Source organism: Kitasatospora sp. NPDC101155, from assembly GCF_044768305.1.
In the GTDB taxonomy this organism is placed as follows: Bacteria; Actinomycetota; Actinomycetes; order Streptomycetales; family Streptomycetaceae; genus Kitasatospora.
Genome location: NZ_JBIWPN010000010.1, coordinates 250,225 through 297,733 on the forward strand (window position 1 = coordinate 250,225; position 47,509 = coordinate 297,733).

The 47,509-nt window shown below is 71.3% G+C and carries 45 protein-coding genes and 7 pseudogenes; 36 read left to right on the forward strand and 16 right to left on the reverse strand.

Going from position 1 to position 47,509, the window contains the following annotated elements; genetic code table 11:
- From ACIRYZ_RS18110 to ACIRYZ_RS18120, 3 genes are all read left to right on the forward strand, one after another.
- Positions 1 to 187 (forward strand): DUF397 domain-containing protein (locus tag ACIRYZ_RS18110; protein WP_402945115.1); only part of this gene is annotated, 187 nt, incomplete at its 5' end.
- A gap of 108 nt (positions 188 to 295) precedes the next feature.
- Positions 296 to 619, forward strand: a complete 324-nt coding sequence (locus ACIRYZ_RS18115) for a DUF6087 family protein (RefSeq protein ID WP_402945117.1) — start codon at positions 296 to 298, stop codon at positions 617 to 619.
- Positions 620 to 712: 93 nt separating this feature from the next.
- Positions 713 to 2,353, forward strand: coding sequence for an APC family permease (locus ACIRYZ_RS18120; RefSeq protein ID WP_402945120.1), 1,641 nt, complete (start codon positions 713 to 715; stop codon positions 2,351 to 2,353).
- A 51-nt stretch (positions 2,354 to 2,404) separates the two neighbouring features.
- On the opposite strand, the gene ACIRYZ_RS18125 is transcribed toward ACIRYZ_RS18120, so the two are convergent.
- Positions 2,405 to 3,490, reverse strand: a complete 1,086-nt coding sequence (locus ACIRYZ_RS18125) for a pyridoxal-phosphate-dependent aminotransferase family protein (RefSeq protein ID WP_402945123.1) — start codon at positions 3,488 to 3,490, stop codon at positions 2,405 to 2,407.
- 96 nt (positions 3,491 to 3,586) lie between these two features.
- On the opposite strand from ACIRYZ_RS18125, the gene ACIRYZ_RS18130 reads away from it, so the two are divergent.
- On the forward strand, positions 3,587 to 4,678 hold the full coding sequence (locus tag ACIRYZ_RS18130; protein ID WP_402945125.1) for an amidohydrolase family protein: 1,092 nt from the start codon (positions 3,587 to 3,589) through the stop codon (positions 4,676 to 4,678).
- A 92-nt stretch (positions 4,679 to 4,770) separates the two neighbouring features.
- The gene (locus tag ACIRYZ_RS18135; protein ID WP_402945128.1) at positions 4,771 to 5,448 is read left to right on the forward strand and encodes a uracil-DNA glycosylase; all 678 of its coding nucleotides are present in this window, start codon (positions 4,771 to 4,773) and stop codon (positions 5,446 to 5,448) included.
- Here the strand turns inward: ACIRYZ_RS18135 and ACIRYZ_RS18140 are convergent.
- Positions 5,384 to 6,205 carry a histidine kinase gene (locus tag ACIRYZ_RS18140; RefSeq protein ID WP_402945131.1) on the reverse strand — a complete coding sequence of 274 codons (822 nt, stop codon included), beginning with the start codon at positions 6,203 to 6,205 and terminating at the stop codon, positions 5,384 to 5,386. The genes ACIRYZ_RS18135 and ACIRYZ_RS18140 overlap by 65 nt on opposite strands.
- 191 nt (positions 6,206 to 6,396) lie before the next feature.
- On the opposite strand from ACIRYZ_RS18140, the gene ACIRYZ_RS18145 reads away from it, so the two are divergent.
- From ACIRYZ_RS18145 to ACIRYZ_RS18175, 7 genes and pseudogenes are all read left to right on the forward strand, one after another.
- A complete protein-coding gene (locus ACIRYZ_RS18145; protein WP_402945133.1) occupies positions 6,397 to 8,595 on the forward strand; it encodes an MMPL family transporter in 2,199 nt (732 codons plus the stop codon).
- Positions 8,596 to 8,619: 24 nt separating this feature from the next.
- A complete protein-coding gene (locus ACIRYZ_RS18150) occupies positions 8,620 to 9,342 on the forward strand; it encodes a class I SAM-dependent methyltransferase (protein WP_402945136.1) in 723 nt (240 codons plus the stop codon).
- 125 nt (positions 9,343 to 9,467) lie between these two features.
- A pseudogene (locus ACIRYZ_RS18155) lies at positions 9,468 to 10,199 on the forward strand (transposase); the annotation flags it as partial.
- Positions 10,200 to 10,212: 13 nt separating this feature from the next.
- Positions 10,213 to 10,704, forward strand: a pseudogene (locus ACIRYZ_RS18160) (IS5 family transposase); the annotation flags it as partial.
- A 74-nt stretch (positions 10,705 to 10,778) separates the two neighbouring features.
- On the forward strand, positions 10,779 to 10,943 hold the full coding sequence (locus tag ACIRYZ_RS18165; RefSeq protein WP_402945139.1) for a helix-turn-helix domain-containing protein: 165 nt from the start codon (positions 10,779 to 10,781) through the stop codon (positions 10,941 to 10,943).
- Between the two features lie 143 nt (positions 10,944 to 11,086).
- The gene (locus ACIRYZ_RS18170; protein ID WP_402945142.1) at positions 11,087 to 11,878 is read left to right on the forward strand and encodes a hypothetical protein; all 792 of its coding nucleotides are present in this window, start codon (positions 11,087 to 11,089) and stop codon (positions 11,876 to 11,878) included.
- Positions 11,875 to 12,093, forward strand: coding sequence for a hypothetical protein (locus ACIRYZ_RS18175; protein WP_402945145.1), 219 nt, complete (start codon positions 11,875 to 11,877; stop codon positions 12,091 to 12,093). Before ACIRYZ_RS18170 ends, ACIRYZ_RS18175 begins: the two co-directional genes overlap by 4 nt.
- Positions 12,094 to 12,361: 268 nt before the next feature.
- Here ACIRYZ_RS18175 and ACIRYZ_RS18180 read toward each other — a convergent pair whose 3' ends face one another.
- A complete protein-coding gene (locus ACIRYZ_RS18180) occupies positions 12,362 to 13,063 on the reverse strand; it encodes a hypothetical protein (protein WP_402945148.1) in 702 nt (233 codons plus the stop codon).
- Between the two features lie 145 nt (positions 13,064 to 13,208).
- Here ACIRYZ_RS18180 and ACIRYZ_RS18185 point away from each other — a divergent pair.
- The 3 genes and pseudogenes from ACIRYZ_RS18185 to ACIRYZ_RS18195 all read left to right on the forward strand — a co-directional run.
- A pseudogene (locus ACIRYZ_RS18185) lies at positions 13,209 to 13,420 on the forward strand (IS5/IS1182 family transposase); the annotation flags it as partial.
- 30 nt (positions 13,421 to 13,450) lie between these two features.
- The gene (locus ACIRYZ_RS18190; protein WP_402945259.1) at positions 13,451 to 13,849 is read left to right on the forward strand and encodes a hypothetical protein; all 399 of its coding nucleotides are present in this window, start codon (positions 13,451 to 13,453) and stop codon (positions 13,847 to 13,849) included.
- A 957-nt stretch (positions 13,850 to 14,806) separates the two neighbouring features.
- Positions 14,807 to 15,130 (forward strand): hypothetical protein, encoded by a 324-nt coding sequence (locus ACIRYZ_RS18195; RefSeq protein ID WP_402945151.1) that lies wholly within the window; start codon positions 14,807 to 14,809, stop codon positions 15,128 to 15,130.
- A 531-nt stretch (positions 15,131 to 15,661) separates the two neighbouring features.
- On the opposite strand, the gene ACIRYZ_RS18200 is transcribed toward ACIRYZ_RS18195, so the two are convergent.
- The 3 genes from ACIRYZ_RS18200 to ACIRYZ_RS18210 all read right to left on the reverse strand — a co-directional run bounded on the left by ACIRYZ_RS18200 (position 15,662) and on the right by ACIRYZ_RS18210 (position 19,703).
- Positions 15,662 to 16,015: a hypothetical protein gene (locus ACIRYZ_RS18200; RefSeq protein ID WP_402945154.1), complete on the reverse strand. Its 354-nt coding sequence runs from the start codon at positions 16,013 to 16,015 to the stop codon at positions 15,662 to 15,664.
- 79 nt (positions 16,016 to 16,094) lie between these two features.
- Positions 16,095 to 18,284 (reverse strand): PQQ-binding-like beta-propeller repeat protein, encoded by a 2,190-nt coding sequence (locus ACIRYZ_RS18205; RefSeq protein WP_402945156.1) that lies wholly within the window; start codon positions 18,282 to 18,284, stop codon positions 16,095 to 16,097.
- Positions 18,285 to 18,314: 30 nt separating this feature from the next.
- Positions 18,315 to 19,703 carry a PQQ-binding-like beta-propeller repeat protein gene (locus ACIRYZ_RS18210; protein ID WP_402945159.1) on the reverse strand — a complete coding sequence of 463 codons (1,389 nt, stop codon included), beginning with the start codon at positions 19,701 to 19,703 and terminating at the stop codon, positions 18,315 to 18,317.
- 518 nt (positions 19,704 to 20,221) lie between these two features.
- Here ACIRYZ_RS18210 and ACIRYZ_RS18215 point away from each other — a divergent pair.
- The 5 genes and pseudogenes from ACIRYZ_RS18215 to ACIRYZ_RS18235 all read left to right on the forward strand — a co-directional run.
- Entirely contained in the window at positions 20,222 to 20,884 is a 663-nt protein-coding gene (locus ACIRYZ_RS18215; protein ID WP_402945162.1) for a uracil-DNA glycosylase, read from the forward strand.
- Positions 20,885 to 21,235: 351 nt separating this feature from the next.
- Entirely contained in the window at positions 21,236 to 22,660 is a 1,425-nt protein-coding gene (locus ACIRYZ_RS18220; protein WP_402945165.1) for a hypothetical protein, read from the forward strand.
- Positions 22,657 to 23,973 carry an ABC transporter substrate-binding protein gene (locus ACIRYZ_RS18225; RefSeq protein WP_402945167.1) on the forward strand — a complete coding sequence of 439 codons (1,317 nt, stop codon included), beginning with the start codon at positions 22,657 to 22,659 and terminating at the stop codon, positions 23,971 to 23,973. Before ACIRYZ_RS18220 ends, ACIRYZ_RS18225 begins: the two co-directional genes overlap by 4 nt.
- Before the next feature lie 364 nt (positions 23,974 to 24,337).
- Entirely contained in the window at positions 24,338 to 24,937 is a 600-nt protein-coding gene (locus ACIRYZ_RS18230; RefSeq protein WP_402945170.1) for a hypothetical protein, read from the forward strand.
- 18 nt (positions 24,938 to 24,955) lie between these two features.
- A pseudogene (locus ACIRYZ_RS18235) lies at positions 24,956 to 25,249 on the forward strand (uracil-DNA glycosylase); the annotation flags it as partial.
- A gap of 63 nt (positions 25,250 to 25,312) precedes the next feature.
- Here the strand turns inward: ACIRYZ_RS18235 and ACIRYZ_RS18240 are convergent.
- The 3 genes from ACIRYZ_RS18240 to ACIRYZ_RS18250 all read right to left on the reverse strand — a co-directional run bounded on the left by ACIRYZ_RS18240 (position 25,313) and on the right by ACIRYZ_RS18250 (position 26,684).
- The gene (locus ACIRYZ_RS18240) at positions 25,313 to 25,720 is read right to left on the reverse strand and encodes a hypothetical protein (protein WP_402945173.1); all 408 of its coding nucleotides are present in this window, start codon (positions 25,718 to 25,720) and stop codon (positions 25,313 to 25,315) included.
- Between the two features lie 77 nt (positions 25,721 to 25,797).
- Positions 25,798 to 26,343, reverse strand: coding sequence for a hypothetical protein (locus ACIRYZ_RS18245; RefSeq protein WP_402945176.1), 546 nt, complete (start codon positions 26,341 to 26,343; stop codon positions 25,798 to 25,800).
- A gap of 11 nt (positions 26,344 to 26,354) precedes the next feature.
- Complete coding sequence (locus tag ACIRYZ_RS18250; protein ID WP_402945178.1) at positions 26,355 to 26,684, reverse strand: hypothetical protein; 330 nt, start codon at positions 26,682 to 26,684, stop codon at positions 26,355 to 26,357.
- Positions 26,685 to 27,052: 368 nt separating this feature from the next.
- Between ACIRYZ_RS18250 and ACIRYZ_RS18255 the strand changes: the two are divergent.
- The 6 genes and pseudogenes from ACIRYZ_RS18255 to ACIRYZ_RS18280 all read left to right on the forward strand — a co-directional run.
- A pseudogene (locus tag ACIRYZ_RS18255) lies at positions 27,053 to 27,520 on the forward strand (uracil-DNA glycosylase); the annotation flags it as partial.
- A gap of 143 nt (positions 27,521 to 27,663) precedes the next feature.
- On the forward strand, positions 27,664 to 28,632 hold the full coding sequence (locus ACIRYZ_RS18260) for an SCO1860 family LAETG-anchored protein (RefSeq protein WP_402945180.1): 969 nt from the start codon (positions 27,664 to 27,666) through the stop codon (positions 28,630 to 28,632).
- Between the two features lie 209 nt (positions 28,633 to 28,841).
- The gene (gene glnII / locus ACIRYZ_RS18265) at positions 28,842 to 29,864 is read left to right on the forward strand and encodes a glutamine synthetase GlnII (protein ID WP_393034773.1); all 1,023 of its coding nucleotides are present in this window, start codon (positions 28,842 to 28,844) and stop codon (positions 29,862 to 29,864) included.
- 297 nt (positions 29,865 to 30,161) lie between these two features.
- On the forward strand, positions 30,162 to 30,617 hold the full coding sequence (locus ACIRYZ_RS18270) for a cupin domain-containing protein (RefSeq protein WP_402945183.1): 456 nt from the start codon (positions 30,162 to 30,164) through the stop codon (positions 30,615 to 30,617).
- Between the two features lie 60 nt (positions 30,618 to 30,677).
- On the forward strand, positions 30,678 to 31,214 hold the full coding sequence (locus ACIRYZ_RS18275; protein WP_402945186.1) for a hypothetical protein: 537 nt from the start codon (positions 30,678 to 30,680) through the stop codon (positions 31,212 to 31,214).
- Positions 31,208 to 32,011 carry an MOSC domain-containing protein gene (locus tag ACIRYZ_RS18280; RefSeq protein WP_402945189.1) on the forward strand — a complete coding sequence of 268 codons (804 nt, stop codon included), beginning with the start codon at positions 31,208 to 31,210 and terminating at the stop codon, positions 32,009 to 32,011. The genes ACIRYZ_RS18275 and ACIRYZ_RS18280 overlap by 7 nt, the downstream gene beginning before the upstream one ends.
- On the opposite strand, the gene cobC is transcribed toward ACIRYZ_RS18280, so the two are convergent.
- Both cobC and ACIRYZ_RS18290 read right to left on the reverse strand, forming a co-directional pair.
- Positions 31,998 to 33,044, reverse strand: coding sequence for an Rv2231c family pyridoxal phosphate-dependent protein CobC (gene cobC, locus ACIRYZ_RS18285; protein ID WP_402945192.1), 1,047 nt, complete (start codon positions 33,042 to 33,044; stop codon positions 31,998 to 32,000). The two genes, ACIRYZ_RS18280 and cobC, sit on opposite strands and share 14 nt — an antisense overlap.
- Positions 33,041 to 34,411, reverse strand: a complete 1,371-nt coding sequence (locus ACIRYZ_RS18290) for a cobalamin biosynthesis protein (protein WP_402945195.1) — start codon at positions 34,409 to 34,411, stop codon at positions 33,041 to 33,043. Before ACIRYZ_RS18290 ends, cobC begins: the two co-directional genes overlap by 4 nt.
- 237 nt (positions 34,412 to 34,648) lie before the next feature.
- Between ACIRYZ_RS18290 and ACIRYZ_RS18295 the strand changes: the two genes are divergently transcribed.
- From ACIRYZ_RS18295 to ACIRYZ_RS18310, 4 genes are all read left to right on the forward strand, one after another.
- Entirely contained in the window at positions 34,649 to 35,584 is a 936-nt protein-coding gene (locus ACIRYZ_RS18295) for an alkaline phosphatase family protein (RefSeq protein WP_402945198.1), read from the forward strand.
- 5 nt (positions 35,585 to 35,589) lie between these two features.
- Positions 35,590 to 36,909: an MFS transporter gene (locus tag ACIRYZ_RS18300; protein WP_402945201.1), complete on the forward strand. Its 1,320-nt coding sequence runs from the start codon at positions 35,590 to 35,592 to the stop codon at positions 36,907 to 36,909.
- A gap of 19 nt (positions 36,910 to 36,928) precedes the next feature.
- Positions 36,929 to 37,954, forward strand: coding sequence for a TolB family protein (locus tag ACIRYZ_RS18305; RefSeq protein ID WP_402945261.1), 1,026 nt, complete (start codon positions 36,929 to 36,931; stop codon positions 37,952 to 37,954).
- A 93-nt stretch (positions 37,955 to 38,047) separates the two neighbouring features.
- The gene (locus ACIRYZ_RS18310; protein ID WP_402945203.1) at positions 38,048 to 38,929 is read left to right on the forward strand and encodes a hypothetical protein; all 882 of its coding nucleotides are present in this window, start codon (positions 38,048 to 38,050) and stop codon (positions 38,927 to 38,929) included.
- Between the two features lie 78 nt (positions 38,930 to 39,007).
- On the opposite strand, the gene ACIRYZ_RS18315 is transcribed toward ACIRYZ_RS18310, so the two are convergent.
- Positions 39,008 to 39,943, reverse strand: coding sequence for an EamA family transporter (locus ACIRYZ_RS18315; RefSeq protein ID WP_402945206.1), 936 nt, complete (start codon positions 39,941 to 39,943; stop codon positions 39,008 to 39,010).
- 128 nt (positions 39,944 to 40,071) lie between these two features.
- Here ACIRYZ_RS18315 and ACIRYZ_RS18320 point away from each other — a divergent pair, with 128 nt between their 5' ends.
- Positions 40,072 to 40,596 carry a MarR family winged helix-turn-helix transcriptional regulator gene (locus ACIRYZ_RS18320; protein ID WP_402945209.1) on the forward strand — a complete coding sequence of 175 codons (525 nt, stop codon included), beginning with the start codon at positions 40,072 to 40,074 and terminating at the stop codon, positions 40,594 to 40,596.
- Here ACIRYZ_RS18320 and ACIRYZ_RS18325 read toward each other — a convergent pair.
- Positions 40,576 to 42,205: pseudogene (locus tag ACIRYZ_RS18325) on the reverse strand (IS200/IS605 family accessory protein TnpB-related protein). The gene ACIRYZ_RS18320 and the pseudogene ACIRYZ_RS18325 overlap by 21 nt on opposite strands.
- Before the next feature lie 241 nt (positions 42,206 to 42,446).
- Between ACIRYZ_RS18325 and ACIRYZ_RS18330 the strand changes: the two are divergent.
- Positions 42,447 to 44,003, forward strand: a complete 1,557-nt coding sequence (locus ACIRYZ_RS18330; protein ID WP_402945212.1) for an SMI1/KNR4 family protein — start codon at positions 42,447 to 42,449, stop codon at positions 44,001 to 44,003.
- Here ACIRYZ_RS18330 and ACIRYZ_RS18335 read toward each other — a convergent pair.
- Together ACIRYZ_RS18335 and ACIRYZ_RS18340 are read right to left on the reverse strand one after the other, a co-directional pair.
- Positions 43,996 to 44,202: a DUF397 domain-containing protein gene (locus tag ACIRYZ_RS18335; protein ID WP_402945215.1), complete on the reverse strand. Its 207-nt coding sequence runs from the start codon at positions 44,200 to 44,202 to the stop codon at positions 43,996 to 43,998. The genes ACIRYZ_RS18330 and ACIRYZ_RS18335 overlap by 8 nt on opposite strands.
- Complete coding sequence (locus ACIRYZ_RS18340) at positions 44,199 to 45,029, reverse strand: helix-turn-helix domain-containing protein (protein WP_402945218.1); 831 nt, start codon at positions 45,027 to 45,029, stop codon at positions 44,199 to 44,201. The genes ACIRYZ_RS18335 and ACIRYZ_RS18340 overlap by 4 nt, the downstream gene beginning before the upstream one ends.
- A gap of 126 nt (positions 45,030 to 45,155) precedes the next feature.
- Here ACIRYZ_RS18340 and ACIRYZ_RS18345 point away from each other — a divergent pair, with 126 nt between their 5' ends.
- The 4 genes and pseudogenes from ACIRYZ_RS18345 to ACIRYZ_RS18360 form a co-directional block, all read left to right on the forward strand.
- A complete protein-coding gene (locus tag ACIRYZ_RS18345; protein ID WP_402945221.1) occupies positions 45,156 to 45,356 on the forward strand; it encodes a hypothetical protein in 201 nt (66 codons plus the stop codon).
- Positions 45,357 to 45,372: 16 nt separating this feature from the next.
- Positions 45,373 to 45,813, forward strand: a complete 441-nt coding sequence (locus ACIRYZ_RS18350) for an NUDIX domain-containing protein (protein ID WP_402945224.1) — start codon at positions 45,373 to 45,375, stop codon at positions 45,811 to 45,813.
- A gap of 78 nt (positions 45,814 to 45,891) precedes the next feature.
- Positions 45,892 to 46,344 carry a hypothetical protein gene (locus tag ACIRYZ_RS18355; protein WP_402945226.1) on the forward strand — a complete coding sequence of 151 codons (453 nt, stop codon included), beginning with the start codon at positions 45,892 to 45,894 and terminating at the stop codon, positions 46,342 to 46,344.
- 68 nt (positions 46,345 to 46,412) lie between these two features.
- Positions 46,413 to 47,260, forward strand: a pseudogene (locus ACIRYZ_RS18360) (RNA-guided endonuclease InsQ/TnpB family protein); the annotation flags it as partial.
- A 36-nt stretch (positions 47,261 to 47,296) separates the two neighbouring features.
- On the opposite strand, the gene ACIRYZ_RS18365 reads toward ACIRYZ_RS18360, so the two are convergent.
- Positions 47,297 to 47,509: transposase (locus ACIRYZ_RS18365; protein WP_402945229.1), on the reverse strand; the 213-nt coding region annotated here is incomplete at its 5' end.

The window sequence follows — 47,509 nt, forward strand, 5'->3', positions numbered from 1 at the left end:
GTGGTTCAAATCCTCGTACAGCAGCAACGGCGGCAACTGCATTGAGGTAGCGGGGAACTTGGTCGCTTCCGACGCTGTTCCTGTCCGTGACTCGAAGGACCCCTCGGGCCCCTCCCTGGTCTTCCCCGCCGACGCGTGGGTGGCCTTCGTCTCCGCCGTGCGCAGCGGGGAGTTCGGCACCGTCTGAGCGAGCGGATGAACCGCCCCGGCCTTGTCGGCCGGGGCGGTTTGTTCCGAGGTTCGAGCGAGCGCTACGGGCTAGCCTCGGGGCGATGCCGAGTTGGAGGATCCGAACGTGGTCTTTCCCGAGGACGAATCGCTCGCGAAGTGGCATGCCGCCCGGGCCGGTCGGGATCGGCCGCCGGGGACGCGGGATGCGCTGGTGCTCGCGCCCGAGGATCGGTGGGGGCTGCATCCGTTCGAGGACGTTCCCCGGCTGGTGGTCGAGTGGGACGGGCGTGCCTGGCGGCCGGTGGCCGTCGCCGCCGACTTCTCGGAGGCGTATCCGCTGATCATGCGGCGCGACGGGGAGCTGATCGAGGCGCAGGACGATACGCCGGTGGCATTGCTGCGGAGGGGGACCGGACGTCACCGTCGGCCGCTTCCGCCGTCTGGCTGACAGGGGTGGGCCGGAGCGCGTTTCGGCGCGGGGGAGTCCCGGGTGCTGCGGCACTGTCGGGGGGATTTCCCCGAGGCGAGAGGCGGCTGCGCCATGGCCCATCCCGACACCGCGTCATCGCCCCCCACGGGGCAGGCCGGGCTCAAGCGCGAGGTCGGCCTCGTCGGACTGCTCTGGGCCTCGGTCGGGGCGATCATCGGGTCCGGCTGGCTGTTCGGGGCGCAGAAGGCGGCGGTGGCGGCTGGGCCGGCGGCGTTGTTGTCCTGGGGAATCGGCGCGGTGGCGATCATCCTGCTGGCGATGATCCACGCCGAGCTGGGTGGGCTGTTCCCGGTGGCGGGCGGTACGGCGCGGTATCCGCACTACGCGTTCGGCGGGTTCGCGGGGATGTCGTTCGGGTGGTTCACCTGGCTGCAGGCCGCGACCATCGCGCCGATCGAGGTGCAGGCGATGATCAACTACGCCCGGCACTGGACGTGGGCGGACGGCCTCCTGAACCAGGACCTGACGCTGACCGGGGCGGGTTTCGTGGTCGCGGCGGCGCTGCTCGGGGTGTTCGTCGCGATCAACTTCCTGGGGGTGAGGCTCCTCGCCCACACCAACAGCGTGGCCACCGTGTGGAAGGTCGCCGTCCCGATCCTGACCATTTTCGCGCTCGGGTTCACCGAGTTCCACGGTTCCAACTTCACCATTCACGGCTTCGCGCCGCACAAGGCCAAGGGTGTGCTGGCGGCGATCAGCACCAGCGGGGTGATCTTCGCGCTGCTGGGCTTCGAGCAGGCCATCCAGTGGGCGGGTGAGAGCCGCAACCCCCGCCGGGACATCCCCCGGGCCGTGCTCGGGTCGGTGGTGATCGGCACGATCGTCTACGTGTTGCTCCAGGTGGTGTTCATCGGCGCCCTGCCGCCGTCGACCTTCGCGGGCGGCTGGAACAAGCTCGACTACCCAGGCATCAGCGGCCCGTTCGCGGGCCTCGCGACCCTGATCGGCCTCGGCTGGCTGGCGACGATCCTCTTCATCGACGCGATGATCTCCCCCGCCGGCACCGGGCTGGTCTACATCACCTCCAGTTCCCGGGTCACCTACGGTCTGAGCCGCAACGGCTACGCGCCGCAGGCCCTGCAGTACACCGACCGCAACTCGGTGCCCTGGCCCGGCCTGGTCATCGCCTGGGTCGCCGGCGTGCTCTGCTTCCTGCCCTTCCCGAGCTGGCAGCGGCTGGTCGGCTTCATCACCTCGGCCGTCGTACTGATGTACGCGGGCGCGCCGCTGGCCTTCGGGGTGCTGCGCAAGCGGCTGCCGGGGATGGAGCGGTCGTACCGCCTGCCCGGCGGCACGATCGTCTCCCCGCTGGCCTTCGCGGTGTCGAGTCTGATCATCTACTGGTCCGGCTGGGACACCCTGTGGCGGCTGGGGCTGGCGATCATCATCGGGTACGTGCTGCTCGGCGGGTACTCCGCGTACGCCGCGTCGAAGGGGGCGCCCCACGCGCCGCGGATGGACTTCAAGGCCGGGCAGTGGCTGCCGGTTTACCTGGTCGGGATGGGGATCATCTCCTGGCAGGGCACCTTCGGCGTGGGCGCGCGGGGGAACCTGCCGTTGTGGTGGGACATCGTGATCGTGGTGCTGTTCTCGCTGGTCGTCTACTACTGGGCGCTGTCCGTCTCGCTGCCGGCGGAGGACATCGAGCGGAACATCCGCGGCGTCGAGGTCGTGGACGCGGGCGGGCACTGAGCGCCCGTACGGAAGCGGCCCCGGAAGCGTACCGGGGCCGCTTCCGCGTGCTCAGGCCTGGACGGTCGCGTTCCAGGCGGCCTCGGCGGCCAGCAGCGCGGGCTCGGCCTCGGCCTTCGTGGCCGTCGCGAGGGCGGTCAGGCAGGCGCCGACGGTCTCCAGCGAGGCCGCCGGCCCGTAGTGGTTGATCCGCAGCATCTCCGCGGCCAGCGCCCCGCCGCCGGGCTGGAGCGGCAGGGCCGGGTCGAGGGCGGCGGCGAGCTCGGCGGCGTGCAGGCCGGCCGGGGTGCGCAGGGTGGTGGCGACCGGGGCCGCGTGGGCGTCCTCGTGGACGTACGGGGTGAGGGTGCCGAGTGCTCGGACGCCGGCCCGGGTGGCGGCGGAGGCGGCGCGGTGGCGGGCGATCACGGCGGGCAGGCCGTCGGCGGCGATCCGGTCCAGGCAGGCGCCGAGCGCCAGCATCTCCAACTGGGCCGGGGCGTGCGGGAGTACGGCGCGACCGGCGTCGGTCCAGCGCTCCTTCCAGTCCAGCAGGGAGAGGTAGGAGCGGCGCGGGGCGGCCGGGTTGGCGGCGATCCGCTCCCAGGCGCGCTCGGAGACGGAGACGGCGGAGACCCCGGCCGGGCCGCCCATCGCCTTCTGGCCGCCGATCACGCACAGGTCGATGCCCCACTCGTCGGTGAGCAGCGGCTCGGCGGCCACCGAGGCGACCGCGTCGAGCATCAGCAGCGCGCCGTGCTCGCGGACCACGGCGGCGATCTCGGCGACCGGGTTGGTGTTGCCGGTCGCGGCTTCGGCGTGCACCAGGGAGACGAAGTCGACGGCCGGGGCGGCGGCCAGGGCCTCGGCCACCTGCGCGGCGCTCACCGCGCTGTCGAAGGGGACGGCGAGGTCGACGACCTCGGTGTCGCAGGAACGCAACCAGTTGCCGAAGGTCTGCCCGTACGGGCCGGTGACGATGTTCAGCGCGGTGGAGCCCGGGTGGGCGGCGCTGCGGATCGCGGCCTCCAGCGGCAGGAGCGCCTCACCCTGGGTCACGATCACGTCGGCCTCGGTGTGCAGCAGTGCGGCCACCTGGTCCTCGATCGCCGCGAACTCGGCGGCGCTGAGCGGGGGGAGGTCGAGGAACGGACTCACGGTGTAAACCTTTCGCCGCGGGGGTGGTGGGTGCGGAAACGAGTCTGCCGCATTCTGACTGCTTACACGGAACGCCCCCGTCGGTAGAGTGCGGCCATGAGTGAAGGCGCGGTGCTGCACGTCCGGGGTCGGGTGCTGGTCGGTCCGGAGGAGGTCCGGGACGAACTCTGGGTGGTGGACGGCCGGGTGACCTTCACCCGCCCGCTGACCGCCGGGGACGTCCGGACGGTGACCGGCTTCGCGCTGCCCGGCCTGGTGGACGCCCACTGCCACGTCGGACTGGACGCGCACGGCGCCGTGGACGCCGAGACCAGCGAGAAGCAGGCGCTCACCGACCGTGACGCCGGCACCCTGCTGATCCGCGACGCCGGCTCGGCCGCCGACACCCGCTGGATCGACGAGCGCGAGGACCTGCCCCGGATCATCCGCGCCGGGCGGCACATCGCCCGCACCCGCCGCTACATCCGCAACTACGCGCACGAGATCGAGCCCGGCGACCTCGCCGCCTACGTCCGGGCCGAGGCCCGGCGTGGGGACGGCTGGGTGAAGCTGGTCGGCGACTGGATCGACCGCGAGCACGGCGACCTCGCCGCCTGCTGGCCCGGCGACGCGCTGGTCGAGGCGATCGCGGCGGCGCACGAGGAGGGCGCGCGGGTCACCGCGCACTGCTTCGCGGCCGAGTCGCTCCCGGACCTGCTGGCGGCCGGGATCGACTGCGTCGAGCACGCCACCGGACTGACCGAGGAGCTGATCCCGGCCTTCGCCGAGCGCGGGGTGGCGATCGTCCCGACGCTGGTCAACATCGCCACCTTCCCGGAGCTGGCGGCCGGCGGCGAGAAGAAGTTCCCGGCCTGGTCGGCGCACATGCGGCGGCTGCACGAGCGCCGGTACGACACCGTGGGCGCCGCGCACGACGCCGGCATCCCGATCTTCGTCGGCACGGACGCGGGCGGTTCGCTCGCGCACGGGCTGGTCGCGGACGAGGTGGCCGAGCTGGTGAAGGCGGGGCTGAGCCCGGCCGAGGCGCTGTCGGCGGCGAGTTGGGGCGCGCGGGAGTGGCTGGGGCGGCCGGGGCTGGCGGAGGGCGCCTCGGCGGACTTCGTGGTGTACGACGAGGACCCCCGGGCAGACGTCCGGGTGCTCGCGGACCCGCGGCTGGTGGTGCTGCGGGGGCGGCCGGTGGGGTGATCAGGTGGTCCGCACGGAGCCCTCGTCCGGCTTCTCGTTCACATGATCATCCGCTGAACGCGCTGTCGGTGTAGGCCGATAGGGTGGCCACCATGGCACCGCGTCCACTGAACGAGATCGTCGAGCCCGGTTGGGCCACCGCCCTGGAGCCGGTCGCCGGGCGGGTCGCCGCCATGGGCGACTTCCTGCGCGCCGAACTGGCCGCCGGCCGTACCTACCTGCCGTCCGGGCCGAACGTGCTGCGGGCCTTCCAGCAGCCGTTCGCCGACGTCCGGGTGCTGATCGTCGGGCAGGACCCGTACCCGACCCCCGGCCACGCCGTGGGGCTCAGCTTCTCGGTGGGGCCGGAGGTGCGGCCGATCCCGGCGAGCCTGATCAACATCTTCCAGGAGTACGGCAACGACCTCGGTCTGCCGCAGCCGTCCAACGGGGACCTCACCCCGTGGACCGACCAGGGCGTGCTGTTGCTCAACCGGGCGCTGACCACCGCGCCGCGCAAGCCGGCCGCGCACCGGGGCAAGGGCTGGGAGGAGGTCACCGAGCAGGCGATCCGTGCGCTGGCGGCGCGCGGCGGCCCGCTGGTGGCGATCCTGTGGGGGCGCGATGCCCGTAACCTGCGGCCGCTGCTGGGGGAGATCCCGGCGATCGAGTCGGCGCACCCGAGCCCGTACTCGGCGAACGGCGGCTTCTTCGGCTCCCGGCCGTTCAGCCGGGCGAACGAGCTGCTGGTGCGGCAGGGGGCGCAGCCGGTGGACTGGCGACTGCCCTAGGCAGGCCCGGCGCCCGCGAATCAGGAACCTGTCGGGGATCGCCCCCGCGGCGACGCGTGAGCTCACGGCCGAGGACGTGGTGGGCGAGCGACTCCCTGGCCTGGGTGAGGTCCTCGTCGTCGAGCGTGCAGGCCAGCGCGCCGGCCTGCACGCTGATCAGGGCGACATGGTGCCCAACGGCGTCGTGCAGGTCCCGTGCGATCCGCAGCCGTTCTTCGGTGACCCGGCGATTCGCCTCGTCCTCCCTGGCCTGCTCGGCTCGCCTCGCGCGCTTCTCGACCTCGGCGACGTAGCCGCGGTGGCTGCGGGACGCGCTGCCGCTGGTCACGGCCAGGGCCGCCCACAGCAGGACGACGAAGCCGGTGATGCCGGGGTGGGTGATGAGCGAGGCGCAGAGCAGCGTTGCCTTGACGGGGACGCCGACCGCGAGTGTCCGGCCCGGGCCGGCCTTCAGCGCGACCGAATACAGCACGTAGAAGACCGCCGGCAGGGTCAGCGGGTAGGCCATCCCCTCGGCCATGAGTACCACTGACCCGATGACGGTGACTGCCGCGGTGCCGAACGGGAACTGCCGATGCGCCACCAGGGCCGCGTAGACCACGGTGGACACCAACCAGCTCAGCGGCCGGTGGGAGCTCAGCGCGTGCTGGATGTCGGTGGGGATCGTCACCACCGAGAACAGCACCACCGTCGTTACCGCCGAAAGAAGCAGCAACTCCTGACGGCCCATCAGTCTGTTCCAGGCGCTCCCCCACATAGCTGGACTGTAGGCAGCCGCAGCCGCAGCCGCAGCCGCCACGAGCAACCGAACTACTGCCGGCGCAGTAGGTGGAGCCGAAAGCCACGACGGATGGCGCGGTCGCGATCAGTGCAATCGCTGCGGCGAGCCGACGACCCGGCGATGCGCGGCCCGGACGATGAGGAGCCGAACCACAAGGACGGAGGATCATGTCGGGTCTTGCACGCTGGTGCTACCAGCATCGCTTTGTTGTCATCAGTGCCTGGATATGTCTGCTCATCGGTCTGACGGTGATGTCGCAGGCGGCGAGGACGACGTACGACAACTCGCTCACCCTTCCGGGAACCGGATCGGGCAACGCCCAGGCACTGCTGCTGCGGTCGGCGCCGGCCCAGGCGGGCGACTCCGACCAGATCGTCTGGCAGGTGAGCCACGGCAGCGTCACCGATCCAGCCATCGAGCAGCGGATTTCGGCGATGCTCACGCAGGTGTCGCACCTGCCCGAGGTGGCCTCGGTCGCCAGCCCCTACGCGCCGGGCAGCCAGGTCCAGGTGAGCTCGGACGGGCGCACCGCTTTTGCCACGGTGAACTTCACCAAGGCGGCAGACGACCTGGACCATGCCGACATCAACCAGGTGATCATCGCGGCGACGGCCGCCCGTGAGCCGGGCCTCGCGGTCGAGTTGGGCGGCAAGGCGATCGCGAGCGCGGAGCAGACGCCGGCGTCGAACGCGTCGCTGATCGGCATCGTCGCCGCCGCCGTCATCCTGGTCATCGCGTTCGGATCGCTGCTCGCGATGGTGCTGCCGATCGTGACCGCGGTGGCCGGGGTGGCCAGCGGCATGCTGCTCATGGCCCCGCTCAGCCACATGATGTCCGTGAACGGCATCGCGCCGATCCTCGGCGCGCTGATCGGCCTCGGCGTCGGCGTCGACTACGCCCTGTTCATCGTGACCCGGCACCGCCGCGGTCTGCAGTCCGGGCTGGACCCGGAGCAGTCCGCCGTGCAGGCGCTCAACACCTCAGGCCGCGCGGTCCTGTTCGCCGGCGGCACGGTGTGCATCGCCCTGCTCGGCCTGCTCGCCGTCAACTTGCAGTTCATCGACGGGCTGGCCGTCCCGGCGGCGCTCACCGTGGTGTGCACTGTGGTCGCGGCCGTCACGTTGCTGCCCGCGCTGTTCGGGGTGTTCGGTTCGCGCGCGCTGAGCCGCAAACAGCGCCGTCGGCTGCGGGCCGGCGAGCTGGGCCAGGCTACGATCGGCAACGGCTTGTGGGCGCGCTGGTCGCGCACCGTGCCGCGGTTCGCCGCCGTGTTCGTCTCCCTGGGGCTCGCGGTCACGGTCGTGGTGTCCGCTCCCGTGCTGCACCTGCGGCTCGGCTTCGCCGACGCGTCCAACGACCCCACGTCAACCCACACTTACAAGTCCTACGAAATGCTCGCCGAGGGGTTCGGGCCGGGCTTCAACGGCCCGCTGGTCCGGGTCGCCCAGACGCAGTCCCCGGCTGACCGCGCCGCGCTGGACCAGCTCAACCAGGCGCTCAGCGCGGTGCCCGGGGTGGCCGCCGTGCAGACCGCGCCCGCGCAAACCGGGTCGGCTACCGGGCCGGCGATCGAGGTGACCCAGGTCTTCCCCACCACGGCGCCGCAGGCCCCGGCCACCTCCACCCTGATCAACCGGCTGCGCAACTCGGTCGTGCCGCACTACACGAACGGCACCACGCTGCAGGTCTACGTGGGTGGCCTGACGGCCACGTTCAACGACTTCGCCGCGACGACGAGCGACAAGCTGCCCTGGCTGCTCATCACCATCGTGGGTTTCAGCTTCCTGCTGCTCGTACTCGCCTTCCGCAGCCTGCTCATCCCCGCGATCACGGCGCTGCTCAACCTGCTGGCGGCGGCGGCCTCGTTCGGCGTTCTCACCGCGTTCTTCCAGTGGGGCTGGGGAACCAGGGCATTCGGGCTCGGCGCGCCCAGCCCGATCGAGGGCTATCTGCCCGAGCTGGTGCTGGCGGTCCTGTTCGGTCTGTCGATGGACTACCAGGTGTTCCTGGTCAGCAGGATGGCCGAGGAATGGTCGCACACCCGTGACAACACCCGGTCGGTGCTCGTCGGCGTGACCGACACCGCCCGGGTGATCACCGCCGCGGCAATGATCATGATCGCCGTGTTCGCCGCATTCGTGTTCATGGGCCAGCGCAACATCGCCGAGTTCGGCGTCGGGTTGGCCGCCGCCGTGGCGCTGGACGCGTTCATCCTTCGGACGGTGCTCGTACCGGCCGTGATGTACCTGTGCGGCCGGGCCAACTGGTGGCTGCCCCGCTCGCTGGACCGCCGTCTGCCGCACCTGACCATCGAGCCCCCCGCGCGGAAGCAGTCCGCCCGCGCGCCCCAGTCCGCCACCGTGTAACCCGGTTCACCGAAGGAGTACCTCATGTCCAAGGACCTGAACGAACCCCCTCTGCCGGCATTCCGGTGGTCGCCGCGGTACGGAGTCGACGCGCCCGCGGTCCCCGCGGTGCTCGGCGCCGCCGGCGTGGCATGCTGCCTGGCAGCCGCCTGGCGACGGCCAGGCAGCATCGCGATGGCGGCCACCGGGGCGGTACTGCTGGCCAACGCCGGCGTGTACCTGCACACCACGCTGCATGGCAAGCTGCGCATCTGGGAACGGGAGCTGGATCGCGTCGGCCTGCAAGGCAACGAGCAGCTCCTGGACCTGGGCTGCGGCCGTGGCGCAGTGCTGATCGCGGCGGCCAAGCGGCTGCCGATGGGACGCGCCGTCGGCACGGACCTGTGGACAAGGGACCAGAGCGGCAACAGCCCCGAAGTCACGCTCGCCAACGCCGCCGCGGCCGGGATCGCCGACCGGGTGGAGGTGCGCACGGCCGACATGACCGCACTACCGTTCCCTGACGGCTCTTTCGACGTCGTGACGAGCGCGATGGCGATCCACAACATCCCATCGGCCGAGGGGCGCTACCGCGCGCTGGACGAGGCCATGCGAGTACTGCGCCCAGGCGGGCAGTTGCTCATCGCCGATCCCTGGTCTATGGCCAGGAAGTATGCCGAGCACCTCGACCAGGGCACACTGCGCCCACTCGGCCCCGGCGGCCCGTGGCTCGGCGTCACACTGCTGCATGCCGTCAAGGAGCGCTGACTGGCCGGCGCGGCGAACGTCGCGCCGGCCTGCCTGAAGTGACTGCCAAGACGCCCTCTGCTGGCTGCGAAGGAGCGTCAAAGTGCCGCTATCGGATCCGGGTTCCGCTCATGCGCGAGTTCCACCATGAGTCCCGGCATGTCGTGTGGATGGCCGACGGCCACGGCAAGGACGTGCTCCGCTCGTTCTTCGACGCCCTCGGCGCCGACCGCGCACACCGGCTGACGCACATCAGCGCGGACGGGGCCGAGTGGATCGCCGATGTCGTCGCCGAGCGGGCCCCGAACGCGGTCCGCGCCATGGATCCCTTCCACGTCGTGCAGTGGGCCACCGAGGCCCTGGACGAGGAACGCCGGGCCGCCTGGAACCGCGCCAGGCGCCAGGCGGCAGACCCCGAACTCGCCCGCCGCCTCAAGCACTCCCGCCACGCGCTGTGGAAGAACCCCGAGGACCTCACCGCCCGCCAGCAGGCCAAACTCGCCTGGATCGCTACCAACGACCCGCGTCTGCACCGCGCCTACCTCCTCAAGGAGGGACTGCGCACGATCTACCGGATCGCTAGGACGGAGGGCGCGCCTGCCGCCGCCGAGGCGCTGGACCGCTGGCTGTTCTGGGCGAGACGGTGCCGGATTCCGGTCTTCGTCGAACTCGCCCGCAAGGTCGGACGCCACCACGACGCCATCCTGCACGCGATCGTCGAGGAGTTGAGCAACGGACTCATCGAGTCCACGAACACGAAGACCAGGCTCATCATCCGCCGAGGCTTCGGCTTCCGCTCCGCCGACGCCGTCATCGCCCTCGTCATGCTCTGCCTCGGCGGCAACCGTCCCGCCCTACCCCGCCGCCAACTCACATGACCCGACCCACAGGTCCAACACAAGAGCCCCAAAAAGGGGAGAACTCACAGGTCCGAGCCCCGTGGACAGAGGCAAGCCGGGTTCCAAGATGCACGTCCTGTCGGACGCGGGAGGGCTGCCCCTGGTCGTCGGCGTGAGCGCGGCCAACACCCACGACAGCAAGGCCCTGAAGCCCATGGTGGAGGGCTACCAGATGAGACAAGCCCCGGGCCGCGGTCCCATTCGCAAGCCCGGGCGCCTGCACGCCGACAAAGCGTATGACGTCCCCCACCTGCGAAAGTGGCTACGCGGCAAGCGGATAGGCGTCCGCATCGCCCGAAAGGGCATCGACTCCAGCGAGCGTCTTGGGCGTCGCAGGTGGGTCATCGAGCGCACAATATCATGGCTGTCCGGCTACCGCCGACTCAACCACCGCTACGAGCGCGATCCCCACAACTACCTGGCCTTTCTCGGCCTCGCCGCAGCCCTGTGCTGCTACAAACGGCTCATCCGCCTCACCGCGTAGGACACGGTCTTGAAAGGGTGATGTCGGGGCTGTTTGACTGACGGCCGCTGGTCTCCTCCGGTAGCTCTGTTGGCGTGGGGTACGCGCAGGGCGGCGGGCTGACCGACGCGGAGAGGGCCACGCGCGAGCGGTTGCGGCTGCAGGCCGCAGAACGCTTTGAGCTGGGGCAGAAGAACGGGGAGATCGCCACGGCAGTGCGGGTGAGCGAGCGGTCGGTGGAGCGGTGGCGCCGGGCCTGACGCAGCACGGCGAGGTCCGGCTGTGGTCTTCGGCGAGCTCCGGCGCTCCTTCGGACGAACGTCAGGAGTTGACTGACATGTCATCAAGTCGTTTAAATTTTACCGGTCTTGATCTGAGCACAAGCAGGACCTAGGCTTGCCCGGTGATCGATGCGGCACGCGCGTTCGATGAGCTCGGCCCTGTTGTCAGCAGGCATCCGGTTGCCAACGGCAAGCGATGTGTGAATGCCTTCTGGGCGCTGGGCATCGGCGTCCCGGTCGGTTGGTTGGGCCTGTGGGGAGCGACTGCTGTCGGCGATGACGCGACGGTCCTCGCCCACAGGGCGGTAGGCGTGCTCATCGGCCTTGGCTTGGCCGGGCTCTACATCGCGGTGACTCAGGCTCTCCGGGTAGTTCGCGGCGGATCGGCGGAGTACTTCGAGGTACGCGAGCGCGGCCTGGTCCACGGCTCCCGGCGGGGGCCGACGGTCTTCGCCTGGGACCGGGTCACCGCGATCACCATTCGGACCGCCCAGCGGGACAACAGGCTCGCCCGGCAACTGGGCACCGGCTATCGGTGCGTGCTTCGCTTGGCCGACGGCAGGCGGGTTCGGGTGGACGGACTGGCCGAACAGCACGGCACTTTGGGCCTCGCGGTGCTCGGTCGGTGCCCGCACGCACTCCGGCTCACCGGTGATGAGTGGTGGCAGAAGGCAGGCGGCTGGTTGCCGGCCGCAGGCGCGGCATGCTTTGCCGCGGTCATCGCGATGATCGTCTTCATCGTGGGTCACCCGGACAAGGAGATCACCGACCCCAATGACATTGCCAACGTGCGCGACATACCCGGCCTCGGCGGAACCCAGGTGGTTCTGCTCGCCGTCGGAATCCTGGTGTGCCTGATTGCGGGCGTCACATGCATCGTCCTGTCTGTGCAGGCTCGGAGGATGCGCAGGTGAGAGCGCCCGCAGCAGTGACGGACGTCGCCGCCCTCGTCCAGAGAGAGCTGAACGGCGAGCCCGACGACAGCGGCGTTGCCATCCTCTGGGCGTGCATCGCCGACCTCGACAAGAGCGTGCCCCTGATCAACTCGGAGTACTGCGCCTCCTACTTCGCGAAACCTCGAACGATGGCCAAACTTGCAGCAGCGCGCTACATCCCCACCGCGACCTGACCGGTCTGGATGAGGGTGCAGCGGAACGTGATTCGGTCGGCGATGGCCGCGCAGAGGCGGACGTGCCGCAGGTCTTGTCCCACTCGGTGAACGGTGAGTCAGTTGCGACAGCGGTGGCCTTTCATCCTGCGCGCTCGGTGAAGATCTGGAACAGCAAGTTTGGCGCCACTGCCCCCTCGTCGGCGGCGCGAGGGGCGTCACCCGTTTGCTGCTGCGCCAGCCATGAAAAGCCGCGCCGTGGGTCGGCCCAGGTCCTGGCCGACCGCAGTCAAGTGCCAGACAGGGGTGAGCTTTCGACCGGAGGCGATCCCTCGGCCGGGGTAGTGGTCGCGACGAAACGCAAAGCCTTGTGGCGCGCCCAGAGGATCAGCACCCCGAGGGCCACCAGGCCGGCGGCCGCCAGCTCGCCCTGCAGGTCGACCCCGGACATGTCCCGGTCCGCCTCCTGGGGCCCGACCCAGCCGCTCGGGTCCACGGTCAGGTGCTTGAGCTCGCCTTCGAAGTCCTCCTCTGTGCAGTCGGGGTACCAGAGCGTGGTGTGCGACAGCGGCGGGCCGTCGTTCGCCTGTACCTCGCACCGCCAGGATTCGTTGTCATTCTCGTCCCGGTAGCTGTGCATCGCGGTGACTTTCGCCGTCTTCGGCACCCCCCAGTGCAGCAACACCTCACCCTGGACGATGTCGCCGCCCCCGAACAGCACGAAGGCCCCGATCACGAACGCCGCCAGAACCAGCCGCATGCGCTGCAGCATGGCCAGCACGGCAAGCACAGCACCCCCTGCCGCCACACCCGGCAACAGCCCGACCGGGGCGAGGTCCGGGTTGCTGCCCAGCAGGATCGCGCCCAGCAGCGCCAGCGGGGCGAGAACGGCGGCCCGGCCACTGAGCCGCAGCGCCCGCGGGTGCGGCGCGGCCTGGGTCTTCGCAGATGACCTGCGCCTGTCCAGCCAGGTACTGCTGCCCCAGACCATCGCGCTTCTCCCCTGTTCACCCGTCCGGTGACCGTCCGAGCCAGTCTGACCGCCTACTGCGGTCCGGGACAGGGCAGTTGGGCCATCAGGACGAGACAGTGACACACCACCCGCGCGGGACGGACCGCTCCATCAGATTGGCCGACCGAGCCTGGTGGCGCTCGACACCCAGAGCCTGCATGCCGCCGCCGGGGTACCCGCGGCCACGACCGGACGGGACGCCGCCAAGAAGGTGCCGGGCCGCAAGCGAGGGCTGGCCGTCGACGTGCCGGGCCTGGTGATCGCCGTGGTAAGAAGACCGTGGTCGACCACGGCGCCGGCCTGGGCATCGCGGTGGAGATCGTCGAGCGCAACCCGGTGCACCTCCACCCCGTCTTGGCGCGGCGCGTGAGCGGCGACCCACAGCAGACCCTTGGTGCCCTGCTGGCCCGCCTGGAGGTTCGCGAGCGGCAGATCGCGCAGTTGACCGCGCTGCTGGACGGACTCGCCCAGGCCGCCGAGCACATCACGATCACCCGCAAGACGCTCCTGGAACTGCCCGACGAAGCGCCCCTGGCACCGGCCACATCGACTCCGGCCCTGCCGGACGGCCCGGCCTACCAGCAGATCATGGCCGTGTTCGCCGAAGCCGACGCCCCACTGCGGGCGAGGAACGTGTGCGAGGCAATGGACCTGGGTCTCATGCCGAACAACATCAACAACGTCCGCATCAAACTGAAGCGACTGACCGGGCGCGGGATCCTGGCCGAGACCGAGCCGGGACTGTTCACCAGGCCGCGACCGTAACCGCCTGGCAAACCCGCGACCGGCCCACTCGCCCAAATCGCAACGACGAAGCGGACATCAACTGTCAGCCGAACGGCTTCGACACCACTCGATCAAGTTCACTGGCACTCGACCTCGTAGGCACCGCCAGTGCACCTCCTGTCGCTGCCACTGTGGTCTTGGGAGGCGATCAAGAAGATGAGACCGAAGAACAGAGCTGAGACAAGCAAGCCCACGAGCAGTACGATCCCGCAGCCGGGTGGCGGGTTTTGTTCCTTGAGATACATGCCGGCCCCCTCCCGTACCTAGTGCTCCGGGCGGACCCCGAACAAACCCCTGGGCGTACCTCGACCCCGCCCGGCCGTATCGGTACGGGGCCGAAGGAATCAGACTCCGACGCCTCCCGAACCGCTTTGGACAGGTGCGCCGAGGCTCCGCTTCAAACTCAAGCGAATGACCGCCGGGGATCCTCGCCGTGCCCGAACCCGGCTCGTTCGCCCAGCCCGCCCGTAGCATCGCCTACGAAAACGCGACCAGCGGACCTTGTCGAAACGGATCACCAACCCGCCGCACGCCCAGCTGACCGAGCTCGGCATGAGCCGGGAGTGGCGACGGCACCCGGGACGATCAGCAAACAGCTGACCACCGCGTTCACCCACCGCGCGGCCCCCGCCCCACCATGGGGCCGGGGCCGGGCGGCTGTACGTGGTGATCCGAAGTGCGTAGGAAGGGGCCCGTGGTGGGAGGCGGTCTGGTGCCGCAGGCACTCTGGCGCTGCGAAGGACGGGAGGTGTGTACTGGTGGCCTGTCGCATCAGGGGGCTGCATGCCGCACACACCGGATCCAGGACCGCCCGTCCCGGCGGGCGAAACACCCGAACCGTCATCAGGCGACCCCGGTCCGGACGAGGCCCCCGACAAGAGGAACTGGCTGAGCCCTATCAAGGTCGGCACGTTGTGGTCCGTACGACCGGACTGGGTGGGACGCGTGGCCCACCTGGCGGGTGTCCGCAGCCACATGATCCCCGGGAAGGATTACGGCACGTACGGGAAGGGCCAGGACAGTTACTACTACCACCCCGGGGATGTGCAACGAGCGGCGGTGGCCATCTCCGAGGGCCGCGTCGACGTCCCGTCGATCTGGCGCACCGACACCCCCGACGGCCGACGGGCGGAGTACTGGAGCAGGTTCCGTCTTCGGCTGACCATCACCATCTTTCTGGTATGGCTCGGCGGCGGCCTGGGATTGATGGCCTGGTACCTGGTGCCCCTCGCGTACGAGGTGCTCTTCGTCCGAAAGTGACCGGGGGCTCAACGCTCAGGCCGGGCAGTTGGAGGTCGCCAAGCGCCTGCCGGATCGCCTTGTTCGACGCCGCACCGGGGCGCCTTGTCGGGCGCCAGCAGGTGTTCCAGTCGGCCACCTGCCAACCGAGGTGCTCCTCGCCCTGCCAGAGGCCGAACACAGCGCCCGAGACGTCCGCCGCGCTCACCGGTCGCCCGGCCTGCTCCACCTGCAGCGCATCGACGGCGACGTTGCCGCCGCACTCGTGGACGCGCTGTGACACCTCGTCGGCGCTGTCAACGGGCGAAGTAGGTGGTCCACCCAGCCGTGGGGTGCTGCCGATACCGACGAGCTTGGCGCCGCCCAGGGTGGCACGCATGTAGGCGCCCAGCCGCTTCGGCCTGAGGTGTACTCGTCGATCGGCCGGGAGTCCCCACAGCCACACGATCAGGCGACACCGAAACGGACATCAAGTCACGTACCGCCCTCTGATGCTCGGGGTGCTGACACTGCCGCTGGTCGGGCTGCTGGGACTCGCCGGCCTGGAGGCTTTCACGAGGCCAGCGGCGCGATCTCAGGATGCTCGGAAGTCGCCGCGACCCCGTAGGCACGCAGCATCGGTTCGACTTCGCCCCGAGCCTCGTTGAAGCGAGCCAGAAGCAGCACGGCGCGCGGCTGCGGGTCCCAGTCCTCGGAGTCGAGCAGGACCCCGAGTTCGTTGAACGCCCTGACCATCTCGACCTGACCCATGAGTTCGATCACCCGTGCCAACGCCGGGGAAAGGCCCGGCGGCGCGACAACCTCGTCCGCGAAGTCCTTGCCCCCTGCTTCCAAGAGAACAGACCAGGTCGGCGGACGCTCGACTCCAACCCGTGCGGTGGTACGCGATGACTCCTCGCCGTGCACGATGCCGACAGGGAAGTCGCGTCGCCTCAACGGGGTACCCGAGCTTGGATTTCTGGTATTGCCCAGGGCCTGCCCGGTCCTATTCGGGCGGCAAGGCGTAGAGCGTGTCGCCGTGCAGCGCGTAGAGCAGGGTGCCGTCGCTGCTCAACCGCCAGGGCGTTCCGGGCCGCGCGGTATCCGAAAAGGTCCAGAGCAGTCGGCCGGTCGCGCGGTCGAGCGCGAAGAAGCCGTCGAAGGCGGCGAAGAACAGGACCGCGCCGATCACCAGGGGTTGGCGGTGATCCGTGGTGAGGGTCGGCAGGGTGGTACGCCAGAGCTGCTTGCCGTCCGTGGCGTTGATGGCGTAGACGGCTCTGGTGCGGTTGGTGGCCTCGGCGGCGTAGATCACCGAGTCGTGGACCACCGCCGAGCCGAAGCCGTCGCTGGCGTCGGGGTTGGGGAGGGTGAGGACGGTCTGTCCTGTGGTGAGGTTCAGCGCGACGAGTTCGGCCCCCGCGAGGTAGACGTTCCGGTCGTCTGCCGTGAACTCGTGACTGCTGCTCAGGTCGTCCGTGCGGAACGGATACGTCCAGCGGACGTTGCCGGTCCGCGCGTCGTGTGCCACCAGGCCGTATGCGGAGCCGGCCCGCGAGCTGCGCAGCAGGGTGGTGCCGGTGACCAGCACCTGTCCGTAGTCGTCGTCGAAGTCGGCCCAGGGCTGGCTCCAGGTGGGCTGGTGGGTGGTCCGGTCCACCGCGACCGCGCCCCCGGTGACGCGCAGGTAGATGGTGGAGGCGTCGGCGGCCAGCACCTTCGACAGGCCGGAGCCGGGCACGCCCCGGGTCCGCCACTGCTCCTGGCCGTCCGAGGTGCTGTACGCGACCAGGCTGGAGGTCAAGTCCTCGTTGCGGACCACCATCGCCACCGTGGAACCCGACAGTACGAACGGCGGGTACTCGGCGGCGTTGGGCTGCCCCTGCAAGGTCCACGTCACCGCGCCACCGCCTGCCGGGTCGAGCGCGGTCACCGTGCCGCCGGAGACCAGCACCCGGCCGCCGCCGGCCACCGCAGGAATGTTCGGCACCTTCTGCCCGTGATAGGTCCACAGCGGGGCCGGTGGAATGCCCGGGGCATGGCTGGGCCAGACCCGGGTGGACGGTGCGGGGCTGCCCGGGACGGCACCGTCGTGGGACGAGGTGCGGGTCCTGGGCGAGTTGGTCAACTCCCAGGCGCCGAAGCCGGTTCCACCAACGACCGCCACGCCGAGCAGACTCGCCAGCAGGGTGCGCCGGCCGGGGGTCGGCGGATCCGTCGGTACGCTCGGGGGGAGGGCGCCCAGCCGCATGGTGCCCAGCTCGGTCGGCGCCGCGGGCGGTGCGGGCGAGGGGGCGGCGGCGGGGCTGTCCAGGTTCATCACGCGGGCGGCGTGCGAGGCGATGGCGGACGCGACCCGTGTGGGCAGCCAGCCGTCGGCGAGTGCGGCCGGGGCGCCGCCGGGCGAGAGAAGGCGGCTCAGTTCCCGTGGCTGCGGGCGCGCGGCCGGGTTCTTGGCCAGGCAGTGCTGGACGACCGGGAGCAGCTCATCCGGCAGGCCGGCGAGGTCGGGCTGGTCGTGCACCACGCGGTAGAGCATGGCGGCGGCCATGCCGGACCCGAACGGGCCGTGCCCGGTGGCGGCGTAGAGCAGGACCGAGCCGAGCGCGAAGACGTCGCTCGGCGTTCCGACGGGCAGGTCGCTAGCCTGCTCGGGGGACATGAAGCCGGGGGAGCCGACGACGACGCCGGTCGTGGTTAGCCGGGTGCCTTCCAGGACCCGGGCGATGCCGAAGTCGATCACCCGTGGGCCGCTGGTGGAGAGCAGGATGTTGGACGGTTTGAGGTCGCGGTGGACCAGGCCGGCCGCGTGGATCGCGATCAGCGCCTCGGCGAGGCCGGCGCCGAGCGCGGCGACCGTCGAGGCGGGCAGCGGACCGTGGTCGGCGATCGCCTCGGCGAGCGAGGGGCCGAGGATGTACTCGGTGGCGAGCCAGGGGAGTTCGGCGTCGGGGTCGGCATCGAGCACGGGGGCGGTGTAGGCGCCGTCCACCGCCTGGGCGGCCTCGGCCTCGAACCGGAAGCGGGCGCGGAACCCCGGCTCCTCGGTGAGATCCGCGCGGACCACCTTCACCGCGACGGTGCGGCCGCCGGCCGAGCGGGCGAGGTAGACCCGGCCCATCCCGCCGGCGCCGAGCCGGGCGATCAGCCGGTAGGGGCCGACTGTGGCGGGATCGTCGAGTTCGAGCGGTTCCATGGATTCTCTTCCGGATGGACTGGAGCGCCGTCAGACGGCTGGCAGGGCCAGGACCTGGTTGTCCAGGGCGAGGTACAGGCGGTCGCTGTCGGCGGCGGCGCTCCACAAGCTGTAGAACGAGGCCTGCACGTTCGCCCGGTACGTCCAGCGGTCGGTTCCGTCGGCGCGGTCGATGGCGGTGATGGTCGGGCTGTCCCGCGGTAGCGGCCAGGTGAAGACGGTAGGGCCGGCAACTCGGAACCCGGAGTTGCTGATGAAGTGCGCATCGGACCTCCTGGCCCAGCGCACGGTGCCGGTGGCGGGGTCAACGGCCGTGACCCGGTCCGGGTTCCAGAGGTAGAGCTGCCCGTCGGCGGCTTCCACGTAGGGGTTCTCCAGGTCAGGCCAGCTCCGACCCTGGTACTTGGGCGCACCGGTGGCCAGGTCGAAGGCCCGGACGTAGCCGTTGCGGTGTCTGGGATTCTGTATCTCCGGATCCCCGGCGAACAGAGTGTCGCCGATGATCACGGGGAAGCCGCTCATCGCCCCGTCACCGGGGTCGCCGGCCGACCAGAGCTGCTGGCCGCTGGCTATGTCGCGCACCACCAGGCTGCCCTGGCCGTCCGTGTAGATGAAGCGGCTCGCGGTGACCAGCAGCGGCAGGCTGTCGCGCGTGCTGAGGTGGAGGGGGAGCGTCCAGAGGGTCTTCTGGTTGACGCAGTCCAGCGCGGCTATCACTGGATCGCCTTTGGTGCCACTGGGCATGTCCGCCCAGGCGCCGCCGTTCGGTGCCTGCTTAGCCAGCACGTACAGGATCTTGTCGTCGTAGCCCAGGAACTGGCCGACAGTCAGGGTGGGTGGCGGGGCGGCCTGCCAGACGGTGCCGCCGGTCGCCAGGTCCAGGCAGGTGAGGCTGCGCTCACCGGAGCTCGCCACGACCTGGGTGCGGCCCAGCGTGACGGGGGACGCGCCGAGGTAGTCGAACATCGGCCAGAGCTTGCGGAAGTCCCACTGCTGCTGGCCCGTCGCCGGGTCCAGTGCGGTGAGTTCGCTACCGACCACCAGCAGGGTGGAGCCTGCCGCCACGAGGTGGGGCTGGTTCTGCCCCGGTGCCTCGAAGGTCCAGACGGGCTGAGGAGGCTGCCCGGCGGCTCGGGTGGCGGGTGCCGAGGCGGTCGCCGACGCGCTCGCGGTCGGCACACGGGTGCCGGTGGACGTCGGGGGCGCGGGCTGTGCGGCGGGCTGGGCGGGCGAGCCGCGCAGGGCCCAGATCGTGCCGCCGACGCCGACCGCCAGTACGCCGGAGGCCAGGCCGATCAGTAACTCGCGGCGGTGGGGCCTGGGTTCGGCGGAGGCGTCGCGCAGGGTCGGCTGGTAGGCGGTATCCGCCGGCGGTATGGGTGCGAACGCGGGCGGTGTACTCGCCGGATGTCCAGGCACGGGCGGCGTGCCTGACGCAAGCGCGGGCGGCGGCCCGTCCCCGGGCGGTGGCGGGCCGAATTCCGCTCGTGGCGCGGATGGCTGGGGCGGTAGCGGCAGCCCGGCCGGCTCGCTCTCACTCCCGTCCGGCTCCTGATGCGCCATCAATTCCCCCCGGCTGTCTGGCAAAGCACCTGAGATTAGATCAGGTTCGGCCTCCCGGGGCCAGGGTCACCAGTCAAAGCTCGATCGCCACCACGAGCGTCCGTGGTCCGAGACCCAAGCCTGGGGGAGCAGCCGCCGACTTCGATCTTTACGGACGTCCGGTCGAGGTCGGACTGCATGACCGTGGCCAACGCAGGGCAGTCCCGGACTGCGCGGCAGGTGCGGCTATCGGATCCGGTTTCCGGCCATGCGCGAGTCCCGAGAACACTGGTTTCGGAGCGAGGGCAGGTACCGCATGATGACCGTTGCCGAGTGGGTGGAGCGCTGGTCCGAGAGCGCACCCGCCATTCCGACCGAACAGCAGCGCGAAGCCCTTGCACGAACTCGTCGATCCAGGCTGGGCGAAGGCTCTGGAGCCGGTGGCGGGGCGGATCGCCGCGATGGGCGACTTCCTGCGCGCGGAGGTCGCGGCGGGGCGGACGTATCTTCCCGCTGGCGCGAACATTCTGAGGGCGTTCCAGCAGCCCTTCGATGAGATGCGGGTTCTGATCGTCGGGCAGGATCCGTACCCCACCCCGGGGATGCCCATTGGTCTCAGCTTTGCGGTTGACCCGCAGGTGCGGAACCTCCCTGGCAGCCTGGTCAACATCTACCGGGAGATGGGCCAGGACCTCGGCTGCCCGCCGCCGAGCAACGGTGACCTGACGTCGTGGACCAGGCAGGGGGTGCTGCTGCTGAACCGGGCGCTGACCACGGCGCCCGGCAAGCCGGCGGCGCATCGCGGGAAGGGTTGGGAGGAGGTCACCGAGCAGGCGATCCGCGCCCTGGTGGCCCGGGGCGGCCCGCTGGTGGCGATCCTCTGGGGCCGGGACGCCCGCAACCTGCGCCCGCTGCTGGGGCCGGTGCCGGCGATCGAGTCGGCGCACCCGAGCCCGATGTCGGCGGACCGCGGCTTCTTCGGCTCCCGCCCGTTCAGCCGCGCGAACGACCTACTGGTCAAGCAGGGAAGCCAGCCGGTGGACTGGCGCCTCCCGTAACGCTGCAGGGGCTCCCCGCGTCCGGAAAGGTCGAGCTGAGACCCTGACGAGCTGTCGGTTCTCTCCGTCGCGCTCCTGGCATGAGTGCGCTGAGTCGTCTGTTCGGCAACGGCAACCTCGGAGTCAGCCTGGAGAACAGGCGTCGGCCCTGCCCGATCACGGCAGTGACCCCCGGGTGCGGACACCGCGGGGCACGGCTGAACGGAATGACGGATCATCAGATCCGTACTTCTGGTGGTCCCGCCGTAATCCTGTGGTTAAGGTGAGCGTCAGCCAGTTGGAGCCACTGCGGGTCGAACCTGGGGCGGGATTATGGTGAGCACTGCCGCAGAAGCCGGACGGTCCTGATCGATGGCGGCAACCGTGGAGGTGCGATCGCGGTCGCGCTCCTTCCGCCGCGGGTCCACCGCACCACCCACCACTCCGGCACGGCTACGACGGGCCGCCCTCGCGCTGCTCCTCTGCACGGCGGCGTTATGGGGGACGCTGGAATTCGCCCACACCAGCGCCCGCGCCACGGTGTCCTCGGCTGAAACCCGCGCGGTTCCGGCGCTTGTCGACACCTCGCAGCTGGCCTACTTCCTGGCCGACGCGGACCGCGTCGCGACCGGGAGCTTCGCGTCGGGGACGGTCCACCTGAGTGGCCCCGGCCAGCGCTACCAGGACGATCTGAAGTCGGCGCACCAAGCCCTGGAGCGGGCCGCCGAGCACGATGCGACGGGACCCGCCGGCAGCGTGCAACTGCAGGCCATCGAGGGGCTGATCGTCGAGTACACCAGCCTGATCGAGCAGGCTCATGCCACCGCGGGGCAAGGTGCCCTCGGCGCCGCCTATCTGAGCTACGCCTCGAGCCTGATGCACAAACCCGCTGACGGGGTCCTCGCCCACGTCTGGCAACTGCAGGCCGCCGAGCAGCAGGAGCTGGACCGGCAGCGGCACAGCCGATGGCTGGCACCGGCCGCGCTGTTCGGCGTGCTCGCCCCGGCCGCGGTCACCCTGATCCTGCTCGTCGGTACGCAGCGCTTTCTGAGCAGCCACTTCCACCGGCGGATCAACCTACCGCTGCTCGCCGCGTCCGTGCTGCTGTTCGCACTGTCCTGCTGGATGACCGTGCAGACCCTGCACACCGACCGGGCCTTCAGCACCGCCTGCGACGGGGCGCTCCCCCGGCTGACCGCCTCCTGGCAGGCCCGCACGCTCGCCGCGCAGGCGGCGGGCAGCGACGCGCTGGCGATCGTCGAGACCCTCCCCGGACAGGGCTTCCCCAACGACTTCGCCACCTACACCGTCCCGCTGGCAGATCCTGCGGTCACCCCGGCAGTGGTCGCGGCCGCCCGGAGCGAAGAGCCCCCACTCCACGGAATTCTCGCCGGCCTGCTCCACGCCGGCCTCGGCACCGACCCCGAACACCACTCGGGAGAGCGGGGCGCCGCGTTGCGCACACTCCAGGACTTCCAGCAGTTCACCGAGGCCGATGCCGACCTGCGACGGCAGGCCGCCGCGCTCGGCTCCGATGCGGCGCCGGCATCGGACCCCGCCATGGTGTCCACGGCCGTGGGCCCGGGCGGCGCGCAGCTGGGCGGGGCCGGCGCGGCGCTCGACGCCGACCTTGCCAGTCTCACGGACCTCCATCGGCAACGGCTGGCCGACGCCGAGTCATCGGCACGCTCCGATCCGGGCCTGGGCCCTGCCCTCGCCGTGCTGTGCGTCGCCATCGCGGTGCTGTGCCTGGGCGGCCTGTGGACACGCATCGACGAGTACCGGGCGGCGCGATGACGAGGCCGAGCTTTCTGGCCCGGTGCGGCCGTCAGGTCTGGGCCCGAGGTGGCCTCGCGCTCCTCCTCGTCGCCCTCTGCGGCGTCGCGGCTTGCGGCACCGGCGGATCGGGGCCCGTCGTCCACGTGCTCGGCACCTGGACCGGCAGCGAGCAGGACGCGTTCCTGGCCATGGTCGCACCGTTCGAGCGGCAGACCGGCATCAAGGTGGACTACCAGGGCTCCCGGGACTCGGACACCGTCCTGGCCGATCGGGTCGGCAACGGGACCCCGCCCGACCTCGCCGTCCTGGCCAGTCCCGGAAAGCTGGTGCAGTACGCCCGAGCCGGTCGGCTGGCCCCGCTCGACGATGCGCTCGACCTGCCGGGCATGACCAAGCAGTACGGCTCGAGCTGGGTGCAGCTGGGCGCCGTGGACGGCAAGCAGTACGCCGTGTTCGTCAAGGCATCCGTGAAGAGCCTCATCTGGTACTCCCCCAAAGCCCTTGCCGCACACGGCTGGACGCCTCCCGACAGCTGGGACCGGCTGAACGCGTTGGACCGGCTGATCGCCGGGTCAGGTGTCTCCCCGTGGTGCGTCGGGCTGGAGTCGAGCTCCGCCTCCGGCTGGCCGGGCACCGACTGGCTGGAGGACATCGTCCTGGCACAGTCGGGGCCGGACGTCTACGACCAGTGGGCGACGGGCAAGCTCGCCTGGAACTCTCCCCAGATCAAGCGGGCATGGCAGACCTGGGGCGACGTCATCGGCACCAAGGGCCTGGTCCGCGGTGATGCCCGCGGCATGCTGCTCACGAACTTCGGCGCCTCGGGCGCTTCGCTGTTCAACGCGACCCCGGGGTGCTACTTCGAGCACGCGGCGTCCTTCATCACGGGCTACTACCAACAGACCGACCCGCGCCTCAAAGCCGGTGAGGACTTCGACTTCACCCGGTTCCCGATCATCGACCAGGCGTTCGGGGGCACGGAGGAGGTGGCGGGAGACCTGCTCGGAATGTTCCACTCCACGGCCGCCGCCCGGCAGCTCATCGCCTATCTCACGACACCCGAGGCACAACGGATCTGGGTGGCGCGAGGCGGAGCGCTGAGCCCGAACCGCGAGGTGCCCGGCACCGCCTACCCGGATGCCCTGTCGCGCCGTCTGGGACAACTTCTGGTCGACGCCCGGACCGTACGGTTCGACGCCTCCGACCTGATGCCGGACGCGATGCAGAGCGCGTTCTACCAAGCCGTTCTCTCTTTCGCCAACGATCCCTCGCAGCTGGACACGGTCCTCTCCGACCTCGAACGGGTCCGGACCAACGTCTATGCCCAGTAGTGCACGGCTGCCACCTCATCCACTCTGCGCCGCCTACGTCATCAGCTCGCCCCTGGACGACGGTTCGGCATGCTCGACCTACCGGGCGCCGTCGTCGCTGCCCTTACCGATCCCTCCCCGTCCGGGCCGCAGCCCTCCGCTGCACAGCCTGCCCGGTTCCACCGCAGCCCCCGACTGCCTCGCAACCCGGTTCCCCGCGCCCGTAGGCGCATCGAGGCGCTTGCCCGCGACAACGACCCGGAGCGGTCCGGCCTTCGTCACAGGAGCGCAACGGGGCGATCTGCGCCGGTACTTGTTGCGTGGAGACAACTGACCGGCCGTGACGGCCGGCCGAAATCGCTCACCGTTCCCGGGGGGTATCGCCATGAAGGCCAACCGTCTTGCCGCAGCCGCTGTGGCTACCGCGTTCGTCGCTCTCGCTCTGACCGCTTGCGGCCCGGACCAGATCAACGCTGCCGGCGGCTCCCCGACGGCCGGCGCCGCGGCCTCCAACGGCGGCAGCCCCCGGCCGGTCCCCGCCGAGAGCGCCACGTCGCGCCCGCTGCCGTCGCACACTGCCACCGCCGCCACCCGCGCCACGCCCACCGGCACGCCGGGCTCCTCCCGGCCGGCCGAGGTGCCCGTGCTCGGTGCGTCGTGGGTACCAGGCCAGAAGGGATACGGTCAGGCGCGGCCCGCCACGGTCTTCAACGGCGGCGACCCGACCGGCCTGGTGGAGCACCTGGCCTGGTCGTCCTGGGGCGGCCCGTCGGCCACCGGCACCGGCACTGCCGAATACGTCGGCCCCGGGCAGAGCGTGGCCACCGGGATCCCGGCGCAGGCCGACATCGTCGCGTTCGACCTCGGGACCTGTAACGGCCACACGGCGTACCGGGCGATCGAGTGGTACTTCCCCGCGCACGGCCAGCACTTCGACGCCACCCGCTACCTTGACGCCTGCACCGGCGAGGACCACGGCATGTAGCCCATGCTGTGCTTGGCCGTGCTGCTGCTCTACCGCGCCCTGACCACCTCGCCCGGCAAGCCGGCGGTGCACCGTGGCAAGGGGTGGGAGGAGGTCACCGAGCAGGCGATCCGCGCCCTGGTGGCGCGCGGCACCCCGCTGGTGGCGATCCTGTGGGGGCGCGACGCCCGCAACCCGCGGCCGCTGCTCGGCCCGGTACCGGCGGTGGAGTCGGCGCACCCGAGTCCGATGTCGGCCGACCGCGGCTTCTTCGGCTCCCGACCCTTCAGCCGGGCCAACGACCTGCAGTATCACTGCCACGTCCCGCCATGATGTCCCTCTCCCCTCGGTGCGGCCACCGGAGCAGTGGAGTGCCCCGGCCGAGCGGCCCGTCGGTCAGCGGCGCCGGACCCAGGCGACCGCTTTCGCCGAGCCGAACCCCCCGATGACCACTGCCGAGACCACCATGCCGACCAGGCCCGGCACCGCCCCGCCGACCAGCACGAGGAGCACGCCGCCCAGAACGTTCAGCACCTCCAACGCGATCACGGTGCGCCGCGCCCAGTCCTGGCGGGCCGCCGCACCCAGCGCGCAGGCCGCCAGGAGCAGCGCGGTCCCCAGCGTCACCCACGCGGCCGTGACGAGCAGGCCGCTGTCGTCCGTGTAGCCGTTGGCGATGTCGTTCCGGTTCTCGCGGAACAGGACCATGGCGAAAACGAGGTTGACGGCCGCTTGGAGCCAGACCACCACCAGCGCGCCTTTGAGACCACCCGGCATCCGGTCGGTCGCGTACGACTGCACCATCTCCCCACCCCCTGCTCGGCTTTCCACCCCGTTGCGAGGTGGGTAGGCGGACACCGAAGCGGTGTCCGTGTTCCAGGTCACTCCTCCACGTCCTCGTCCTCGACGTCGCCCGGGTGCGCCGAGGCGGCCGTGAGCCGGTGGACTTGGGTCTGTTCATGGAGTGCCCCAGGCCACCACCAGGCACTCTCCTCGGGTGCCGGGCCCGCGACCGCTTCGCGCAGCCGGGCCTGGGTCATCGCCCCGAAGCCGCCCAGGGCGACTCGGCGGGCTTGGGAGGCGTCCGGCGGCAGATCGGTTCGCAGCTGTGCGAGGCAGGCGTGCCCCAGCGCGCTGATCGGATTGCGCCCGGAGTACCCCCGACGCCGACACATCAGGACCCACACCACCGGGGCGACCAGAAGGCAGCCCCCGAGGGCCAGCTGGGACTGGCCCGAGTTCGAATCCCCGCTCTCGGCCGCGATCATGCATGCGACTGGCACCTGCAGGAACAGGACGGCGGCGCACAGTCCGACGATCTGCCCTTTCCGAAACAGGGTGACCGCCAGCCGTGCGAGCGCCAGTTCGTCGAAGAGCAACTGGAAGATCAGCCGGGACCTGGCCACGCGCCGGCGTACCGACTCCACGCCCTCAGCCCCTACGGCCAGGACGGCACCCAGTACCGCTCCGTCCACCAGGCGCAGCGGCAGTCCGGACGCGATCTGCTCCGCCTCCTCCTCGACGGGCGCCGCAGGCGCGCGTCCTCGGCACGCAAATCGCCCCGCTCGACGAGGTCGGCGATCACGGCGTCCACCACGCGGCCCGGCCCGCCGGCGAGCATGCCCAGCAGTGCCGGGGTCAAGTCCGTCCCGTCGAGCGTCGCGCGGACCCGTTCGGCGCTGATGTGCCGCTCGGCGTGCGCCAAGCCCAACGGAACGGCGATCCCTCCGAGGATCACCATGCCGTAGAGCGCCCACAACCCGTCCACGGCCACTTCCCCTCACAGCACCGAGCAGTGCGTTAGCTCAGTTTAATGCACGAACTGCCTTCTTTTACAGTAGTCTTGATGGATCATCAGTGAACGGACGGCGACTCTGGTCGTACTTCTTCGCTCCAATGAGTGAAGAGTGCATGGGAGTTGTCCATGTGTCGGAGTTCCAGCGCAGTGTCGTAGCGCAGGTAGTCGATGGCATTGTCGATGCCCCTGCGCTGTTTCCTCCTCAGTCGGGCGGCCTTCCCCGGGGCTGTCGCGACCTGTTCGGCGCCGCCGCCGATGATGGTGCGGGCATGCGCCGAGTGCGCAGGCGGCTGACGCCGCCGGGCGGACCGTGGAGAGGATCTGACGTTGTATCCGATCCACCTTCTGGTCACGCCGTCGGGCTCAGCTTCTCGGTGGGGCCGGAGGTGCGGCCGATCCCGGCGAGCCTGATCAACATCTTCCAGGAGTACGGCAACGACCTCGGCCTGCCGCAGCCGTCCAACGGGGACCTCACCCCGTGGACCGACCAGGGCGTGCTGCTGCTCAACCGGGCGCTGACCACCGCGCCGCGCAAGCCGGCCGCGCACCGGGGCAAGGGCTGGGAGGAGGTCACCGAGCAGGCGATCCGGGCGCTGGCGGCGCGCGGCGGCCCGCTGGTGGCGATCCTGTGGGGGCGCGATGCCCGTAACCTGCGGCCGCTGCTGGGGGAGATCCCGGCGATCGAGTCGGCGCACCCGAGCCCGTACTCGGCGAACGGCGGCTTCTTCGGCTCCCGGCCGTTCAGCCGGGCGAACGAGCTGCTGGTGCGGCAGGGGGCGCAGCCGGTGGACTGGCGGCTGCCGTAGGGGAGTTGCCGCCGTAGCAGACCGTGGTCGGTGCGGAACGTCAAACTCACTCCTACGGGTGAAATGACGCTCCGTGTAGCTCATGTGACGGATGGTTCGAGAAGACTGGCGGCTCATCGTTTCAGCTGTGTGGGGGTACCGCCATGTCTTCTCGCCGAATCGCTTCCGCATCCGCCGCCGTGGTGGTGAGCACACTGCTCACCGCCGGGCCCGTCCAGGCCGCTCCGGCCCCGGCCGCCACGCCCTCCCCAGGGAAGGCGCGCGCCGTCACCGCCGAACTCGACCTGGACGTCAGCCTGTTGAACAAGGCGGTGGACGTCCCCGTGAACATCGCGCTCAACAAGGTGGAGACACCGGAGCAGAGGGACGGATCGGTGCTCACCGCCAAGGTGGACGGGGTCGACCAGACCGGCCCGGTCGAGCTGGTCAAGGCCGACATCGGCAAGTCCGTCACCCGCGCCGACGCCAAGGGCACCGCCGCCTCCGTCAAGCTGGTCAACGCCGACGTGCACGCCCCCGGCCTGCCCGCCACCGCGCTGCTCGGCCTGGAGGCGATGAGCGCCGAGGTGACCTGTCCGGTCGACGGGCAGCCGACCGCGAACGTGGTCGCGCCCGCCAAGCTGAGCGTGCTGGGCAAGCCCGTCACCGTCGGGCTGTACGGCCCGACCAGGGTCGACGTGCCGATGGTCGGCAGCGTGTCGGTGGAGCTCTCCAAGAAGACCACCACCACGAACACCGCCGCCGCCTCGGCGCTGGAGGTGCAGGTGGAGGTGAACCCGCTGAACCTGAACGTCGCCAAGGTCACCGGGAAGATCACCGTGGCCTCGGTGAGCTGCGAGAAGCCCACCGCGCCGTCGGCCACCCCCTCTGTCACGGACACCCCGAGTGTCGCGCCCACCAGCGCGCCCGCCGCCCAGCCGGTGGCCGACGCCACCACCTCGCGGGCCGCCGTGCCGCAGGCGGCGGTGGAGAAGCCGCAGAAGCTCGCCGCCACCGGCGGCAGCAGCGCCACCGGCCCGCTGGCCGCAGGGGCCGCCGCCCTGGTCGCGGGCGGGGCGGCCGCGCTCTGGGCCACCCGGCGCCGCCGGGCCTCGCACGCGCGTCGGCACTGAGGCCGGCACCGGGCCGGTGGGCACCGAGGCCTACGCCGGGCCCACCGGCACCCTTGAGGGCGGGAGTGCCGCACCCGGCACTCCCGCACCGTGACCGTGCCGACGCGGACGGTTGGTTCACATGCGCGTTACATGAGAGGAACAACCGGGAAACGGCGGCTTGCGACGCTACGCGGGCACCCACCACCCAGCATTGCGAGGGACACGTCGTGGCTATCAAGGCCGAGTACATCTGGATCGACGGCACCAAGCCGACCGCGAAGCTCCGTTCCAAGACTCGCGTCCTGCCCAACGCCGACAAGATCCCGACCTGGGGCTTCGACGGTTCCTCGACCAACCAGGCCGAGGGCCACGCCTCGGACCGCGTGCTGGAGCCGGTGAAGGTCGTCAAGGACCCGATCCGCGGCGGTGACAACATCCTCGTCCTCTGCGAGGTCCTGGAGACGAACGGCACCCCGCACGAGTCCAACACCCGCGCCCTGCTGCGTGAGGTCGAGGAGAAGTACACCGCGCAGGAGTCGATCTTCGGCATCGAGCAGGAGTACACCTTCTTCAAGGGCTCCCGCCCGCTCGGCTTCCCGGAGGGTGGCTTCCCGGCCCCGCAGGGCGGCTACTACTGCGGCGTCGGCGCCGAGGAGGTCTTCGGCCGCGAGATCGTCGAGCTGCACCTCGACCGCTGCATCGACGCCGGCCTGGCCATCTGCGGCATCAACGCCGAGGTCATGCCCGGCCAGTGGGAGTTCCAGATCGGCCCGGTCGACGCGCTGACCGTCTCGGACGACCTGTGGATCGCCCGCTACCTGCTGTACCGCACCGCCGAGGAGTTCGGCATCGACGCCACCCTGGACGCCAAGCCGGCCCGTGGCGACTGGAACGGCGCGGGTGCGCACACCAACTTCTCCACCAAGGCGATGCGCGAGGGCTACGACGCCATCATCACCGCCTGCGAGTCCCTCGGCGCCTCCCAGGAGAAGGTGCTGGAGCACGTCAACCAGTACGGTGACGACATCCAGTCCCGCCTGACCGGCAAGCACGAGACCGCCCCGTGGAACGTCTACAGCTACGGCGTCTCCGACCGCGGTGCCTCGGTCCGCATCCCGTGGCAGGTCGAGGTGGAGAAGAAGGGCTACATCGAGGACCGTCGCCCGAACGCCAACATCGACCCCTACGTCGTCACCCGCCTCCTGATCAACACCTGCTGCGAGGCTCTGGAGAAGGCCGGCCAGGTCTGATCCGCCGCTGAGGCCCCCACACCCGCAGACCCTCCCCCGTTTCGGGGGAGGGTCTGCGGGTGTTCCGTCAGCCCTCGGTCTCGCTCTCGACCTCGGCGAGGTGGGCGGCGCGGCCGGCGCGGCGTTGCGGCGATCTCCCCGGTCCGGTGACGAAGTCGGCCGTATCCCCGTGCTGCCGACACGAGTTGGTTCGGCTCGTGATCGCGGTCGGGGTGTCGCGGGGGACCGGCCCCGAGGATACTGATCGGGAGAGGGCGTTCCGTTGCCGGTGGCCGCCCGCGAGCCGTGGAGCCGACAGTGACCGACGCCTTCCACCCCGACCTTCCCCCGGCCGCCCGGGTGCACCACGTGCCGGCCGGGGCGCTGGACGCCGGCACCACCCAGAGTTCGGGGATGCGCCGGCTGGCGGCGATCAGCGGGCAGAGCGTCGGTGCCGAGCGGTTGTGGATGGGCCAGACGCACGTCGGGCCCGGGGTGTCCTCGGGCAATCACCATCACGGCGACTCGGAGTCGGCGATCTACGTGGTGAGCGGTCACCCCGAGTTCGTCTTCCTCGGTGAGAACGGCGAAGAGGAGCGCATCCGCACCTCCCCGGGCGACTACGTCTTCGTCCCGCCGAACATCCCCCACCGCGAGGAGAACCCGGACCCGGTCGAGGAGGCCGTGGTCGTGATCGCCCGCTCGACGCAGGAGGCGATCGTGGTGAACGTCCCGGACCTGTCCGTCCACCGGCCGCGGCGGCCGTCCGCGTAGCCAGGGCGCGGTAGGGCAAATCGCTGGTCAATCGGCGGTCGTCGCCGGACAATTCACGGCATGACCCAGCAGCCCCTGCTCCTGCTCGACGTGGACGGACCGCTCAATCCTTACGCCGCGCCGAAGACGCGCCGCCCCGAGGGCTACGGCACCCACCGGCTGCTGCCCGAGTCGTGGGTGGCGCGCCATGCGCCGCAGCCGAGGGGACAGGTGAAGCCGCTTCGGGTGTGGCTGAACCCGGCGCACGGGGCGGAGTTGCTGACGCTGCCGTACGAGCTGGTGTGGGCGACGACCTGGATGGACGAGGCGAACACCTTCATCGGGCCGCGCATCGGGCTGCCCGAACTCCCGTACATACCCTGGACGGAGGTGTTCCGGGAGGATCCGGACGGACTGCACTGGAAGACCAGGGAGCTGGTGGCCTGGGCGGCCGGGCGGCCGTTCGTCTGGCTGGACGACGAGCTCGGCCCGCAGGACATCGAGTGGATCGCGGCGAACCACCCGGCCCCGGCGCTGCCGCTGTGGGTCGACCCCCGGGCCGGCCTGCGGGAGCTGCACTTCGCGGCGCTGCGGGAGTGGGCGGAGGACGCGTGCTGATCGGCAGCGTCGAGCGGCTGCGCCGCTACCCGGTGAAGTCGCTGCTGGGGGAGGAGCTTTCGGCGGCAGAGGTGGACCGGCGGGGCCTGGCCGGGGACCGGGAGCGGGCGCTGCTCGACCTGGCGACCGGGCGGGTGGCGAGCGCCAAGCACCCGCGGCTGTGGGCGGGCCTGCTCCGGTACTCGGCGGCGGCCACGGCGGACGGCGGGGTGGCGATCACCGGCCCGGACGGGCGTGGCGCCGACGAGACGGAGCTGTCCGAGGCGTTCGGCCGCAAGCTCGCCCTGATCACCGAGCGCCCGCCCGGCGCGACGGTCGAGCGGGCCGTGCCGGAGGAGGTGCTCGCGCGCGGCATCGAGGCGGAAGTGTCGTTCACCGTCAACGAGTTGGGGCGGGCCGCGCCGGAGGGTGGCTTCTTCGACTTCGCCCCGCTGCACCTGATCACCAGCTCGACGCTGGCGGCCGTCGGCGCCGAGGCCGAACGCTACCGGCCGAACCTGGTGATCCGCACCGAGGGCGAGGGATTCGTCGAGAATGCCTGGGTGGGGCGGGAGTTGACGATCGGCCCGACGCTGCGGCTGCGGGTCGTGGTGCCCACCCCGCGCTGCGCCGTCCCGACCCTGCGGCACGGCCCGCTGCCCCGCCGCACCGAGGCGCTGCGGATTCCGGCCGAGCGGAACCGGCTGGTCCCGCTGGAGGGCATGCCGGAGCTGCCCTGCGCCGGGGTGTACGCCCAGGTGCTGGTGCCCGGCCGGATCGAGACCGGCGACGCCGTCAGGGTGATCAGGGTGAACTGAGCACCGTGGTCAGGGCGTTGAGGAAGCGGTCGGTGGTCTCCTCGTCCCGGACGGCGATCCGCAGCCAGTCCTGGCCGAGCCCGGGGAAGGTGTCCCCGCGTCGGACGGCGAAGCCGTGCCCGCGCAGCCGCTCGCGCACGGCCGCCGCGCCCGGCAGCCGGACCAGGACGAAGGAGGCGGCCGGTTCGCCGTGGATCCGCAGCGCCGGGAAGGCGGCCAGGCCCTTCACCAGGTGCGCGCGCCAGAGGGCCAGTTCGGCGGCCGCGCGCTCCGCCTCGGCGAGTGCCGCCGGGCCGCTGCAGATCTCGGCGGCGGCCAGGGCCGGGGTGGAGACCGGCCAGAGCGGCTGGGCGGCACCGAGGGCGGCGATCAGCGGCGCCGGTCCGAGCACGTAACCGATCCGCAGCCCGGCCAGGCCCCAGGTCTTGGTGAGGCTGCGCAGGACGACGACCTGGCCGGGCAGGTCCCGGACCGGGGCCAGGGACTCCCGCTCGCCCGGGACGGTGTCCATGAAGGCCTCGTCCACCACCAGGGTGCGCCCGGGGCGGGCGAGCGCGGCGACGGCCTCGGCGGGGTGCAGCACGGAGGTCGGGTTGGTCGGGTTGCCGAGGACGACCAGGTCCGCCTCCTCGGGGACGGCGGTGAGCCGGAAGCCGTCCTCGGCGGTGAGCAGTACCCGGTGCACCCGGTGCCCGGCGTCCCGCAGCGCCGCCTCGGGCTCGGTGAACTGCGGGTGCACCACGGCGATGTGGCGTGCCGTCAGCACGCGGGCGAGCAGCACGAAGGCCTCCGCCGCGCCCGAGGTGAGCAGCACCTCCCCGACCGGGCGCCCGTGCCGGGCGGCCACCGCGGCGCGGGCGGCGCTCTGGTCGGGGTAGGCGGCGAGGTCGCCGAGGGTGGCGGCCAGGTGCTCGCGCAGCCAGGCCGGGGGCGTGCCGGTGCGGACGTTGACCGCGAGGTCGACCAGGTCGCGCCCGTCGGCGCGCACCTCGGCGTCGCCGTGGTGGCGCAGGTCGGGTTCGTGGGCGGTCACGTGGAGGCTCCTTGCTGGTCAACGGGAAGGCCGGGCACCCGGCGGACGTCGTACGGGCCGGGCGGCACGGCGAGCCCGGCGCCGTCACCGAGCGCGACCAGCGCGACGGCGTGCCCGTGGGCGGCCAGCGCGACGGCCGCCCCGGTGTGGTCGACCACCTGTCCGGTGCCGTCCGTCGCGAGTCCGGCCCAGTCCAGTACCACTCCGCGGGCGTTGCGTACCGTCCCGGGCTCCGGCACCGCGACCTGCCGGGTCCCCGGCCGGAGCAGCCCGGCCACCGCCTCGACCGCCTCCGGCCTGCCCACCACCGCCGAGGCACGCCGCAGCTCCGTCAGGGCGCGCGGCACCAGCAGGTCGTGCGCCCCCGGCCCGAGGCCGACCAGCGCCAGCCGTCCGTGCACCGCGGCCCGGGCGATCGCGACCGTCGCCGTCGCCGACTTCCGCTTGGCGACCACGAGTTGACCACCGTTCGAGCTCGCCAGCGCCGCGGCCTCGGCCACACTCGCGGTGCCGACCGCCGTACCGACGACCTCGGAGGGGTTCGGCACCGTGAGCCGGGCCAGCTCATCGGCCGGGTGCTCGTCCACCGGCACGTTCAGGCAGCGCGCGGCCCAGCGCACCGCCGGATGGTCCGCTTTGCCGGCCACGGTGGCCAACCGGGCGATCGCCGAGCGGAGGTGGCCGGTCTCCGCCAGTACGGCCGTCAGCAGCCGCATCGCCTCGACCGGTTCGGTGCCACTGCCCGCGCCGATGCCGACGACCAGGGTGCGCGGGACCACCAGGAGGTCACTGTCGCCCGGGTCCTCCTGGTCGGTGATCCGCAACACCGGGGCGTCCTCGGGTGCCTCCGGCCGGATGTTCGGGGGCAGCGCGGGCAGCGGGTACGGCACGTCGGTGACCAGCCGCACCGGGCGGCCTTCCGCCGCCGCCCGCTCGGTGACGGCGGAGCCGGGCCGGTAGTACCGCACGGCGTGCGATGTCAGGACGTCGAGCGGGCCCTCAGGGCGCGGCGGGTAGCGGGTGAGCACGGGCTCGACACCGAGGACCGCCTGTACCTCCCGGGCCAGCTCCTCGCCCCGCTCCCCGCCGGCCAGCGGGACCACCCAACGCCGCTGCGAGTCCACGCAGAGCAGGTCCACCTCGCGGGGAAGCTTGACGAAGCCGCTGTTCAGCAGTGAGACGACATAGGGGACCGGCCCGAACACGACCACCTGCGGGTACCGGCCCACGGCGAAGGCCAGCGCGTCCGGCGGCTGGAAGCAGTTGCCGCGCGAGGCGTGGCGGAGCTCGCTGCTCTCCGGCCAGGCGGCGTGCAGTTCCTCGGCGAGCGGGCGGACCGGTGCGTCGAGTGAGATCAGTCCGATCATCTGCCGTGCCCCTTCGTCCCGACCCCGAGGTCCCGGGCCCCCGCGATCCCACCACGTGCGGCTGAAACGGGTCAATCGCGTCGTGTGTGAGATCCGACGCGGACTCCGTTGCTTCGTACGGGGACCGCGTCGCAGCTGTTCGTCTGTTCTTCACTTCTCTTGTGCGGTACACGACATGCCGCGATCCTACTGTTCTCGGCGCTCCCGCCCCGGAAGCCCCGACACACGGAGGACCCCATGGCCTTCGCACGACTCCGCACCCCCGGCGCCCCCACCGCCGGCCCGCGCCCCGCCCGCCGTCGCAAGCTCCGTCCGCTCACCGCCCTCGCCACCGGCCTCGGCCTGGTCGCCGGCTCGCTCGGCCTGTGGGCCGCGGGCGGCAGCGCGGCCGCCGACACCGCCGCCGGCCTGCCCTCGCCCGACCACGTGGTCGTCGTCATGCTGGAGAACCACGCGTACTCGCAGGTCATCGGCAGCTCGAACGCGCCGTACATCAACGGCACCCTGGCGGCCGGCGGCGCGAAGCTGACCCAGTCGTACGCGCTCACCCACCCCAGCCAGCCCAACTACTACATGCTGTTCTCCGGCAGTGCCCAGGGCATCGTCGACGACAGCTGCGTGGACGTCGGCGCGCTGCAGGAGCCGAACCTGGCCTCCGAGCTGCTCGCCGCCAACCAGACCTGGGCCAGCTACAACGAGGGCCTGCCCGCCCCCGGCGCCACCGACTGCAGCAGCGGCAACTACGCCCAGAAGCACAACCCGTGGTTCGGCTTCGGCAACGTGCCCACCTCCACCGCCTACGGCATGGACGCGTTCCCGACCGACTTCACCACCCTGCCCAAGGTCTCCTTCGTCATCCCGGACCTGTGCGACGACATGCACGACTGTTCGGTGGGCACCGGCGACTCCTGGCTGCAGACCAACCTCGACGCGTACGCCCAGTGGGCCAAGAGCAACAACAGCCTGCTGGTGGTGACATTCGACGAGGACAACCGACTGGCCGGCAACCGCATCCCGACCCTGGTCTACGGCGCCCACGTCGCCCCGGGCAGCTCCACCGCCACCACCTACAACCACTACGACGTGCTGCACACCCTGGAGGACCTGGCCGGGGTCAACGCCCACGCCGGCAACTCCGCCGGTGCCGCGGACATCGCGGGCATCTGGAACTGACGCCCGTGTACGTCGCGGACTCCCGCAGCTCCAAGGCCCCCGTCGCACCGGCCACCGGCCCGGTGCGGCGGGGCGCCGCCCTGCGCGCCGTGCCGGGGGCGGTCCTCGCCCTCGGCGCCGTCAGCATGGTCACCGACATCTCCTCCGAGATGGTCAGCGCCGTCCTGCCGCTCTACCTGCTCACCGGACTCGGCCTCTCCCCGCTCGGCTTCGGGCTGCTCGACGGCATCCAGAACGGCTTCAGCGCCCTCGTCCGCCTCGTCGGCGGCCACCTCGCCGACCGCCGCGGCCGCGACGGGGCCGCCCGCCACAAGGCCGTCGCGGCCGTCGGCTACGGGCTGTCCGCGCTGTGCCGGCCACTGCTGCTGTTCGTCCACACCGTGCCGCTGATCGGCGCCGTCATCGCCGTGGACCGCACCGGCAAAGGCCTGCGCACCGCGCCCCGGGACGCGATGATCTCGCTCGCCACCGAACCCGCCCACCGCGGACGGGCGTTCGGCGTGCACCGGGCGATGGACACGGCCGGCGCCCTGCTCGGCCCGCTCACCGCCTTCCTGGTGCTGCGCCTCGCGGGCGGCCCGCTGCTCGCCGACGGCGGCGAACGGCACGGCTACGACGCGGTGTTCACGGTCAGCTCCTGCGTCGCCGCGCTGGGCGTGCTGATCCTGCTGCTGTTCGTGCCGAACCGGCAGCAAGGTGACGCACCGTCAATGTCGGCCCCCTCGCTGCGGGACAGCCTCACCCTGCTGCGCCGGCCCGGGCTGCGCCGGCTCACCCTGTGCGCCGTACTGCTCGGGCTCACCACCGTCAGCGACTCCTTCCTCTACCTACTGATCCAGCGCCGACTCGGCCTGTCCGTCAATCTGTTCCCGCTGCTGCCGCTCGGCACCGCCGCCGCCTTCCTGCTGCTGGCCGTCCCGTTCGGCTCGCTCGCCGACCGGATCGGCCGCCGCCGGCTCTTCCTGCTCGGGCACGGGGTGCTGCTGCTCGCGTACGGGGTACTGCTGTCGCCGCTGCGCGGGCTGCCCGCGGTGATCTGCGTGCTGGTGCTGCACGGCTCCTTCTACGCCGCCACCGACGGGGTGCTCGCCGCCGCCGCGGCCGACACGGTGCCCGCCGAACAGCGCGGCGCCGGACTCGCCCTGGTCGGCACCGGGCAGGCGCTCGCCCGGTTCGCCTGCTCGCTGCTGTTCGGCGCGCTGTGGAGCCTGGTGGGCGGCGCGACCGCCCTGGCCTGGTCGGCCGGGGCGCTGGCGCTGTGCGTGGGCGGCGCCGCGGTGGTGCTGCGTACGTCCGAACCCGTTGCCGCCGAGGAGACCGCGTGAACGAGGAGAGCGAGTGAACCTGCAGAACCGCACCAGAGTGATCGTGCTGCTGGTCGCCGTCCTGGTGCTCGGCGCGGTCGGCACCGGAGCCGTGCTCTACGCGGCCGACCGCACCGCCGAGCGCGACCGCGCCCAGGCCGGCGGGCCGGTCGTCAACCCGGGGAAGGTGTCCCTGCAAGTGCCCGGAAGCGGACGTCAGTTGCTGTTCCGCAGCATGGCCTGGGGCCCGCACCGGGACGAGATCACCACCGTCCCCGCCGACCGGCCGGACGGCCCGCGCACCGCCTCCGGCGTCCAGTGCCTGCGCTTCCACGCCGCCGCCGGCACCGGCATCTGCCTGCAGGCCCAGCACGGCGCGCTGGAGGACACCTACCGCGCCGTCGTCCTGGACGACCACCTGCACGAGCTGCGCTCCTTCCCCGCCGCCGGGATCCCCACCCGCTCCAGGGTCTCGCCGTCCGGGCACCTCGTCGCCTGGACGGTCTTCGTCAGCGGCGACTCCTATGCGGGCACCAACTTCTCCACCCGCAGCTCGATCGTGGACGTGCGGGACTGGAACCTGCGGGAGAACCTGGAGGACTTCACCGTCATCAAGGACGGCCACCCCTACCAGGCGCACGACATCAACATCTGGGGCGTCACCTTCGCGGACGACAACACCTTCTACGCCACCGTGGCGACCGGCGGGCAGACCCACCTCGCCCGCGGCGACCTCGCCGCCCGCACCCTCACCACCCTGCACGACAACGTCGAGTGCCCCTCGCTCTCCCCGGACGGCACCCGCATCGCGTACAAGAAGCGCGTCCCCGGCCTGCCCGCCGACTCCCCGTGGCGGCTCTACGTCCTCGACCTGGGCACGATGACCGAGACCGCCACCGCCGAGCAGCGCAACATCGACGACCAGGCGCTCTGGTCCGACAACGGCACCCTGCTCTACGCACTGCCCGGGGACTACGGCGCCGATTTGTGGACCGTCCCGGCGGACGGCTCCGGCAGCGCCCGGCTGGTCACCAAGGCCGCGGTCGCCCCCGCCTACCTGGGCTGAGGAACTCTGGGCTACGGTCCCACGTCGAGCAGAGTGTGACGTCCTGATCGGGTGTTCCGATCGGACGTCCTGATCGAGGGGGAGCGAGAAAGCGTGGACGGCATCCCACCCGAGCGGATGGTGACCGACTCCTGGCCCGCCCTGCACGGCCGCCCGGTCCTGCGGCGGACCGTCGCCGTCGGACTGGTGCTCGGCGTGTCCGTCGCCGCCGCCCTCGTGGTGCGCGGCGTCAACGCGCTCACCGTCGGGCAGGTCGGCCGGGAGACCGACCGCGACCGTGCCGAGCGCCTGGCCGGCCTCCACCCCTCCCAGCACCCGGGCGTGGGGCGGTACTACGTGCCGGTCAGCACGGTCTACACCCGGACGTCGGACGGCGCGCCGGTCGCGTACCTGCACTACCGGCTCGGGGGCGGCAAGGACCCGGGGCTGGGCGACTTCCTGCGGGCGTACGACCTCCCGGCGCCCGGGCCGGCCGCTCCGCTGCCGCCGGACCTGGCGGCGGCGCTGGGCGGGGACGAGCCGGCGGAGGCGCCGGAGCTGCCGGAGGAGGAGCCTTCGGCGTCCCCTTCCGCGGCTCCGTCGGCGGTTGCGTCCCCGTCCCCGTCCGAGACCACCTCAGCCCCGGTCGCCATCGCGGTGCAGCCACCGGACGGCGGCTCCGCCGGCGCGAGTGCCGACGCCGACGCCGACGCGGACGACGCGTCCGACGAACCCTCCGAGCCCTCCACACCCTCCGCACCCTCTGAGCCCTCTGAACCCCCGGCCGAGCCGGACGCCAAGGCCGGGGCCGGGGAGGGCGGTCCGTCTCCGACCCCGGCCCCGCCGTCCACGCCCACCTGGACGGCTACCCCGACCCCCGGTTGGACCCCTTCCGCCGTCCCCGTCCACCCGGCCGGCGCCCGCCGGATCTACGTCGCCACCATCCCCGGCGGCCCGCCGGGCTCCGCCGACATCTACATCCGCGCCACCGGCTGAGCCGCTCCGCGCCCCACGCCTCAGGCCCGCCGGTCGCGCGACCGGCGGGCCTGATGGGGCGAGGGGGCGGGGGAGCCGTCAGCGGGCGGCTGCCGGCCGGGGTGTTGCCGCCTGGGCCGCGGGCGCCGACTCGGGCGCCGGGCCCGCCGTGGCGGCCCGGCGGGTCGGGGACTGGCCGACGAGCATCGCGCCGAGCGCCAGCAGCAGTCCGAGCAGCTGCCAGCCCGTCAGGGTCTGGCCGAGGACGACCAGGCCGCCGACCGTCGCCACCACCGGGTTGATCAGCCCCAGGAAGGAGGCCGGCCCGGCGCCCAGGCGCTCGATGCCGCGGAACCACAGCACGTACCCGAGCGCGGTGCTGAACAGCCCCAGGTAGGCGAAGCCCGCCAGGTTGGAGGCGCTCAGGGCCGGCGGCGCGCCCTCGACCAGTGCCGCGAGCGGGACCAGGAAGGCCGAGCCGGCGAGGAGCTGCCAGGCGGTGAGGTCGACCATGGTGGCGCCCTCCGGGCGGCCCCAGCGCCGGGTGAGGACGGTACCCATGGCCATCAGTGCGATACCCGCGACCATCGCGGCGATCCCGAGGCCGTCCAGCTTCGCCCCGCTCTTGAGCACCAGCAGCGCCACCCCGCCGACCCCGGCCAGGCCGGCGAGCAGCGCCCGGCGCCCGGGCCGTACCCGGAGCACGCCGATCGAGAACCCGGCGACCAGCAGTGGCTGGATCGCCCCGATGGTGGCCGCGACCCCGCCGGGCAGCCGGTACGCGCCGACGAACATCAGCGGGAAGAACAGCCCGATGTTGAGCATCCCGAGCACCGCCGCGCGCCCCCACCAGCGCCCCTTGGGCAGTTTGCGGCCGATCAGCAGCAGGAGCAGCCCGGCCGGCAGCGCCCGTAGGGCGGCGAGCAGCAGTGGGCGGCCCTCGGGGAGCAGCTGGGTGGTGACCAGGTAGGTGGTGCCCCAGGCGGCCGGGGCGAGTGCGGCGGTGGCGGCGATCGTGGCGCGCTTGCGGTCCATGGCGTCCCCCTCAACGTTGACTATCTGAACGTTGAGATATTTCTACGCCCGGAGATCGGCGAACGTCAAGTATGTGAATGTTAAGATATATGCGACGACAGCGACCGACCGTAGAGAGGCGGAGCACCATGCAGCAGCGCGACACCGTCGACGACATCGCCGAGCAGTGGAGGAGGGTTCACCCCGGGCTGGACCTGGAGGCCATGGCCCTGATCGGCCGACTCCGGAGGCTGAACGTCCGGGTCGACAACGCCCTGCGCGAGTACTTCGCCAGCTGCGGCCTGGACTCCTCCGAGTTCGACGTCCTGGCCACCCTCCGCCGCTCCGGCGAGCCCTACGAGCTCAACGCCCGCGCCCTGCTGAAGTCCGCCATGGTCACCTCCGGCGCCATCACCAACCGCGTCGACAAGCTCTCCGCCAAGGGCCTGGTCGAACGCAAGCCCTGCCCGGGCGACCGCCGCGCCGTCCTGGTCCGCCTCACCCCGGCCGGCAAGGAGCTCATCGACGCCACCCTGCCCGGCCACCTCCGGAACGAGGAACGCATCCTCACCGCCCTCGACGCCGACGAGCGCGCCCAGCTCGACACCCTGCTGCGCAAGCTCCTCGTCGCCCACGGCGACACCGAACCGTTCCTAATCAGTGAGCAGGAGTGAGTCTTGGACCCAAACCTGTGCACTGCGGACATCCCGAACGGTTTTGGATGTCCTGGTTGCCCGCGTTCGCGCCGCGTCCAGCTCCGACGGATCGTGTCCGTGGTCCGGGTACGCGGGGGCGGGTTCCCTCACGTCCCCGGTCGCCGGGTCGGGCCTGGGCGGTCCGATGCCCGCGACGATCACTCCGGTCGTCGCGGGGCGGTGCCGTCCGTCGCCTGATCCGGTGACCGAGGGCGCGTCGTCCGATCGCCACGCCTGCCGCCTGGTGGCGGGTGACGGGGCGACGATCAGTGGAGAGGGGCTTCTGCCAGTGCTCGGCCCCCCACCTGCTGGTGTAGGCGGGATCGACGGCGATCACGCCGATACCGGCCTCCGCGCACATGGACAGCAGGCGTGCGCGGAGTCTGCCGGTGGGGATGCCCGAGATGAGCTGCCGGAACCGCTTCCTGCGGCCGTGCTTCTCCCGGGTCCTGGAGTCGGTGAAGTCGAGGTCTTCGATCGCGATGGCCTGCACGCCGGTGGCCTTGGCCCAGTGCAGGAGGCGGGTGAGGGCGTGGCGGAGTTGGGCGTCGCGGTGGGTGGCGGGGCCGGTGAGCCGGTAGTCGAAGCGGCGCGGCGTACCCATCGGGTTGCCGTGCTCGTCCAGCCGCCAGGCGGCGAGGTGGTCGGCGTTCATGTCCACGCCGATCACGCCCCCGGCGCGCAGGACATCCAGCGCGATGACCGGCAGGTCTTTGCGGGTCCAGGAGGCGTCGAGGTACCAGCGGCCCTTGGCCGGGTCGAGGTGGATGCGGTAGGCAACGGCCCGGTTCGCTTCGATCCGGTCGCGCCACTCCTCGCCCCGGTGCGGAAACGACACCGTCGCGGCCAGGACGTACCGGCCATAAGGTGCGTTGGCGAGATGCGTCAGCGGTGTCGGCAGCTTGAGGCTGACCTCACCGCCCGGGGTGACCCGGATCGTCTCGTTCCCGTAGCGCTTACCGGACTCGCCGTCCGCGGCGAGGAACCAGCGGGCCGCCTGCCACTGGGCGCGCCACTGCCCGACGCTCTTCCCGGCAGCCTGGAGGTTGTGCCGCTGGTTGAGCAGCTTCCGGCCGCCGCGCACCACCGACACCCGACCGGCCTCGTGGTCGGCCTTCACCCGCCCGTACTCGCGTTCCAGGTGCGCCAGACGCCGCGACTTGGCGTGCCACTCCCCGCGCGACCGGTACCCTCCGGGCTGCCGTTTGGTGCCCTTGGCTCCGATCGGCAGCGCGAGGCGGCGGCGGATCACGGCGATCCCCGCGGCAAGCCCGTGCAGGTGCTGCCCCTGCGCGCGGCGCGACAGGCCCCACTGGTCATGCGTGGCCTTCGTGACGGACCCGGCCCAGCGCGACGACGACTGCGGAGTGAGGCCCCGCTTACGAACCGCCCACGTGTGGGTGGAGTGCTCCAGGCCGTCGGCGACGCGCCGGGCCAGATCCCGCGAGGCGAGCGAACCCAGGTGTCCGCCGACCAGGCGCAGCACCGCGTCGTCCTCGGCGGTCAGGCCCTTGAGCCGGTCCCGTATGCACACACCCGATGCGGCCTCGGCGACGAACGGCCGGGCGATCTGCCGCAACACCGCCAACCCCGACCCCCGCCCTCGCAAAACCCTTCGACCACGCACATGCTGGCACACCCAGTACCATCAACGGCCCGGAACAGGCGAAGCGAAACCTTCTCGACAACACGTCAGCAGAAGCCGACAAAGTCACTCATGAACACCAAAGCTCACTCAACAACACTCAGCCGCCAACGGTTCACCACCCCTCCTCGACTGAGCCGCTGTCATGCTGTCCCGGCAGCATCGGATGCAAGGGGGCAGGGCAGTGATCGAGCAGGCGGCACGACGGATCGCCGAAGGCATCGTGGCCAAGGCGCCCGAGGGCTGGACGGAAGCCGTGCTCTCCAGCCAGGTCGACCGGAGGAGCGCCTCGCTCGCCGGCCGCATCACCGTCCCCGGTGCGACCGGCCATTGCCCGCCCCCGGACGCCTCGTTCGAGGACCTGCGCCGGCTGGGCGACGCCGTGCGGCAGTTGCGCGGCTGGGACGGTACTGCCCTGGAGCTGCGCTGCCGCCGTTCCGGGGAACATGAGCTGCTCGCGTTCGAGGACTCGGTCAGCCGACTGAACGGCGTCCGGGGCGGCTTCCATGCCGTCCTGGACGGTGACTACCGGCTGCCCCAGCCCGGCGCCGACCAGGAGGCGGGCGCGGCGGCACCGGTCGGTGACCCCGCTCTGGCCGGGGCGCGCTTCCGTACGTACCTGGAACGCCGCGCCGAGATCCGCAGCCGCCCGGACCAACTGCCGCCGCCCGCCCCCGAGTCCGCGATCGAGGAGGCCGAACGCCGCATCGGCCATCGCCTGCCCGCCGACCTGCGGGCGCTCTACCGGATCGCCGACGGCGACGCCGTCGGCCACGACCCCTGCCACCTGATCGGGACGTACGGCTGGCTGTCGCTGGAGAGCATGGTCGCCGTCCGCGAACGCCTGCGCACGCCCTTCTGGTACGGCTGGGAACTCGGCTGGGATTGGGTCGTCTTCGATGCCGACCCGCCGAACACGGTGCGCCGCTGCGGCGGACACCCGGCCTGGCTGCCCTTCGCCACCGGCGAGGACGGCAACTACCTGGCCGTCGACCTCGCCCCGGCCCGCGACGGCCGCCCCGGCCAGGTCATCCGGATCGGCGCCGACTACCGCGATGGTCCGCAGTACGTCGCGGAGTCGGTGACGGCCCTGATCGGCCGGTACCTGGAGCAGCTGGAGTCCACCTCGTACGAGTACGACGTCGAAGAAGGCTGGATCGAGCTGGACGACACGGAGGAGTGGGCCGGCCAGCGGCAGTTCATCGGCGAGATCCCGGACCCGGTCTCGCCCACCCTCCAAGCGCTGTACCTCCACGACCTGGCCGGGGTGGTGGACCTGTCGCCGCTGACTGCCGCGACCCAGCTGCGGCGCCTGTACGTGGGTCGCTCGGCGGTGGCGGACCTGTCGCCGCTGCGCGGGCTGCCCGTGGAGTCCCTGCGGGTCCCCCTGGAGGGCGGTGACCTCTCACCGCTGGAAGGCCACCCGACGCTCAGGTCGCTGGAGTTGGCGACGGTTGCGTCGGTCGACCTGGCGGTACTGCGAACACTGCCGAACCTGCACGGCCTCGACGTCGCCGACGCGACGGTCGGCGACCTGACCGTGCTGGCCGACCTCCCAGGGCTGCGCTACCTCGCCCTGAACCGCCACCAGTGGACCGAACTGCTGGCTGCGGACAACGTCCCGTCCACCCTCGCCGCCGCCGGCCTCATGGACCCCGAGGCCACGATGAGCGAAGCACTCGCCTGGGCCGCCCGCCTCGGCCACGACACGAGTGGCGCGATACGCCTGCGGTTCAGCTGACGCCGAACTCGCTGTCGCGGATGGCGGCTAGGAAGGATTCCCAGGCGGGGACGGGGAAAACGAGTGCCGGGCCCTGAGGGTCCTTGGAGTCACGCACGGGGACGACGCCCGGGAAGCCGGGAGCGATCTCGACGCACTCGCCGCCGTTGTCGGAATACGACGACTTCACCCAGCGCGCGTCGGACAGCTCAGGGTTCATACGGCCAGTTCCTCTCGGGCTTTGCGAATCAGCGCTAGGGATGCTGCCCTGGGCAAGGCCTCCACCACCAGCTGATCGTACTGTCTCTCCCAGGCGGTGACTGTCTCGCGGGTTCGCTCCAAATGTCCGCGCGCGTACGATTCGGCGTACCCGACGACGGAGCCGTCCGGCAGGTCCAGCAGCGTCACCGGCAGCTTGAACGGAAGGTTCTCGCCCAGGTCGAACGGTGCCACCTGGATGGTGACGTTCGGCTGTGCGGCGAGTTCCACGATGTGGTCGAGCTGCTTGAGCATCACAGCCTTTCCGCCGACGCGGCGGACCAGGCAGCTCTCATCGATGACCACATGGAGAAGCGGTGGCTTCTTCTGTTGGAGGAGTCGCTGACGGTTGGCGATGAAGTCCACTCGCTCATCTGCTTCGGTTCGCGTGATCGCGCCGCGCTGGAAGGCCGAGTAGGCCAGCGCTTCGGCGTACTCCGGGACTTGGAGCAGTCCTGTGACGATGGTCAACGCCAGCGTGCGCAGTCGACGGCATCGGGCCTCGGCGTCGGCGAACTCGGCGAACCCCTCCAGCAGGCTGGCCTTCGCATACCGCCGCCAGAGCTCGTAGAACGTTCCCCCTGTTTCGAACACCTCATCGGCTTTAACAGCGAAGTTCCTTGTTGGAGGACGCATCGCTCGTTCGACGTACGAGACCATGGTGTTGGAGTACCCCATGCGCTTCGACAAGCCGACCTGGGACCAGCCCCTAGACCGTCGCAACCTGCGAAGTTCCTGGCCAAATCGAACGGCAGGGGATGCGGTCGGATCAACTTCCTGTTCGCTCATGGCAGCTGAGACCTTTCACAAGACGGAATGGTCAAGGTTGATGCTCTGGTCATCGTAGGTGCACCGGGGCCACCATGGCTACGTCGCGTGATGGATCGAGCGCGAAGAGCCATCTGTGGAGCTCCCATGCCCAACTCCTCCTACCAGCCCCAACTCGGCGAGCTCGTCCTCGACTTCGCCCGTAGGGGCGCCGACGGTCGCCCCGTCGAGGGCGTCTACATGGACATCCTCGGCACCCTCGCTTACCTCCGCCCCGAGCGCGGCGGCTGCGAGTGGACCACCCGGCCCGAGAACCTCCGCCCGCGCTCGCGCGACGCGGCGGCGTGACCGAACGGAGCGATCGATGTTCAATTCCCTGCGCCCGCGCCCCCGGAGTCACCACCAGGCGCTCGTCCTGAACGAGGCCAAACAGGTCCTGCTGATCGAAGCCGGCACCCGCCGATCCGTCCTCACCCTCCCCGGTGGCGCCGCCGGGCGCCGCGAACCGCCGCACCTCGCCGCCCGTCGGCACCTCGAAGCCTCGACCGGCCTCGTCCGCGCCCTCCACTGCCTGCTGATCGTGGACTTCGTCGGGGCCCGACCCTTCCAGTTCGTCCACTGGGGCGGCCAACTCGACCCCGACCAGGCTGCGGAAGTCGCCCGCCGCAGCTCGCTGCACTGGGTGGACGAGGACAGCCTCCCGGAGGTCGTCGCCCCCGACGACCTCCGCCGCATCTCCCACGCCCTCGCGTTCCTCGCCTGGCAGGCGATGCTCCCCGCCCTCGTGCACGGCATGCGGCCGTAGTGGTGCGGTAGTTCGCGTGACCACGACCTCCCCGGCCGCGTTAACCCGTCGGGACGCCGGATCCGAAGGAGAGGCCCGATGAAGCGCAAGACCCCCAGGGAGATCGCCGTCGACGACCAGCTGCGGGCGGCCGGCGCCGAGGGCGCCCGGTGGCTCGGCAGCGTCGGGTGGGGCCCGCCGGTGACGGTGCCGCTGCAGAACGCGGCCAAGTGGCAGCGGGAGACCCGGGCCCGGATGCTGGCGTCGCAGGAGGACGAGTCGTGCACTTGGTGCGACCACCTGTTGCACGGCGGTCCGCAGCCCGTCGTCGTGCACGCCGAGCACCCGACCCACCTGGTCTGCCGTGCCTGCTCCGTCGCCGCCCGCCCCCATCGCCCCTGCCTGGACTGCGGAAAGCCGGCCGACTCGCGCGCTCCGCTGGACGGCCGCGAGGATGTCTGCATGGGCTCGGTGGCGATCTACACCCGCCTCCGCTGCGCCGCCTGCTTCCGAGCCGACCCGCTCGGCGGCACCTTCGGCAGCGGCTCGTGACGTCCCGCTACCGGAATTAATCGCAGTGCGCCGGGCTTCGGCCCGGTGGTGAAGCGATTCTGAAGAAGATCACGCCAGGCGGGGACCTGTCGTTGGGAAGATCGGCGATGTGCGGGTGAAGTGGTCCCGCACGCTGCCGTCCACTCCCTCCACGGTGACCGTGGTCAAGGACAGCGCGGGCCGGTACTTCGCCTCGTTCGTCATCGAGACCGATCCGAACGCCGACCTCGGGCGCATGCCCGAGACGGACGGTCGGATCGGGATCGACCTCGGTCTGACCCACTTCGCGGTCCTGTCGGACGGCCGGAAGATCGACAGCCCGCGTTTCCTGCGCCGGGCCGAGAAGCGCCTCAAGAAGGCGCAGCGGTCCCTCTCTCGCAAGGAGAAGGGATCGAAGAACAGGGACAAGGCCCGCGTCAAGGTCGCCCGTGCTCACGCGCGGGTGGCCGACGCCCGGCGCGAGTTCCACCACCAGCTCTCAACGAAGATCATCCGCGAGAACCAAGCGGTTGCTGTTGAGGACCTGGCGGTCAAGGGACTCACCCGGACGAGGATGGCCAAGTCCGTGCACGACGCCGGATGGTCGGCATTCCTCACGATGCTGGAATACAAGGCCGCCCGATACGGGCGCATCTTCACCCGCATCGGCCGGTTCGAACCGACATCGCAGGTCTGCTCGAACTGCGGCGTCAAGGACGGCCCCAAGCCCCTCAACATCCGCCTCTGGCAGTGCCAGGCCTGCCGGGTGTGGTTGGACCGGGACATCAACGCCGCCGTCAACGTAGCCCAGGCCGCCGGACTGGCGGTGACAGCCTGTCGAGCGCAGGTCAGACCGGGACCTGTCCCGGCACAGCGCGAAGAAGCAGGAACCCACCGAGACGGTCAGGCGACCGTGGTAGGAATCCCGCGGCTTTAGGACTCCGTTGGGAAATTCGCAAACCGGGCTGGGTGATCAGGCTGCGAGGTCGAGTGCGGCGAGGTGCGAGATTCGTGTCTTGCCGAGTGGTGTGTCGGTGAGCCAGGCGTCGAGGCGGATGAGGTTGATCGCGGTGGCGGCGAGCACGTTGCCGAGGTGGGTCTTGGCCAGCCCGGTGTAGCGGGTGCGACGGATGCCGGTGCGGCGCACGGCTTGGGAGATGGTGCCCTCGACACCGGCCCGGACGTT

Excerpts from the sequence above, each read along its gene's own strand:
- ACIRYZ_RS18315 (WP_402945206.1), bottom strand. The coding sequence starts at position 39,943 with ATGGACCGCAAGCGCGCCACGATCGCCGCCACCGCCGCACTCGCCCCG.
- ACIRYZ_RS18180 (WP_402945148.1), bottom strand. The coding sequence starts at position 13,063 with ATGGTCTGGGGCAGCAGTACCTGGCTGGACAGGCGCAGGTCATCTGCG.
- ACIRYZ_RS18220 (WP_402945165.1), top strand. The coding sequence starts at position 21,236 with ATGGCGGCAACCGTGGAGGTGCGATCGCGGTCGCGCTCCTTCCGCCGC.
- ACIRYZ_RS18225 (WP_402945167.1), top strand. The coding sequence starts at position 22,657 with ATGACGAGGCCGAGCTTTCTGGCCCGGTGCGGCCGTCAGGTCTGGGCC.
- ACIRYZ_RS18135 (WP_402945128.1), top strand. The coding sequence starts at position 4,771 with ATGGCACCGCGTCCACTGAACGAGATCGTCGAGCCCGGTTGGGCCACC.
- ACIRYZ_RS18150 (WP_402945136.1), top strand. The coding sequence starts at position 8,620 with ATGTCCAAGGACCTGAACGAACCCCCTCTGCCGGCATTCCGGTGGTCG.
- ACIRYZ_RS18145 (WP_402945133.1), top strand. The coding sequence starts at position 6,397 with ATGTCGGGTCTTGCACGCTGGTGCTACCAGCATCGCTTTGTTGTCATC.
- ACIRYZ_RS18240 (WP_402945173.1), bottom strand. The coding sequence starts at position 25,720 with ATGGTGCAGTCGTACGCGACCGACCGGATGCCGGGTGGTCTCAAAGGC.
- ACIRYZ_RS18230 (WP_402945170.1), top strand. The coding sequence starts at position 24,338 with ATGAAGGCCAACCGTCTTGCCGCAGCCGCTGTGGCTACCGCGTTCGTC.
- ACIRYZ_RS18290 (WP_402945195.1), bottom strand. The coding sequence starts at position 34,411 with ATGATCGGACTGATCTCACTCGACGCACCGGTCCGCCCGCTCGCCGAG.
- ACIRYZ_RS18205 (WP_402945156.1), bottom strand. The coding sequence starts at position 18,284 with ATGGAACCGCTCGAACTCGACGATCCCGCCACAGTCGGCCCCTACCGG.
- ACIRYZ_RS18355 (WP_402945226.1), top strand. The coding sequence starts at position 45,892 with ATGAAGCGCAAGACCCCCAGGGAGATCGCCGTCGACGACCAGCTGCGG.
- ACIRYZ_RS18120 (WP_402945120.1), top strand. The coding sequence starts at position 713 with ATGGCCCATCCCGACACCGCGTCATCGCCCCCCACGGGGCAGGCCGGG.
- ACIRYZ_RS18350 (WP_402945224.1), top strand. The coding sequence starts at position 45,373 with ATGTTCAATTCCCTGCGCCCGCGCCCCCGGAGTCACCACCAGGCGCTC.
- ACIRYZ_RS18345 (WP_402945221.1), top strand. The coding sequence starts at position 45,156 with ATGCCCAACTCCTCCTACCAGCCCCAACTCGGCGAGCTCGTCCTCGAC.
- ACIRYZ_RS18260 (WP_402945180.1), top strand. The coding sequence starts at position 27,664 with ATGTCTTCTCGCCGAATCGCTTCCGCATCCGCCGCCGTGGTGGTGAGC.
- ACIRYZ_RS18275 (WP_402945186.1), top strand. The coding sequence starts at position 30,678 with ATGACCCAGCAGCCCCTGCTCCTGCTCGACGTGGACGGACCGCTCAAT.
- ACIRYZ_RS18130 (WP_402945125.1), top strand. The coding sequence starts at position 3,587 with ATGAGTGAAGGCGCGGTGCTGCACGTCCGGGGTCGGGTGCTGGTCGGT.
- ACIRYZ_RS18320 (WP_402945209.1), top strand. The coding sequence starts at position 40,072 with ATGCAGCAGCGCGACACCGTCGACGACATCGCCGAGCAGTGGAGGAGG.
- ACIRYZ_RS18140 (WP_402945131.1), bottom strand. The coding sequence starts at position 6,205 with ATGTGGGGGAGCGCCTGGAACAGACTGATGGGCCGTCAGGAGTTGCTG.
- ACIRYZ_RS18295 (WP_402945198.1), top strand. The coding sequence starts at position 34,649 with ATGGCCTTCGCACGACTCCGCACCCCCGGCGCCCCCACCGCCGGCCCG.
- ACIRYZ_RS18335 (WP_402945215.1), bottom strand. The coding sequence starts at position 44,202 with ATGAACCCTGAGCTGTCCGACGCGCGCTGGGTGAAGTCGTCGTATTCC.
- ACIRYZ_RS18340 (WP_402945218.1), bottom strand. The coding sequence starts at position 45,029 with ATGAGCGAACAGGAAGTTGATCCGACCGCATCCCCTGCCGTTCGATTT.